54 protein-coding genes (2 of these 54 cut by a window edge) are annotated in these 56,527 nt (G+C 61.4%); 31 read left to right on the forward strand and 23 right to left on the reverse strand.

The features are described 5' to 3' along the window. A protein-coding gene (locus tag L1073_RS08835) for a LysR family transcriptional regulator (protein WP_246898538.1) crosses the window boundary here: on the reverse strand, positions 1–633 show its 5' portion. Its footprint begins 276 nt before the window's first position; 633 of the gene's 909 nt are visible here — the first part of the coding sequence; it begins with the start codon at positions 631–633; the stop codon falls past the left edge of the window. A 237-nt stretch (positions 634–870) separates the two neighbouring features. On the opposite strand from L1073_RS08835, the gene salA reads away from it, so the two are divergent. Continuing rightward, entirely contained in the window at positions 871–2,181 is a 1,311-nt protein-coding gene (gene salA / locus L1073_RS08840) for a salicylate 1-monooxygenase (RefSeq protein ID WP_246898540.1), read from the forward strand. A 38-nt stretch (positions 2,182–2,219) separates the two neighbouring features. Here salA and L1073_RS08845 read toward each other — a convergent pair whose 3' ends face one another. The 8 genes from L1073_RS08845 to L1073_RS08880 form a co-directional block, all read right to left on the reverse strand. Continuing rightward, positions 2,220–2,690, reverse strand: a complete 471-nt coding sequence (locus tag L1073_RS08845) for a MarR family winged helix-turn-helix transcriptional regulator (RefSeq protein WP_246898542.1) — start codon at positions 2,688–2,690, stop codon at positions 2,220–2,222. Positions 2,691–2,776: 86 nt separating this feature from the next. Further along, entirely contained in the window at positions 2,777–3,424 is a 648-nt protein-coding gene (maiA, locus tag L1073_RS08850; RefSeq protein ID WP_246898544.1) for a maleylacetoacetate isomerase, read from the reverse strand. Continuing rightward, entirely contained in the window at positions 3,421–4,128 is a 708-nt protein-coding gene (locus L1073_RS08855; protein ID WP_246898546.1) for a fumarylacetoacetate hydrolase family protein, read from the reverse strand. Before L1073_RS08855 ends, maiA begins: the two co-directional genes overlap by 4 nt. A 47-nt stretch (positions 4,129–4,175) precedes the next feature. Further along, on the reverse strand, positions 4,176–5,225 hold the full coding sequence (gtdA, locus tag L1073_RS08860) for a gentisate 1,2-dioxygenase (RefSeq protein WP_246898548.1): 1,050 nt from the start codon (positions 5,223–5,225) through the stop codon (positions 4,176–4,178). 79 nt (positions 5,226–5,304) lie between these two features. Further along, positions 5,305–6,564: a TRAP transporter large permease gene (locus L1073_RS08865; RefSeq protein ID WP_246898550.1), complete on the reverse strand. Its 1,260-nt coding sequence runs from the start codon at positions 6,562–6,564 to the stop codon at positions 5,305–5,307. Positions 6,565–6,567: 3 nt separating this feature from the next. Continuing rightward, the gene (locus L1073_RS08870) at positions 6,568–7,086 is read right to left on the reverse strand and encodes a TRAP transporter small permease (protein WP_246898552.1); all 519 of its coding nucleotides are present in this window, start codon (positions 7,084–7,086) and stop codon (positions 6,568–6,570) included. 47 nt (positions 7,087–7,133) lie between these two features. Then, complete coding sequence (locus L1073_RS08875; protein ID WP_246898554.1) at positions 7,134–8,141, reverse strand: TRAP transporter substrate-binding protein; 1,008 nt, start codon at positions 8,139–8,141, stop codon at positions 7,134–7,136. Between the two features lie 107 nt (positions 8,142–8,248). Further along, complete coding sequence (locus L1073_RS08880) at positions 8,249–10,189, reverse strand: FAD-binding monooxygenase (RefSeq protein WP_246898556.1); 1,941 nt, start codon at positions 10,187–10,189, stop codon at positions 8,249–8,251. 302 nt (positions 10,190–10,491) lie between these two features. Between L1073_RS08880 and L1073_RS08885 the strand changes: the two genes are divergently transcribed. After that, on the forward strand, positions 10,492–11,262 hold the full coding sequence (locus tag L1073_RS08885; RefSeq protein WP_246898558.1) for a MipA/OmpV family protein: 771 nt from the start codon (positions 10,492–10,494) through the stop codon (positions 11,260–11,262). A gap of 86 nt (positions 11,263–11,348) precedes the next feature. Here the strand turns inward: L1073_RS08885 and L1073_RS08890 are convergent, their stop codons facing one another. The 5 genes from L1073_RS08890 to L1073_RS08910 all read right to left on the reverse strand — a co-directional run bounded on the left by L1073_RS08890 (position 11,349) and on the right by L1073_RS08910 (position 17,618). Further along, positions 11,349–12,728, reverse strand: coding sequence for an NAD-dependent succinate-semialdehyde dehydrogenase (locus L1073_RS08890; protein WP_246898559.1), 1,380 nt, complete (start codon positions 12,726–12,728; stop codon positions 11,349–11,351). A 143-nt stretch (positions 12,729–12,871) separates the two neighbouring features. Beyond that, a complete protein-coding gene (gene tkt / locus L1073_RS08895) occupies positions 12,872–14,863 on the reverse strand; it encodes a transketolase (protein ID WP_246898561.1) in 1,992 nt (663 codons plus the stop codon). A gap of 25 nt (positions 14,864–14,888) precedes the next feature. Further along, positions 14,889–15,845 (reverse strand): transaldolase, encoded by a 957-nt coding sequence (tal, locus tag L1073_RS08900; RefSeq protein ID WP_246898564.1) that lies wholly within the window; start codon positions 15,843–15,845, stop codon positions 14,889–14,891. 98 nt (positions 15,846–15,943) lie between these two features. Beyond that, complete coding sequence (dhaL, locus tag L1073_RS08905; protein ID WP_246898566.1) at positions 15,944–16,597, reverse strand: dihydroxyacetone kinase subunit DhaL; 654 nt, start codon at positions 16,595–16,597, stop codon at positions 15,944–15,946. A 28-nt stretch (positions 16,598–16,625) separates the two neighbouring features. Next, positions 16,626–17,618, reverse strand: coding sequence for a dihydroxyacetone kinase subunit DhaK (locus L1073_RS08910; RefSeq protein WP_246898568.1), 993 nt, complete (start codon positions 17,616–17,618; stop codon positions 16,626–16,628). Positions 17,619–17,994: 376 nt separating this feature from the next. On the opposite strand from L1073_RS08910, the gene L1073_RS08915 reads away from it, so the two are divergent. The 7 genes from L1073_RS08915 (at position 17,995) to L1073_RS08945 (ending at position 25,398) form a co-directional block, all read left to right on the forward strand. Continuing rightward, complete coding sequence (locus L1073_RS08915) at positions 17,995–18,489, forward strand: RpiB/LacA/LacB family sugar-phosphate isomerase (RefSeq protein WP_246898569.1); 495 nt, start codon at positions 17,995–17,997, stop codon at positions 18,487–18,489. Between the two features lie 83 nt (positions 18,490–18,572). Next, a complete protein-coding gene (locus L1073_RS08920; protein ID WP_246898571.1) occupies positions 18,573–19,553 on the forward strand; it encodes a sugar-binding transcriptional regulator in 981 nt (326 codons plus the stop codon). A 286-nt stretch (positions 19,554–19,839) separates the two neighbouring features. Continuing rightward, entirely contained in the window at positions 19,840–20,940 is a 1,101-nt protein-coding gene (locus tag L1073_RS08925; RefSeq protein WP_246898572.1) for an MDR/zinc-dependent alcohol dehydrogenase-like family protein, read from the forward strand. Between the two features lie 151 nt (positions 20,941–21,091). After that, positions 21,092–21,679, forward strand: a complete 588-nt coding sequence (locus L1073_RS08930; protein ID WP_246898574.1) for a DUF2291 family protein — start codon at positions 21,092–21,094, stop codon at positions 21,677–21,679. Between the two features lie 17 nt (positions 21,680–21,696). After that, a complete protein-coding gene (locus L1073_RS08935; RefSeq protein WP_246898575.1) occupies positions 21,697–23,244 on the forward strand; it encodes a sugar ABC transporter ATP-binding protein in 1,548 nt (515 codons plus the stop codon). A gap of 27 nt (positions 23,245–23,271) precedes the next feature. After that, positions 23,272–24,423, forward strand: coding sequence for an ABC transporter permease (locus L1073_RS08940; RefSeq protein ID WP_246898577.1), 1,152 nt, complete (start codon positions 23,272–23,274; stop codon positions 24,421–24,423). 24 nt (positions 24,424–24,447) lie between these two features. Next, a complete protein-coding gene (locus tag L1073_RS08945; protein WP_246898580.1) occupies positions 24,448–25,398 on the forward strand; it encodes a D-ribose ABC transporter substrate-binding protein in 951 nt (316 codons plus the stop codon). A gap of 65 nt (positions 25,399–25,463) precedes the next feature. Here L1073_RS08945 and fba read toward each other — a convergent pair whose 3' ends face one another. From fba to L1073_RS08970, 5 genes are all read right to left on the reverse strand, one after another. After that, on the reverse strand, positions 25,464–26,528 hold the full coding sequence (gene fba, locus L1073_RS08950; protein WP_246898582.1) for a class II fructose-bisphosphate aldolase: 1,065 nt from the start codon (positions 26,526–26,528) through the stop codon (positions 25,464–25,466). Between the two features lie 97 nt (positions 26,529–26,625). Continuing rightward, entirely contained in the window at positions 26,626–27,789 is a 1,164-nt protein-coding gene (locus L1073_RS08955) for a phosphoglycerate kinase (RefSeq protein WP_246898583.1), read from the reverse strand. A gap of 11 nt (positions 27,790–27,800) precedes the next feature. Beyond that, positions 27,801–28,892: a type I glyceraldehyde-3-phosphate dehydrogenase gene (locus L1073_RS08960; RefSeq protein ID WP_246898585.1), complete on the reverse strand. Its 1,092-nt coding sequence runs from the start codon at positions 28,890–28,892 to the stop codon at positions 27,801–27,803. A gap of 138 nt (positions 28,893–29,030) precedes the next feature. Continuing rightward, positions 29,031–29,759: an LrgB family protein gene (locus L1073_RS08965; RefSeq protein ID WP_246898587.1), complete on the reverse strand. Its 729-nt coding sequence runs from the start codon at positions 29,757–29,759 to the stop codon at positions 29,031–29,033. Then, positions 29,752–30,117 (reverse strand): CidA/LrgA family protein, encoded by a 366-nt coding sequence (locus tag L1073_RS08970; RefSeq protein WP_246898589.1) that lies wholly within the window; start codon positions 30,115–30,117, stop codon positions 29,752–29,754. Before L1073_RS08970 ends, L1073_RS08965 begins: the two co-directional genes overlap by 8 nt. 202 nt (positions 30,118–30,319) lie before the next feature. Between L1073_RS08970 and L1073_RS08975 the strand changes: the two genes are divergently transcribed. From L1073_RS08975 to L1073_RS09005, 7 genes are all read left to right on the forward strand, one after another. Then, positions 30,320–31,372: a class I fructose-bisphosphate aldolase gene (locus L1073_RS08975; protein ID WP_246898591.1), complete on the forward strand. Its 1,053-nt coding sequence runs from the start codon at positions 30,320–30,322 to the stop codon at positions 31,370–31,372. Between the two features lie 187 nt (positions 31,373–31,559). After that, positions 31,560–32,735: a 5-demethoxyubiquinol-8 5-hydroxylase UbiM gene (gene ubiM / locus L1073_RS08980; protein ID WP_246898593.1), complete on the forward strand. Its 1,176-nt coding sequence runs from the start codon at positions 31,560–31,562 to the stop codon at positions 32,733–32,735. A 210-nt stretch (positions 32,736–32,945) separates the two neighbouring features. After that, entirely contained in the window at positions 32,946–33,170 is a 225-nt protein-coding gene (gene nrdH / locus L1073_RS08985; RefSeq protein WP_246898595.1) for a glutaredoxin-like protein NrdH, read from the forward strand. A 15-nt stretch (positions 33,171–33,185) separates the two neighbouring features. Continuing rightward, positions 33,186–33,590 carry a class Ib ribonucleoside-diphosphate reductase assembly flavoprotein NrdI gene (nrdI, locus tag L1073_RS08990; protein ID WP_246898597.1) on the forward strand — a complete coding sequence of 135 codons (405 nt, stop codon included), beginning with the start codon at positions 33,186–33,188 and terminating at the stop codon, positions 33,588–33,590. Further along, positions 33,580–35,754, forward strand: a complete 2,175-nt coding sequence (nrdE, locus tag L1073_RS08995) for a class 1b ribonucleoside-diphosphate reductase subunit alpha (RefSeq protein WP_246898599.1) — start codon at positions 33,580–33,582, stop codon at positions 35,752–35,754. Before nrdI ends, nrdE begins: the two co-directional genes overlap by 11 nt. Positions 35,755–35,850: 96 nt before the next feature. Further along, a complete protein-coding gene (gene nrdF / locus L1073_RS09000; RefSeq protein ID WP_246898601.1) occupies positions 35,851–36,831 on the forward strand; it encodes a class 1b ribonucleoside-diphosphate reductase subunit beta in 981 nt (326 codons plus the stop codon). A 212-nt stretch (positions 36,832–37,043) separates the two neighbouring features. Continuing rightward, positions 37,044–37,499 (forward strand): aldo/keto reductase, encoded by a 456-nt coding sequence (locus tag L1073_RS09005; RefSeq protein ID WP_246898602.1) that lies wholly within the window; start codon positions 37,044–37,046, stop codon positions 37,497–37,499. Positions 37,500–37,597: 98 nt separating this feature from the next. On the opposite strand, the gene tkt (L1073_RS09010) is transcribed toward L1073_RS09005, so the two are convergent. Beyond that, positions 37,598–39,589: a transketolase gene (gene tkt, locus L1073_RS09010; protein WP_246898604.1), complete on the reverse strand. Its 1,992-nt coding sequence runs from the start codon at positions 39,587–39,589 to the stop codon at positions 37,598–37,600. Between the two features lie 270 nt (positions 39,590–39,859). Here tkt (L1073_RS09010) and metK point away from each other — a divergent pair, with 270 nt between their 5' ends. The 9 genes from metK to L1073_RS09055 all read left to right on the forward strand — a co-directional run bounded on the left by metK (position 39,860) and on the right by L1073_RS09055 (position 47,613). Next, positions 39,860–41,080 (forward strand): methionine adenosyltransferase, encoded by a 1,221-nt coding sequence (gene metK / locus L1073_RS09015; RefSeq protein WP_246898606.1) that lies wholly within the window; start codon positions 39,860–39,862, stop codon positions 41,078–41,080. Between the two features lie 216 nt (positions 41,081–41,296). Continuing rightward, positions 41,297–41,485: a DUF3180 domain-containing protein gene (locus tag L1073_RS09020; protein WP_246898607.1), complete on the forward strand. Its 189-nt coding sequence runs from the start codon at positions 41,297–41,299 to the stop codon at positions 41,483–41,485. Positions 41,486–41,509: 24 nt separating this feature from the next. Next, a complete protein-coding gene (locus tag L1073_RS09025) occupies positions 41,510–42,439 on the forward strand; it encodes a TAXI family TRAP transporter solute-binding subunit (protein WP_246898609.1) in 930 nt (309 codons plus the stop codon). 26 nt (positions 42,440–42,465) lie between these two features. After that, on the forward strand, positions 42,466–42,963 hold the full coding sequence (locus L1073_RS09030; RefSeq protein ID WP_246898611.1) for a DUF1850 domain-containing protein: 498 nt from the start codon (positions 42,466–42,468) through the stop codon (positions 42,961–42,963). Positions 42,964–42,992: 29 nt separating this feature from the next. Beyond that, positions 42,993–45,167 carry a TRAP transporter permease gene (locus L1073_RS09035; RefSeq protein ID WP_246898613.1) on the forward strand — a complete coding sequence of 725 codons (2,175 nt, stop codon included), beginning with the start codon at positions 42,993–42,995 and terminating at the stop codon, positions 45,165–45,167. A 124-nt stretch (positions 45,168–45,291) separates the two neighbouring features. Continuing rightward, positions 45,292–45,828 (forward strand): helix-turn-helix domain-containing protein, encoded by a 537-nt coding sequence (locus L1073_RS09040; RefSeq protein ID WP_246898614.1) that lies wholly within the window; start codon positions 45,292–45,294, stop codon positions 45,826–45,828. After that, positions 45,825–46,553: an AzlC family ABC transporter permease gene (locus tag L1073_RS09045; RefSeq protein ID WP_246898616.1), complete on the forward strand. Its 729-nt coding sequence runs from the start codon at positions 45,825–45,827 to the stop codon at positions 46,551–46,553. The genes L1073_RS09040 and L1073_RS09045 overlap by 4 nt, the downstream gene beginning before the upstream one ends. After that, positions 46,550–46,876 carry an AzlD domain-containing protein gene (locus tag L1073_RS09050; protein WP_246898618.1) on the forward strand — a complete coding sequence of 109 codons (327 nt, stop codon included), beginning with the start codon at positions 46,550–46,552 and terminating at the stop codon, positions 46,874–46,876. Before L1073_RS09045 ends, L1073_RS09050 begins: the two co-directional genes overlap by 4 nt. Positions 46,877–46,890: 14 nt before the next feature. Then, a complete protein-coding gene (locus L1073_RS09055; protein ID WP_246898620.1) occupies positions 46,891–47,613 on the forward strand; it encodes a helix-turn-helix transcriptional regulator in 723 nt (240 codons plus the stop codon). A gap of 14 nt (positions 47,614–47,627) precedes the next feature. Here the strand turns inward: L1073_RS09055 and L1073_RS09060 are convergent, their stop codons facing one another. After that, complete coding sequence (locus L1073_RS09060; protein ID WP_246898621.1) at positions 47,628–48,557, reverse strand: AEC family transporter; 930 nt, start codon at positions 48,555–48,557, stop codon at positions 47,628–47,630. 136 nt (positions 48,558–48,693) lie between these two features. Between L1073_RS09060 and yddG the strand changes: the two genes are divergently transcribed. The 4 genes from yddG (at position 48,694) to sodC (ending at position 52,231) form a co-directional block, all read left to right on the forward strand. Continuing rightward, positions 48,694–49,590 (forward strand): aromatic amino acid exporter YddG, encoded by an 897-nt coding sequence (gene yddG / locus L1073_RS09065; protein WP_246898623.1) that lies wholly within the window; start codon positions 48,694–48,696, stop codon positions 49,588–49,590. 57 nt (positions 49,591–49,647) lie between these two features. After that, positions 49,648–50,622, forward strand: a complete 975-nt coding sequence (locus tag L1073_RS09070) for a cation diffusion facilitator family transporter (RefSeq protein WP_246898625.1) — start codon at positions 49,648–49,650, stop codon at positions 50,620–50,622. Between the two features lie 157 nt (positions 50,623–50,779). Beyond that, a complete protein-coding gene (metF, locus tag L1073_RS09075; RefSeq protein WP_246898627.1) occupies positions 50,780–51,628 on the forward strand; it encodes a methylenetetrahydrofolate reductase [NAD(P)H] in 849 nt (282 codons plus the stop codon). Positions 51,629–51,700: 72 nt separating this feature from the next. Continuing rightward, positions 51,701–52,231, forward strand: coding sequence for a superoxide dismutase [Cu-Zn] SodC (gene sodC, locus L1073_RS09080; RefSeq protein WP_246898628.1), 531 nt, complete (start codon positions 51,701–51,703; stop codon positions 52,229–52,231). 97 nt (positions 52,232–52,328) lie between these two features. Here the strand turns inward: sodC and L1073_RS09085 are convergent, their stop codons facing one another. Together L1073_RS09085 and prlC are read right to left on the reverse strand one after the other, a co-directional pair. Further along, positions 52,329–52,589 carry a YheV family putative zinc ribbon protein gene (locus L1073_RS09085; protein WP_246898630.1) on the reverse strand — a complete coding sequence of 87 codons (261 nt, stop codon included), beginning with the start codon at positions 52,587–52,589 and terminating at the stop codon, positions 52,329–52,331. 80 nt (positions 52,590–52,669) lie between these two features. Continuing rightward, positions 52,670–54,721, reverse strand: a complete 2,052-nt coding sequence (prlC, locus tag L1073_RS09090; protein ID WP_246898631.1) for an oligopeptidase A — start codon at positions 54,719–54,721, stop codon at positions 52,670–52,672. A gap of 154 nt (positions 54,722–54,875) precedes the next feature. Between prlC and L1073_RS09095 the strand changes: the two genes are divergently transcribed. Both L1073_RS09095 and L1073_RS09100 read left to right on the forward strand, forming a co-directional pair. Continuing rightward, positions 54,876–56,216, forward strand: a complete 1,341-nt coding sequence (locus L1073_RS09095) for a sodium-dependent transporter (protein WP_246898632.1) — start codon at positions 54,876–54,878, stop codon at positions 56,214–56,216. A 55-nt stretch (positions 56,217–56,271) separates the two neighbouring features. Continuing rightward, a protein-coding gene (locus L1073_RS09100; protein WP_246898634.1) for a gamma carbonic anhydrase family protein crosses the window boundary here: on the forward strand, positions 56,272–56,527 show its start. The gene runs 284 nt beyond the window's last position; the window shows 256 of its 540 coding nt (coding positions 1–256); its start codon is at positions 56,272–56,274; its stop codon lies beyond the right edge, outside the window.

Consider the following 56,527-nt stretch of genomic DNA (forward strand, 5'->3'; position numbering starts at 1 on the left):
CTCGATTTTTCCATGCCCGGTGCCCTGCGCCTCGACCACGATATGCCGTGCTTTGGCAAAGTCTTCCTGGGAAAGCGGGCCGCGCGCGAGGGGATGATTTTCACGCATTAGGCAAACATAATTTTGCACGAATAATCGCTGTTGGTAGAAACCAGCGCCTAGTTGTGGAATTAGCCCCACCGCGAGGTCGATATGCCCTCCCTCCATATCATGCTTAATATCATGAAGATCACTGCGTGTGGTTCTCAGTGAGACGTTTGGCGCCACTTCAGCCAGCCGTGACATCAAACGGGGTAGGAAATAGATTTCGCCGATATCGCTCATGGTGATTTGGAAGCGGCGCTGGCTTGTCGCCGGATCAAAGTCATGATTTAAGTTGAGTGTCTCTTGGAGACTGGACAGTGCTTTGGAGATCGGTTCGTGGATGCGTGTGGCATAAGGTGTCGGCATCAAGCCTTGCGAGGTGCGCTCAAAAAGTTCATCACCGAGCAGCTTGCGTAGCCGCTTTAGTGCATGGCTGACCGCGGGTTGGGTCTGGCCGAGTTGTTCGGCGACCACCTGAGTATTGCGATGTTGGTAAAGTAGATCGAAGACCACTAGCAGGTTGGTATCGACCTCCGATAATTTACGCATGAAAGGCCTTGTGTGATGATGCCTGGCTGGGAAAAACGACTGTATATGTAATAATATTCGTTATCCATACCGATTAGACAAAGGTCGGAAATGGGGTGGGGTGACGAACACAATATACTGTTATTTATGGATATTAGCGTCGCTTATTTGGAAAATAAAGACTGCTTGGTTGTGGGCTTTGTCGGCGGAAGCCTAGCGTGATGCTACACCATTCGTCTCTTGATAGGAGTAGTGATCATGCAAGCACAGAACACAACACCCTCCCCTCATGGAAAGCGTCTCAATATCGGTATCGTTGGCGGGGGCATCGGAGGTGTGGCCTTGGCCGTAGGTCTCGCTCGCACCCTGGACCTGGAAGTTCACCTCTTTGAGGCCGCCGAACGCTTTTCTGAGATAGGCGCCGGAGTTTCGTTCGGCCCTAACGCCGTACGAGCGATTTCACTACTCGGCTTAGAGAAAGCCTATCGGCGCATTGCCGATGCCTCTCCGGCTCCCTACGAGGACGTCTGGTTCGAGTGGCGGCGCTGGCATGATGAAGTCTACCTGACAGCTTCGCTGGCCCCTGGCTGCGGGCAGTCCTCGGTTCATCGTGCTGATTTTCTTGGGGCCATCGTCTCTCATCTGCCTGAGGGTATCGCTCACTTTGGTAAGCGTTGCCGGGCTGTAGAGCAGGACGCTGAAGGGGTCAGCGTAAGCTTTGAGGATGGCAGTGACTTCCGCTGCGATATCCTAATCGGTTTCGATGGAATCAAGTCGGCAGTGCGTGAGCATGTGCTACCGACTGTTCAATATGGCGCGTTTGATCCTCGTTGGAGCGGCACCCAAGCGTATCGCGGCTTAGTGCCTACCAAGAGACTTCGTCAGGCACTCGGGGAGGCGGGTGTCGATGAGAAGATGGCGACTGTGCCGCAGATGTATTTGGGGCCTGATCGTCACATCCTGACCTTCCCGGTGAAGCAGGCGACGCTGGTTAACGTGGTCGCCTTCGTCACTGATCGTTCTACGCCCAACCCGCAATTACCGGAAGACGCTCCTTGGGTCGAGGAGGTGAGCAAGGAGGAGATGCTCGATGACTTTCCTGGTTGGGGAGCTGCTTCCCGAGCAATTCTCGGTTGCATCGACCGACCAACACGTTGGGCGCTGCATGAGTTACCTGAGCTCCCTCGTTATGTGCGTGACCGCGTATTGATCACTGGTGACGCTGCCCATGCCATGTTGCCCCATCAAGGCGCAGGGGCGGGTCAGGCGTTGGAGGACGCCTATGTGCTGACCGAGCTATTGAGCGATCCGGCCTGTGATCGCGGCAATGCTGCTGAGGTGTTAGCGGCTTTCGAGGGAGTTCGGCATGCGCGAACCTGTCGCGCGCAAGCCACTTCTCATGAGGCTGGAAACGTCTATGAGTACTGCGGTACCGGAATCGGCACCGATGAAGCTCACATCGCCGCTGATCTCAAGCAACGTTTCGACTGGTTGTGGAACCACGACCCTCGAGACGATGTTGCGGCGGCACGCCAGCGGTTGGGTGGGGAAATGTCTGTCGAATCATGAAATGGATTGGGAGGTATGAGGCATTAGCATCCAGCCGGTTATTCGGCAGTTCGGATCGGCACCCGGCTGCGTTCGTTATTGGCGTCGGCCATGCGTTGCAGTAAATGGCATAGAGTTTCACGTTCTTCCGTGGATAAAGGAGCCAAGATCTCCTCTTGGGCGTCGCGGACCGAGGCTTCGGCCTGTTGACGAAGTTCACGCCCCGCTTCGGTCAAGGTAACGAACATAGAACGGCGATCCTGAGGGTTGCGTTGACGCGTGACGAGGCCACGTTCCTCGAGCTTCTTGACCACGACCGCAATGGTATTACGGTCGAGCGCCGTATAGCCGCCGAGTGTGATCTGGTCCAGTGAGCCTTGTTCTTCGAGAGCCGAAAGGGCGACATATTGTAGCTGTGTAAGATGGTAGGCCTCGCACTGTCGCAGGAAGATGGCCACGCTGCTTTGATGGCAACGCCTGAGCAGGTTGCCAGGCAGGGTGTTGGCGTCGGCGAGGGGCGAGTCGGTCATGGTGTCGAGGGCGTCCGGTGAAGGTCGGTGGAAGGCCGCAGCATCGCGAGCCACAGCCTGAATGCTATGGGGATCGTCGCTTGACCTCAACCTACATGTGGATGGCTCTCGGGTAGAGCGTCGACGAACGCCGGTAGCGCAAGGCAGTTGGTGTTGATGGTTGCAAGCGTCGGATAGGGTGTCATATCGACCCTGAAGCGTCGGTTGTTGGCCATCTGAGCGAACAAGCAGATATCGGCTAGGCCGGGCGAGTCACCGTAGCAGAACTGGCCACGGCGCGGATCGTCGGCCAGTTGGCGCTCGAGCGAGGCGAAACTTTCGGCGACCCAATGGCGGAACCACGTGGTGACGCCTGCCTCGCTTACGTCCAATTCCTGCCCCAGATATTGCAGCACTCGTAGATTGTTGAGTGGGTGGATATCGCTGGCGATGGAATGTGCCAGTCCACGCACCCAGGCACGATCTAACGGATCGCTGGGTAGCAGCAACGGTTTAGGATGCACCTCGTCAAGATATTCGATGATCGCCAGCGACTGTGCCACCACCGTGCCGTCGTCGAGCTGCAGTGCTGGAACTAGGCCCTGCGGATTGAGCGAGAGGTAGGCAGGGGAGCGGTGCTCCCCTTGGCGTAAGGTGTAGGAGACATGCGTATACGTCAGCCCCTTGAGGTGAAGGGCGGCGCGTACACGCACTGACGCCGAGCTACGGAAAAAATTGTGCAGGACGAGACTCATAGTCCCTCCCGTGGTGTGACGATGGTGATCGAGTGATCGCCGATGCCGTCAATGCCACCGGTCACTTTGTCGCCGACCTGGAGCGGGCCGACGCCGGCGGGAGTGCCGGTATAAATCAGATCGCCAGGGCGGATGCGCATAGTGTGGGAGAGAATCGAAACGATTTCCTGCACGTCCCATATCAGGTCGGCAATATCTTGGTCCTGCTTGATCTCATCATTGACGGCGAGCCAGATACGGCCCTCGGTGGGATGACCGATATCACCGGCCTTGCGCAAAGGGGAAATCACTGCGGACTCATCGAAGGCCTTGCCCCAATCCCAGGGCCGGCCCTTTTCGCGTGCTTCGAGCTGCAGGTCGCGGCGGGTCAAATCATTACCGGCAGCGTAACCGTAGATGTAATCGTTGGCCTCCTCGACCGGGACCTGGAAGCCGGCCTTGCCGATAGCTATTACCAGCTCCATTTCGTAATGGAAATTTTGGGTCTCCGGTGGGTAGGGGACGTCGCTGCCGTCAGGCACGATAGCGTCGGCGGGCTTGGTGAAGAAGAAGGGAAATTCGCGATTCGGATCGCGCCCCATCTCCCGGGCATGCGCCTCGTAGTTACGGCCGACGCAGAAAATGCGGCGTACTGGGAAACGCTGGTTGTCACCTTCAATGGCGATACTGCTGACGGGCTGCGGATCGAAGACGTAATCGGTCATGGAATAGCGCTCTTGGTATTGAGTGAAAAAGGTTGAGTGACAAAGAGTCAGGCGGCACTGCGCTGTTCGCGCCATATGCCCAGCTTTTGCTGAGTCACCCGGTCGGAGAAACTGAATAAGACAGCATCTTCGTGGGCCTGGTGGACTACTGGGTACCAACTGGGTATCACGACAATGTCCTTGGGTTTCCAGTGGTAAGTAGTGTCGCCGATGGTGGTCGTTCCACTACCTTCAACGACGGTGAATACCGTGGCATCGGTTGCACGATAGCTAGCGGTCTTGAAACCTTTGGGCAGCAGTTGAACGAAGGGGGAGATGGTGGGCATCGCTGAGCCACCGTCGAGTGGGTTGATGTAGCGCATCTTGAGACCGTGACATGGGTCCCACTCATCATGACGTCGCATGACCTCGAGAGCTTCGCGGGTTCGCGTATAGGGATAGTTGAAAAGAGGGGAGCTTAGCCCCGTGCGCTCGAAGTCGACGGGTAGCAAGTTGGCACCATAGCGGGCCTGTGAATCGCCGTTGGGCTTGGTGAGCGCCTGCGTATCCTCGCCTAGCCCTTCGGCAAAAGACGCATCGAAGAACGACAGCATCGGAATGTCGAGGCCATCCATCCAAATCATCGGGTCGTTCGACTCATTACCATGATCATGCCAAGCATTAGGCGGCGTGATCACGAAGTCACCCACTTCCATATGCGTTCGCTCGCCGTCGACGGCGGTGCAGGCCCCGCTACCCTCCATCACGAAGCGCAACGCTGATTGGCTGTGACGATGGGCGGGCGCCACTTCGCCGGGCAGGACCAACTGCAGCCCAGCATAGAGCGACGTAGTGATGCGGCTTTGGCCGCGCATTCCGGGGTTTTCAAGGATAAGGACCCGGCGCTCGGCCTCCTTGGCAGTGATCAACTTGCCGGCTTCCATCAGCAGGTCACGGGCTGGGGAAAATTCCCAGCGATGCGGTAGGCATTCGCTCTTTGGTACTGGCGTAATGAGGCTGTTAAGCACGTTCCAAAGTGCGCTGAAGTTTTTATCGTTAAGCTTGGTATAAAACGCATCGCGCTCCGGTGATCTTTTCGGGGCTTCGGTGAGTGACATGACACATCTCCTTGCGGATTAGGGTTATCGCACCCGCTCTCGTCTTTTCGAGAGCTTTTTTGCGGTCCAGTCAGTGACGCTATAGAAAGGCTGTGACCAGTGCGGGATAGAAGATCGTCAGCAGAATCACCAAGCTGGCGGCGAGAATGAACGGCAAAATCCAAAACGTGATCCGCGCCAGGCTGACATTGCTTATTGCTGAGGCCATGAACAGGCCGGCACCGACGGGGGGCGTCAGCAGTCCCAAGGTCAGAGTCATGCAGGTCACTACACCGAAGGCGACTGGATCGATGCCATAGCCCTGCTGAGCGACCGGTAGCAGGATCGGCACTAGAATGATCAGCGCGGCGATACCGTCCAGGACCATTCCGACCACGATCAGCAAAGCGAAGACCATGAGCATGAAGAGCAGCGGGCTCTGGGTGGTGGTCTGCATCATCCCCGCGACCTGCTGCGGGATTTGGTTGAATACCAGTACCCAACCAAAAGCCTTGGCCGCAGCAATCAGGAACAGCACGATGGCGGTGTTACGGGCTGTGCGTTGCAGCAGGGCGGGCAGGCTGGCGAGCTTGAGTTCACGAAACACCAAGCCACCGAGAAGCACCGCGAGCAGCGTCGCTACGGCAGCCGACTCGGTGGGGGTGACGATACCGAAAGCGATGCCGCCGACGATCACCAGCGGAATCGACAAGGTCAGTAGCGCGCCGCGTGTGGCCTGCCACTTGTCGATGTGTGTCGGTCTTGGAGCGTTCGCCGATTTGGCGCGGTGGGCAAAGAGTGCGATTAGGCCACTGATGATCACGAACAGCGCTAATCCTGGCAGGATGCCGCCTAGAAACATCGATCCGATGGATACCTGCCCGATTACCCCGTAGATGATGAAGATCATCGATGGTGGAATGATCGGCCCGAGTAGACCGGAACCGGCGGTCAGCGCTGCGGCAAAGCCCTTGTCGTAGCCGTCCTTTTCCAGCTCAGGGGTCATCACGCGACTCATGATCGCAATCTGGGCAGTGGCCGAGCCCATAATCGAGGCGAGCATCAGGTTCGAGGTCAGCGACACATAAGCAATGCTGTGCGGTAACCATGAGAACCAGGCACGCGCCGCGAGGATGATGCGACGGGTGATTCCACCCTCGTTCATAATCTCACCAAGCAGTATGAACAGCGGAATCGCCAGCAGGTCGAAGACCTCCAGCGAGCTAAATAGCACCTGTGGCAATGTCTCCAGAGCGCGGAAGTTACCGTCGAGCAGGATGAACGCCAAAGTGGTTGCCAGCAAAACGAAGGCGATTGGCATCCCCATTAGCATGAGCAGGATGAATATGCCGAGCGTCATGGGTCAGTCCTCCTGCACGCCAAGGGGAAAGGCGTGGCGTGAACGATCGGTGAGACGGGCGGTTATGTGCAGCAAGGACGTAGCCGAGAACAAAGGGATGATTAGATAAAAGACCCATTTGTCCCAACCCAATGTAATTGCCATGTCGAAGGCCACGACCGGTGATGTGACCCAGTCGAGCGAGTACTTGAGCAGCAACGCCAAAATGGCCAGACAGATCAGCTCGCTGACCCAGTAGCAGGCCGCGCGTAGCGGGTCTGGCATCACGCCGGTGAGCATGGTCAGCCGCACATGGCTGTCATGATGGATGCCGATCGAGATGGCCATGAAGGCCATCCAGATCAGGATGTAAACGCCTAACTCCTCGGCGAAGAACAATGGGCTGTTGAAGGCGTAACGAAGGATCACATTGATAATCAGCAGGATGCCGAAAGTGACGATCAGTGCGCTGCAAACCCATTGCTCTACGTGAACGACGGCACGACTGGCACGGGTGAGGAGGGTTCCATAGGAAGTCGTCATGGTGTCACCTGCATCGAGGTAATGTGTAAGCGGCCACCGTGGGTCGTTTATTGCTCGGCATGCTGGTCAGCGACCTGCTGCTGGAATTGGCTGATCAGCGGCAAAACCGAGAATTTGTCATCGAAGGCGGCATTGGCCTTGGCAAACTGTGCCTTGGCGTCGTCGAGGTGACGGACATCGATGTGTTCCTCGAGGTAGGCGAGATTGTCGGCCTCGGCATCGATTTGAGCCTGGTTGGCCCAGTCCAACGCCTCGTGCATGGCTTGGTTCACGACCTTGCGTTCGTTTTCGCTCAGTGTGTCCCAGGTGGTTGTGCTGACCATGGCAATCGCCGGGAAGGCCATGTGGTTGGTCAACGTGAGATGCTGAGCCACTTCATCGAAGCCAGAGCCGACCAAGGCGTCGAGATCAATGCCGACACCGTCAATCATTTTATTCTGCAGGCCTTGGTAGACGTCGGGCAGTTGAATGGGGGTGGGCACCGCATCCGTTGCGCGCCACCAAGTCTGCATGGCAGAGATGGGAATGATGCGGATCTTCTGATGATCGAGGTCGTCGAGTGAGGTGACGGCGTGGTCGCGCATCAGGATGTGGCGCATACCAGCGAAGGTATAGCCAAAGGCGTGAAGGCCCTTATCTTCGAGATTGTCGAGCATCTGCTCAGCGGCGGGGGTGTGCGCGGCTTGGATAGCGTCCTCGACACTATCGAACAGGAATGGCGTGAACCAGCCGTTAACTGAGGGCTCGCGTTGGCTGGTGATTGCGGCGGTCATGATGCCCATGTCCAACAAGCCGGATTGCATCTGTGCAAACATCGCCGGCTCGTCCCCGAGTTGCCCGGCGGGGAATAGAGCCACGCTCAAGTCGCCGTCGCTTTCCGATTCCACTCTCTCGGCGAATTCGTGAGCGGCCTTGGTCCAGACATGCTGGGGCGGCGTTATTAGCCCTAGTTTCAGCTCTTTAGCCTCGCCAGGAACTGAGAAGCTAAGAAGTGCGCTGCCGAGTGCAAGGGCGGCAAAGGGCAGGTGGCGTGCTGTCAGGGAGCAGATTTTCATTGTCTTGATCTCGTTGTTGTTGGGAGCTGAGCTGTGACCCAAGGCGTATTGGGTATTAATCAGTATTATGATTATCAGTATTGTGCTCAATTATACAAAGGTGGCAGTCAGTCGAGCATGAAATTGGCGAAGAAGGCTGAGAGTTCGTCGTGAGCCTCCAGTGGCAGCACCTGGGCGACGTGCTGGTCAGGTCGCACTACCACTAGGCAGCCTTGCTCGCGATCTATGCCTCGCATGTCGAAGATATCCTGGCTGCCCTGGCGATCCGCACAGAACACCTTCTCGTAGTCACGCAAGCCATAGCGCCCTTTTCGTGGCCAGAGCACGCTTGGGAAGTCATCCAAAGAGAGGTCACGGAAGCCCTGCTGGCAGATGGCCCGCAGGTCGAACATCGCATCGATGTCTTCCCCCGCCGGAGTGTAGCGGTGCAGGGGGCTATCCAGGGACTCGGTGAGAAATTGGCAGAGTGTCCGCAGTGCTGATCCTTCGGCGGTGGGGTTGCCGGTCCCGGCGAAGGCGAATAGTCGCCAGCGTCCATCGGCCTCGATCACATGCCCTAGATGCATGGGGTTGGCATCAGAGAGGCGTACCACCGGCGCGGAATGGAAGCGCGTGCCGATTGCAAAGCCTTCGGCCAGTTGCTGGTGGGTCGGTTCGGCGCAGATCAGCGAGGGGTAGTATTGAATCGCCGTGCCCGCAGTGAAGCGGCCCTGCTGAATGAAGTATTGCTGGAACTCCTTAGGGTCCACGCCGTCGCCCTGATCTTTGCAAGAGCCTTTGGGCGGGGCGCTGAACATCTTGGAGAACTTGCGATCGAAGTCGATTAGCTCCTTGGCCACGGTTTGGCGCTCGGCGTTGTAAGTGTGCAGTAGTGCCGGTGTTGCGACTCCTCGTAGCACCGAGGCCAGCTTCCAGCCCAGGTTGAACGTGTCGCGCATCGAAACGTTCATGCCCTGCCCGGCCTTGGGGCTGTGGGTGTGGCAGGCATCGCCGGCGATAAATACATGCGGAAAGCGGTCTTCCATCTCCGACGTGGGCACATCATCGAACTTGTCGCATAGCCGCTGGCCGATCTCGTAGACCGACCACCAGGCGATCTCCTTCACATCCAACGTATAGGGGTGGAGGATGCGCTGGGCAACGGCAACCAGGTGTTCGGCGGTGATGTTGCGGCTCGTGACGCGCTCGTCTTGCTTGAGCTTGTCGAGCTCGATGTAGAGTCGCACCAAATAGCCACCCTCCCGCGGGATGACCAAGATATTGCCCTCGTTGGCGGAGTGGATCGCCGTCTTCATGCGGATATCCGGGAAGTCGGTGACCGCCAGCACGTCCATGACGCCCCAGGCCTGATTGGCGGAGTCGCCTTCCAGGGAGCGGCCCAGCGACTTGCGCACCTGGCTGCGTGCCCCGTCGCAGCCCACCACATAACGGGCGCGCACGGTCTCGATTTCGCCTTGGTGGGCCTCATCGGTGCGCTCGAGGGTCACCGTCACCGGGTGGTCGGCGTCTAGGGTGACCGCATCGGCCTTGGTCGGATCGGTTTGCACATCGACCACGCGGCGCGAGTAGTTAGGCTCCAGGCGAGAGGGGGAGTTGCGCATCACCTCCAGGTAAAAGTCGTGGACCCGTGCCTGGTTGAGCACCGTATGAGGGAACTCGGAGAGGTCGTCCTCGGTGTCTTGCACGCGACCGTGGCGCACGATGTGCTCACGGTTTTCCTCGTCAGGCTTCCAGAACACCGTCTCGTTGATCCAGCAAGCTTCCTTGAGCACTTTCTCGGCGAAGCCGAAGGCATTGAACATTTCCATGGTGCGGCAGGCGATGCCATCGGCCTGGCCGAGTTCCAGCGGCCCCTCCTTCTGCTCGACGATACGAGTCTTGATATCTGGGAAGGTCGAAAGCTGGGCCGCCAGTGTCAGGCCAGCCGGGCCGCAGCCAACGATCAGCACATCGACTTCTTCCGGTAAGGTGTCGGTATTGGCGGGCCCCCCAATAGGAGCGTGCAGAGCCGGGTCGCCGGTGCGGAAGCCATCGCGATGGAATTGCATGGGGTTACCTTTTCAGTGGCGATATTGTCGTCACTATGGTGATTGTCAGTATTGTGAGCAATTCTGCCAAAGTCGTAGCTCGGGCAATAGAGATAAGTCGCGGATAGGATGGCAGCAGCTTGGCACGTGGCCTGGCATTATGTATCCAGTGCCACGGTTATCATCTATCGAGTTGGTCGGTATGGCTGGCATAGCACAGATACCTTCGATATTGTATGTAAAGACTTAGGCGAGTACGCATTCGCAGTGATTCATGCGGCGATACTCGATGGTTAAGCAATGGAATTCAGGGAGTCGGCACTATGCAGGCGAGATATCGATATGCAGCGCTGGCCGTGGGGCTGCCGCTGTTGGCAATGGCGGTGCCCAGTCAGGCACAGGAAAGCGGCTGGCAGGGGAGCTTGGGTGCAGGGGCGATTTACTCCCCCGATTACCTGGGAAGCGACGATTACGAGACCACGGTGTGGCCGTCGGTCGACCTGACCTATGGCGATAGCGTGTATATCAACGCGCGTGATGGTGTGGGGTGGAACGTCATCAACCGGGATGGCTGGAAGGTGTCGCCGTTTCTTGGTTATACCTTCGGGCGCGACGACGAGGACGATCTGCATCGTCTGGACAAGGTCGATGGCGGCGTCACGGCCGGGCTGCGGGCCGAGTATACCGAGGGCCATTGGCTATACAGTGCGGCGGTGGAAGCCCCCGTCAGCGGGGACGTGGACGGCTATCACGCCAAGGCCAAGGCGCATTGGCGCTCGCGCTTGACCCAGCGCCTGTCTGTCTCACTGGGCCCGAGCGTTGCCTACGGGAGCGAGTCCTGGGCCGAGGATATGTTCGGCATCTCCTCGCGGGAAAGCCAACGTTCGGGGCTAGATGCCTATTCGCCGAACGAGGGGTATTTCAAGGTCGGCGCCGATGCCAGTCTGAGCTATTACCTCACGCGAACATGGTCCGTCACGGGATTGGTGGGTGTGTCACGCCTGACCGGCGATGCCAAGGACAGCCCCATCGTCGACGATATCGGTGATGCGACCCAGGCTTATGCAGGCGGTTTCATTAACTACAACTTCTAGTTACGAAACATAACGGTGCTGAACAACGAAGCGCCCCCGCCCAATGATTGGGCGGGGGCGCTTACGTTGGGGCGTTCACGGTTTGCTTACTCGGCGATATAGACCGTGCGCACGTTGAGGAAGGCGCCAAAGCCGTATTCGCTTTGCTCGCGACCGTAGCCGCTTTCCTTGACGCCGCCGAAGGGCAGTTCGGCGAAGGGTGTGGTGGGCCGGTTGACGAAGCTCATGCCGACTTCGAGTCGGCGTGCGACTTGCTCGGCGCGTTTCACGTCCTGGCCGACCACGGTGCCGCCCAGTCCATAGCGGCAGTTGTTGGCCAGCTCGATGGCGTGTTCGGCGTCGTCGGCGACGATGACCGAGGCCACCGGGCCGAACAGTTCCTCGTCGAAGGCCGGGTTGCCGGGCGCCACATTGGTCAGCACGGTCGGGGCGTACCAGGCACCGGGACGGTCGAGGATCTCGCCGCCGGTTTCGAGCTGCGCCCCGCCCTTGATCGCGCGCTGCACCTGATCGTGTATATCGTCACGCAGGTCCTTGCGCGACATGGGGCCGACCTCGGTGTCGCCGTCCATGGGATCGCCGATGCTCATCGTCTGAACACGGTCGATGAGGCGCTCGGTAAAGCGCTCCAGCATCGGGCGTTCGACGATCAAGCGCTTGGACGCGGCGCAGCTTTGCCCGGTATTGTCGAAGCGGCCATTCACGGCCAGTTCCACTGCCTTGTCGACATCGGCGTCGTCGAGGACGATCAGCGGGTCGATGCCGCCAAGTTCGAGCACGCTGGGCTTGATGGCGTCGCCGGCGATCTTGGCCACGGCACGGCCGGCTTCCTCGCTGCCGGTCAGTGTGACGCCGCAGACGAGCGGATCGTGAACGATGCCTTCGACCTTGTCGGAACCGACCGGCAGCCAGGTGAAGGTGCCCTCCTTGAAGCCGGCGTCATGAAACAGCTTGGTGATGTATTTGGCACAGCCCGGCACGTTGGAGGCGTGCTTGAGCAGGCAAACGTTGCCACCCGCCAGGTTGGGCGCGGCGAAACGCACCACCTGATAAAGCGGATAGTTCCACGGCATCACGCCGAGCACGGCGCCCATCGGGTCGTGGACGATCTCGGCCTTCTGCGCGCCTTCTACCTGGCGTGACTGAGGCTCGAGCAGGGATTCCAGGTTGTCGGCGTAGAAGCGCACGATGGCCGAGGAAATCTGCGTCTCGGCAATCCCCTGGTGGAATGGCTTGCCCATTTCATGGGCGATGATCTCAGCCATTTCGCGCTGATGCTGGTCGATCAAGTCGGCCAGTGCGGTGAGCCGTTGGCGACGGTCGGCCAACGGCAGGTGACGGAATTCGGCATAGCCTGCGCGGGCTTGGTCGAGCTTTTCGGCCAACTGGTCATCGTCGAGCATGTCGTGCTCGCCGAGAACTTGATCGTTGGCGGGATTGACGGCGGTGAGAGTCTTGCGGCTCATATCATCCTCCTTAACGGGATCGTCGGTGACGAATCTTCCCGAGGCAGCTTTCCTGCTTGCCTCACTATTCGTTCTGGCGATGCTGGAGGAGAGAATCAAGGGGGGACGGCGACATGACCTTGGTGGCCATGTCGCCAGATGCCTCAGTCGAGCAAGGTGCGGGCCGTGTCGACCACGTTCTCGACGGTGAAGCCGAAGTGGCGGAACAAGTCCTCGGCCTTGCCCGATTCCCCGTAGCCGGTCATGCCGATCACGCTGCCGCGAGGGCCGACGTACTTGCGCCAGTAGTCGGGATGCGAGGCTTCGATGGCGAGGCGGCGTGTCACCGCGGGCGGCAGCACCGTCTCCTGGTAATCGGCGTCTTGGGCATCGAAGGCGCTGGCGCAGGGCATCGAGACGACGCGAACCTGCCGCCCCTGGGCGTTGAGCTGGGTGGCGGCCTCCATGGCCAGGCCCACTTCCGAACCGGTGGCGATGAGAATCAGCTCCGGCGAGGCGTCGCTGTCGTAGAGTACGTAACCGCCGCGTTCGATAGCCGCGAGCTGCGCGACATCGCGTGCTTGTCCGGGTAGCCCTTGGCGGGAGAAGACCAGGGCCGTGGGGCCGTCCTGGCGCTTGAGCGCCGCCAGCCAGGCCACGCTGGTCTCGGTGGCATCGCAGGGGCGCCACGTCGCCAAGTGGGGCGTGATACGCAGCGCATTGAGCTGTTCGATGGGTTGGTGCGTAGGGCCGTCTTCGCCCAGGCCGATGGAGTCGTGGGTGTAGACGAAGATCACCTGGCGCCGGGCGAGGGCGGCCATGCGCACGGCGTTGTGCATGTACTCCATGAAGGTGAGGAATGTCGCCCCGTAGGGAATGAAGCCGCCGTGCATGCTGATGCCGTTCATGATGGCGCCCATGGCGAACTCACGGACACCGTAATGCAGGTAGTTGCCCTCGGGGGACTGCGCGGAGAGTACGCGTGCTCCCTCCCAGAACGTCAGGTTCGACGGCGCGAGATCGGCACTGCCGCCGAGTAGTTCCGGCAGCTTGGGCCCCAGACGATTGAGCACATTCAGCGAGGCTTTGCGCGAGGCGAGCGTGTCGCAGGCTTGCTGGGCCTCTTCGATCAGGGCGCTGCCGCCCAGGTCGCCGGGTAGCTCGCCACGCCAGCGGCGCTCGAGTTCTTCGGCGAGTTCGGGATAGGCCTCGGCGTAGCGCGCGAAGCGCTGACGCCACTCGGCCTCGGCTTGTTGGCCGGCCGTGTCGGCGTTCCACTCCGCGTAGATGTCGGTGGGCACATGAAACGGCGGATGCGGCCAGTCGAGGCGCTGGCGTGCGGCGGCGACTTCGTCCTCGCCCAGGGCAGCGCCATGGCAGGCGCCGGTGCCCTGTTTATTGGGCGCGCCGAAGCCGATGACCGTCTTGCAGATGATCAAGGTCGGGTGCTGAGCGTGTTGCGTGGCAGCGGTGATGGCGTCTTCGATGGCGGCGGGGTCATGGCCGTCGACATCGGCGATGACTTGCCAGCCGTAGGCCTCGAAGCGCTTGGCGGTGTCGTCGGTGAACCATCCTGCGACCTCGCCATCGATGGAGATGCCGTTGTCATCATAGATGACGGTGAGCTTGCCGAGGCCCTGTGTGCCCGCCAGCGAGCAGGCTTCGTGGCTGATGCCTTCCATCAGGCAACCGTCGCCGACGAAGCACCAGGTGCGATGGTCGACGATCTCGTGTCCTGGGCGATTGTATTGCGCGGCCAGGGTGCGTTCGGCCAGCGCCAAGCCCACGGCGTTGGCGAGCCCCTGACCCAGCGGGCCGGTGGTGGTTTCGACCCCGGGCGTATAACCCAGCTCGGGATGCCCGGGCGTGCGCGAATGGAGCTGGCGGAATTGCTTGATGTCGTCGATGGCCAGATCGTAACCGCTGAGATGCAACAGCGAATACAAGAGCATCGAGCCATGCCCGTTGGAGAGCACGAAACGGTCGCGGTCGGGCCAGGTCGGGTTGCCGGGGTTGTGCTTTAGATGGTCGTTCCATAACACTTCGGCGATATCGGCCATGCCCATCGGTGCGCCGGGGTGGCCGGAATTGGCGGACTGTACGGCATCCATCGAAAGGGCGCGAATGGCATTGGCCAGCGTGAAGCGAGAGGGCATGGGGGTCTCCTCCATGAGCGGTGAATCAGTTAGCGAGCCGGTCGGCGATCAAGTCCTCGAGGCAGGCCTGATCGTCGGCGAAGCGCCGGATGCCTTCGGCCAGCTTGTCGATGGCCATGGGATCCTGATTATGCTGCCAGCGGAAGGCGCTTTCCCCGAGGGGCGAGGCAGGCCGTGCCTCGGGATGCGTGAAGCGCACCTGGGGCTCGACATTACCTTCGCGCGCCTCGAGCGTTTCCAGCAATGCAGGGGAGATCGTCAGCCGATGACAGCCGGCGAGAGCGAGGACTTGATCCGGCGTACGGAAGCTGGCTCCCATGACGACGGTGTCGTAGCCGCCCTGGTCGGCACGCTCGCAGACCTGGCGCACGAACCGCACGCCGGGGTCATCGTCGGGCTCGAATGTCTGCTGGGTCTCTTTCTGATACCAGTCGGTGACACGCCCCACGAAGGGTGAGATCAGGAACACCCCCGCATCGAAGCAAGCCTGCGCCTGGGCGTCGCTGAACAAAAGCGTCAGGTTGCACTGGATGCCTTCGCGCTCGAGCACCTCGGCGGCGCGAATGCCCTCCCAGGTCGAGGCGAGCTTGATCAGGATACGCTCGCGGCCGATACCCAGTGCCTCGTAACGCGCCACCAACTCATGGGCCTTGCGGATACTGGCCTGGGTATCGAACGAGAGTTTGGCGGCGACCTCGGTGGAGACGCGTCCCGGAATAAGCTGGGCGACCTCGCTGCCGATGCCGACCGAGAGTCGGTCGACAATACGCGCCAGCCGCTCGGCGTCATGCGTCTTCTCGGCACGCTCCTCAGCCAGGATCCGCTCGATCAGCGGCTGATAGCCGGGTAGCTCGAATGCCTTGAGGATCAAGGAAGGATTGGTGGTGGCATCGACGGGCCGATAACGTTCGATGGCGGCTGGGTCTCCGGTGTCGGCGACCACTTGCGACAGCGCTTTGAGTGAGTCGAGCTGTGAAACCATGGTGTGCTCCGCCGCGATATGCGGGCGTGAAGGCCCACGACGCATCAGGCAGCGTCGGGGCGAGAAAGTGGAAAGACAGGCGAGCGGCCACCCAGCGCTCAGGCGGCGGCTTTTTCCAGGCGGTGTTCGGTGCTGTCGGCCAAGCGGGTCAGCAGCAGGCAGCACGACACCGCGCCGGCATCCAGATGACCGCACGAGCGTTCGCCGAGGCGTGCCGCGCGCCCGATCTTGGCTTCCAGTTCGAACGTCGAATCGCGACCGTATTGGGCGCCATTGCGTAACGCCTGCAGTGCGTGGGGAAAGTCGTCTCCGCCCTCGACGGCGTCGCGGTAACGTTCGATGGCCGGCACCAGGGTATCGAGCAGGCACTTGTCGCCGACCTTGGCATCGCTGATCTGCTCGAGCGCTTCGCGGCCGTCGGCGAGCATGTCGCCGAAATCCTTGGCATCGAGGACGGTCTTGTCCTTGACCGACTTGGCCATGCCCATGAAGAGGCTGCCGTAAAGCGGCCCCATCGAGCCGCCGATCGAGCCCATCAAGGTCGTGGCAAGCGTGCCCAGCGCCTTGGAAAGCGACAGCGATTGGCTGGCGATAGACTCCCCGCAAAGCCGAAAGCCCTTGGCCATGTTGATGCCGTGATCGCCGTCGCCGATCGCGCCATCGACATCACTCAGATATTGGCGGTTGTCGACGATGACCTCGACCAACTCCTCAAGAATGTCCCTGCCGTGAGTCGCATCCAGAACTTGCATGGTGAATCTCCCGTGTTAGCGGTTCCGATCAGCACTGCGTGATGGCCAGCGAGCGTGCCGGGGCGTCCAGCAAAGGTTTGAGTTCGTCGTCGAGCTTCATCAGCGTGAGCGTGGCGCCCATCATCTCCAGCGAGGTGAAGTAATTGCCGATGTCCGTACGGTGCACGCGGATGTTGGCGTCTTCGAGCCGCTCGGCGATGTGTGCGTAGAGGATATTGAGCTCCATCACCGGCGTGGCGCCAAGCCCGGAGATCAACACCGCCACCTCGCTGCCGGCGAAGTCCTGGTCGGCGAGAACAGGGTCGCACATGGCCGTAGCGATGGCCTCGGCACTGGTCAGCGGCGCGACCTCGATCCCCGGTTCGCCGTGGTGGCCGATGCCGAGCTCCATGTGCCCGGGCTCGATCGAAAAGTTGGGTTTGCCGTTGGCGGGGATGGTGCAGCTACTCAGCCCGATGCCGATACTCGAACACGCATCGACGGCCTTCTGCGCCAGTCGAATGACCTCGTCGAGACTGTCGCCTCGGGCCGCCGCCGCGCCGCCGATTTTCCACATCATCACCTCGCCGGCCACGCCGCGCCGCTTGTCGCGCTCCGACGCCGGTGCCGAGGCCACGTCGTCGCGTGCAATCACCGTCTTGACCTCGATGTCTTCCAGCTCGGCCATTTGCTTGGCCATCTTCACGTTCATGTTGTCGCCCGCGTAGTTGCCGTACAGGCAGGCGACGCCCTGCCCATGGGGCGCGGCACGGAAGGCTTCGAGGAATGCATCGGCGGTGGGTGACGAAAATATCTCACCGATGGCCACCGCATCGCACATCCCCGCGCCGATATAGCCCAGGAAGGCGGGTTCGTGGCCGGAACCGCCACCGGTCACGACCCCCACCTTGTCGCTCGGGCTGCTCGGGTACTTGAGGACGCGCGAGTGGTCGGTGGCGGCAAACAAGCTCGGCGAGGCGCGCAAGTAACCTTTGATGGCGTCGTCCACGACGTTGTCGGGGTCATTGATGATGCGTTGCATGGCGTATTCCTCTTGTTCGTTGTGGCCGACGGTGAGGCGTGGCGATCCGCTACCAGGGCGGCGGATTATATAATGATCTTTCGCTGATCAGATGTTTAGGCTTGGGGACCAAGGCTGTCAAGGCGTGGGCGGTGTCGGTGCCTGAGACTTTGGTCGTGAATAAGGGATGTGAAATCGCTATTTAAATTTAAATAATTGAATTAATGGGTTTTTTATTTCTTCATCGGGAAATTGGATAACAGGACGGCGCAAGGTTTGATCTTACTTTTCGTGATCGAGAATTTTACAAATGTTCGGTTAGTGATATTTTGAACATAGCGCGAGCGGTAACAGCATGCCGATCGCAAGGGGGAGGAATCATCACGGGAGACGACACATGTCAGACTCAAGAGGCCGTGCGCCGGAAAAGCGCATTGCAGTGGGCGGCGATGAAGCCGCGTTCGAGCTCAAGGTCTTGCTGATCGAGCACATTCGCGCTCTGGGATATGAGCCTGTCGATTACGGCACCTATAACGCAGAGCCGGTACTGTATCCCGATGTGGCGGTCAAGGTGGCGCGCGCCATCGACTCGGGAGAGGTCGCGCGGGGAGTGCTGGTCTGTGGGACCGGCATCGGCGTGGCGATGTCGGCCAACAAGGTACGTGGTATTCGTGCCGCGCAGGCGCATGACACCTATTCGGCCGCCAAGGCGCGCTCGAGCAACGATGCGCAAATCGTGGCACTCGGCGCCCGTGTGGTCGGTCCGGAGCTGGCCAAGGCTGTGGTGACGACCTTTCTGGAAACCGAGTTCGGCGGTGGCGGCTCGCGCGCCAAGGTCGAGCGCATCCTGGAATATGAAAGAGAGGCTTTTCGCGACCCGCCGAGCGTCTGATCGACGAGAGTGCGCTTGTTCGCTGTGGTATCTTGTGCGCATCGCCCGAAGTGGCCCGTAAGCGGATCGTATGAGGCATTGCCATGAGTGAACGTGTCGAGAGCGCCGAGGTCGCGCTGATGACTGACATCGCCTCTCTGTATTATGTGGAGGGCGAGACCCAGGAAGCGATCGCCAATCGGTTGGGGATCTCCCGGGTCAAGGCGGGGCGGCTTTTAAAACGCGCGCACGCAGAGGGCATCGTCGATGTGCGGGTGCGCCAGCATCCTGCGGTGAGTGCCGAGATCGAACAGGCGCTGATACGCCGCTTCGGTATCAAGCGCGCCTTGATTGCGCTCGACCACACCGATCCTGACGTTCAGCGTTCCGGTGTGGCCAGCCTGGTGGCCGATCATTTGTCGCGCGAATTGCACGATGGCTCGATCGTGGCGGTGGGTATGGGGCGTAACGTAGGCTCGGTGGCCGATAACGTCTTCGAGCAAGGCGAGCGCAAATGCTCGTTCGTGTGTGCCATTGGTGGGTCTTTGCGTGCCGGCGAGTACATGAATCCCGATCATATCTGCCGCCGTCTGGCGATGAAGTATGGTGGCGATAGCGAGACGCTTTATGCGCCGGCGCTGGTGCAGAACCCGGCGCTGCGCGATTCGATGTATGAAAACCCCACCGTACGTCAGACGTTGGACAGGGCGCGACGTGCGGATATCGCGATGATCGGTGTCGGCGATCTCAGCGAGGACAGCAACATGGTACGCATGGGCTGGTTCACGCCCCAGGAGATTGCCGAGGCGCGGCTCTCGGGAACCGTGGGGGACATGATGGGCTATGACTTCATCGACATGCATGGCCGGCCGTCGGAAACGCCCATGCAGGGACGGGTCATCGGCTTGACCATCACCGATCTGGCACGGATTCCCGACGTGGTGGCGATCGCCAGTGAAAACACCAAGGCGGCAGGGATCCTGGGGGCCCTGCGTACAGGTGTCATCGATACCCTGGCCACCAGTGTGACCAACGCGCATACCATCCTGCGTCTGGATGAGGCGACCACCTCGACGGCAAGCTGAGGCAATGTGCCGCTGAGTGCCGTGCAAAGCCGTTCATATGAACACTGAAGTGTCTATGTGAACGGCTTTTTTCTGCGAGTCTTCTTTTCCTTCCTGTGCTTTGCGGACGCTCGTTGCCGTAAAGAGGCTTTAAAAAATCATTTATTACAATGACTTGTAAGGCAATCCTAAAGTATAAGGCGAAAAGGTCGCCGACTTCATTGACCTGGCTATACTGAAAAGCGTTAATTCATTTGAGCAACATAAGATCAAATGATAAATAAGCGCCAGTTCAATGGAGGCCGTCATGAACGATACGCTCACCCATCCCCCCGACATCCCTGACACGATGCGTGCCATCGTTGCCTACGCGCCGGAAGACTATCGACTGGAAAACGTCGCAGTCCCCGATATCGGTGAAAAGGAAATCCTGGTCAAGGTCGAGGCCTGTGGCATCTGTGCCGGTGATCTCAAGGCGTATGAAGGCGCGCCGAGTTTCTGGGGTGACGAGGATCAGCCTGCCTATATCAAAGCGCCAATGATCCCAGGGCACGAGTTCATCGGACATGTCGTCAAGATGGGCCCTGGTGCGACAGGTTTCGAGATCGGCGACCGGGTCATTTCCGAACAGATCGTGCCGTGCTGGGACTGCCGTTTCTGCCATCGCGGCCAGTACTGGATGTGCGAGAAGCACGACGTGTATGGCTTCCAGAATAACGTCAACGGCGGCATGGCCGAGTACATGAAGTTCCCCAAGGAGGCTATCAACCACAAGCTGCCGGACGATGTGCCGGTGGAGAACATCGTGCTGACCGAGCCGTTTTCCTGCTCCATGCACGCGGTGGAACGAGCGCAAATCCAGTTGGGAGACATCGTGGTGCTCTCAGGTGTCGGCACCCTGGGGCTGGGTATGATCGGCCCGGCCAAGAAATCCGGCCCCGCCAAGCTGGTGGTGCTCGATCTGCACGGCGAACGCCTGGAACTGGCCAAGAAGTTCGGTGCTGACATGGTGCTCAACCCGAGCGAGGAAGACGTCGTCCAGATCGTCAAGGATATGACCGACGGCTATGGCTGCGACATCTACATCGAGGCGACCGGTGCGCCCAAGTCGGTGGAGCAGGGGCTGGCGATGTTGCGCAAGCTGGGTCGCTTCGTCGAGTTCAGTGTGTTCAAGGATCCGGTGACGGTCGATTGGAGCATCATCAGTGACCGCAAGGAGCTCGACGTGCTGGGCTCGCACTTGGGGCCCTACTGCTACCCGCACGTGATCGAAGGTATCGAGAATGGCGATTTCCCCACCGAAGGTGTGGTGACCCACAAGCTTCCACTGGCGGATTTCCACAAGGGTATCGAGCTGATGAGACACGACAGCAGCGCACTCAAGATCATCCTCATACCCGGGGCGTGATGTCGCGATGTCCTGCGTGATGACCACAACCGTCATTCGGCGTGGGACGTGATTACCACTCATCAGCGACGCCAGGGGGCGCTTCACCATGACTTCAAATACGGCCGTCATGCCTACGAAACGGTGGCGAAAAAGACGCGGTAGAGCGGTGATGATCGGCGTTGCGGTCGCCCTGCTGGCCGTCATGGCCTGGGATACGACGGTGATGCCGATCGGAGCGGAAGAGGAGCAGGAAGGCGCGAAAATGGCGCGCTTCGCCGAGGAAGAGTTTCCCAAGATTCGCGAGGATATCGACAGCAGAGCCGTCGATATCGACGAGCTGTCCAGTGCGATTGCTGAAGACCAGAGCGCGGCGGGGGAAAAATACGGCGTGTCAGGCGGCGTCGGCCCCATCATGCCCGTCACCTTTACCGGTGTGGTGGGAGAAGGCGCGTCTGGGACGTACGAGGTCAAAGCCGACGGGGCGCCCGATGACCTCGTGGTGCGGGTTCAGACCGGACCGGCCATCAACGGTACTGACCTGCGGGATGCCACGGGGGAGATCGAGTTCGGTCAATTCAAGAATCAGATCGAATACCAGAATGCGGGCGCCGCTCTGAACGATGCCATGAAGGCCCAGGTTCTATCGGATATCGATACACAGGCCCTGGAAGGCAAGACCGTGACGGTGATGGGCGTATTCCAGTTGATCAATCCGAATAACTGGCTCGTGACGCCGGTCGACTTTAGCGTGGAATGAGCCGGAGGCTTGATGCGATGAACGAACATGCAGTCAGTCAAGAAGAGGCGCTGGGCAAGGTGATCCTGTCGGCGCGCAATATCGCCAAGTCATTCGGTAATGTTCATGCCTTGAAGGCCGTCAATTTCGATGTTCATTACGGGCAAGTGACGACGCTTTTCGGCGAGAATGGCGCGGGGAAATCGACACTGATGAAAATTCTCTCGGGTGTCATGCAGCCTTCCTCGGGGGAAATCGTTCTCGAAGGCGAGCCGGTCAGCTTCTCCTCGACCACGGAGGCACAACGCCACGGGATATCGATCATTCACCAGGAGCTTAGCCTCGCACCCAATTTGAGCGTCCGCGATAACGTCTTCATGGGCCGTGAAATCGTCGGCAAGGGCGGCGTCGATTACGCGGAGGAGTCGCACCAGACGCGCCAACTCATGGAAGAGCTGGATGAACCCATCGATCCACTCACGCCTGTGGAAGATCTGCGTCTCGGGCAGCAGCAGATCGTCGAGATCGCCCGTGCGTTATCCGTCAATTCACGCATCTTGATCATGGATGAGCCGACCTCGGCATTGAGCGCTTCGGAAGTCGAGGTGCTGTTTCGCGTGATTCGTGATCTGAAAAGCCGCGGCGTCTCGCTCGTGTATATCTCCCACCATCTCGAGGAAGCCCTGACCATTACCGATCATGCCGTGGTATTGCGTGACGGTCGGATGACGGCCTATGCCGCGCGTGCGGAGATCGATCTCGAATGGATCGTACGCAACATGGTGGGAGAAAACTTCGATCTCGGTTCCCCGCCGGAGGGATACGCGATGGGGGATGCCGTTCTGTCGATCGAGGGTGTCACCGTTCCGGATGCATCGGTTCCCGGGCGGGCTGTGGTCGATGACATGTCGTTGAGCGTGCGTGCCGGCGAGATCGTCTGCATCTACGGGTTGATGGGGGCGGGCCGCACCGAATTGCTCGAAAGCGTGGCGGGTCGTGGCGGCATGGTCGCAGGCCGGGTTCTGCTGCATGGCGAGGACATCTCGCGGCTGAGTATCGCGGAGCGTATCGAAAAAGGCCTGGTGCTGGTGCCGGAAGACCGTCAGCGTGATGGCCTGGTGCCGACGATGTCGGTGGGCGAGAACCTCTCGCTTGCCAGCATCGGTGCCTTTACCAAGGGGCTGCTGACATCGCGTGGGCGTGAACGCCACGTGGTGGGGGACTCGATCAGTAACGTTCACATCAAGACCGATGGCCCTGCCGCCTCCATCGGTTCGTTATCCGGCGGCAATCAGCAGAAGGTCGTGATCGGCAAGATGATGGCGACGCATCCCCGAGTCGTACTGCTCGACGAGCCCAGTCGGGGGATCGATATCGGAGCCAAGGCCGAGGTCTTCAGGCTGCTCAGCGAGGGTGCGGCGCAACAGGGCTTGGCCGTGGTGTTTTCGACGTCGGAAGTCGGCGAATGCCTGAGTATTGCCCACCGTATCGTCGTCATGAGTCGTGGCCGGATTGCGGCCGAATTCGGTGCCGATGCCACCAAAGAAGAGATTATGGCTGCCTCGGGCGAGGCCGTGGTCGCTTGATCCACTTGTACAGCGGAGATAATCACAATGTCTGATGTCAGCCAAGATAACGACAATGAGCGCGGCAAGCTATTCGGTGGCGATTTCGATATAAAGCGTGTGCTTCTGGAAGGGCGTGCGTTCTTCGCCTTGATCGCGATCATCGTCATTTTCTCGATTCTTTCCCCGGTCTATTTCTCGACCAGCAACTTCCTGACCATGTCGTCTCACGTCGCCATCTTCGGCCTGCTCTCGCTGGGAATGTTGCTGGTCATCCTGACGGGCGGCATCGACCTTTCCGTGGGCTCGACGCTTGGCCTCGCGGGCGTCTTCGCGGGCTTTCTGATGCAGGGCGTTTCCTTCGAGATACTGGGTGTCGTGTTCTACCCCCCGGTATGGGTCGTGGTCATCCTGACGTGCGGGTTGGGCGCACTGGTCGGCGCGATCAATGGCGTGCTGATTGCGTATTTCAAGGTGCCCGCCTTCGTGGCGACATTAGGACTCTTGTACGTGGCAAGAGGTGTTGCCCTGCTGATGACCGACGGGTTGACCTTCAACAATCTGGGCGGTAGCCCGGAGCTGGGTAACACCGGCTTCGACTGGTTGGGCTTCAATCGATTGCTCGGGATTCCGGTCGGTGTCTTGATTCTGGCGGCCGTGGCAATTGTCGGCATCCTGCTGCTGGCGCGCACACCGTTTGGGCGTTGGGTGTATTCCACCGGGGGCAACGCCCGTGCCGCAGAGCTTTCCGGGGTGCCGGTCAAGCGAGTGCAGGTGTTGGTATATGTGATCTCGGGTATCTGCGCGGCGATTGCCGGGCTGGTGCTATCATCTCAATTGACCTCGGCAGGGCCGACCGCCGGGACGACCTATGAATTGACCGCGATTGCCGGTGTCGTCATCGGCGGTGCAGCACTCACCGGGGGGCGCGGCAATGTGCGCGGCACGTTGCTGGGGGCCTTCGTGATCGGGTTTCTCTCCGATGGGCTGGTCATCATCGGGGTTTCTTCCTACTGGCAGACCGTGTTCACCGGGGCCGTCATCATTCTTGCGGTCTTGCTCAACAGCATTCAGTACAGCGGTCAGAAGAAGCAGCAAGCCTCTTCCGATGGCAAGACGACTTCGCCGCAACCCGAGGGCGCCACCGAGCGTTCGCCGGCCTCGGGAAGTACTGCCGGTAACGCCGGCACACAATCATAAGAGTAAAGGTGGTCGACTATGTTCATGAAAGGAAAACGCCTGCTGATAGCTGCACTGGCCGTGAGCACGCCGCTCTTCGCGGGTGGGGTCGCGGCCCAGGACGAAGGACGTATCTCCATTATCGTCAACGACACCTCCAACCCCTACTGGTTCACGGAAGGCAAGATCGCCGAGGAAACCGCCGAAGAGCTTGGCTATCGCGCCGAGGTGAGCTCTCACAAGGGGGACACCAACACGGAAAGCAACCAGATCGATACGGCCATCACCAATGGTGTCGAGGCGATCATTCTCGACCCAGCCAATGCTGACGGCTCTATTGGGGCGGTACGCAAGGCCGTCGCAGCGGATATCCCGGTGTTTATCATCAACGCCGAAATCAACGAGCAGGGGCTGGCTCAGGCACAGCTCGTCTCGAACAATGCCCAGGGTGCGGCGCTGGGGGCACAGCAGTGGATCAAGAGCGTCGGCGATTCGGCACGCTACGTGGAGTTGAAGGGCGCGCCTTCGGATAACAACGCCGCCACCCGTTCCAACGGCTACGAAACAGTGCTTAGCCAATATCCCGGCCTTGAGCAGGTTGGCGTTGATGTCGCCAATTGGGATAGAACTGAAGGGTTCAACAAGACACAGAGCATGTTGCAGGCCAACCCCGACATCGATGGCGTGATCAGCGGTAACGATGAGATGGCGCTCGGGGCTATCTCTGCCTTGAAGGAAGCCGGCAAGCTCGATGAGGTGGTCGTGGGAGGCTTCGATGGCTCGCCCGATGCGGTCGAGGCGGTCAAAGCCGGTGAGATGGAATATACCGTGTTGCAGCCGGTGGCCATCTTCTCGGAAACGGCGGTGCGCATGGCGGATAAGTACATCAAGAACGGTGATACCGGCATGGATAGCGAGAAGAGGCTCTTCGACTGCTTCCTCATCACCGCAGACAATGTCGATCAATACACCGACCCGTTCGTACTCGAGCAGTAATTCTTCCCTGAATCGCTTGAGAGCGCCGGTGGCGCTCTCAAGTCTCTCCCGGTCTCGATAGGGCCTTACGAAACCTGCGGCTTCAACTCACCCTGCGCATAACGCTCGAACATGCGTTCGAGGTTGAGCGGGGCGATCTTGCTGGCTTGACCGGCGGTGCCGAAGGCCTCGAAACGCTGGATGCACAGGTCGCGCATGGCGGTGACGCTTGCCTTGAGGAATTTGCGCGGGTCGAACTCGCTGGGATTCTCGGCTAAAAAACGGCGTACCGCGCCGGTGGAGGCCAAGCGCAGGTCGGTGTCGATGTTGACCTTGCGCACGCCGTGCTTGATGCCTTCGACGATTTCTTCGACCGGGACGCCATAGGTCTCGGGAATCTCGCCGCCATGGGCGTTGATGGTCTCCAGCCATTCCTGCGGCACCGAGCTGGAGCCGTGCATCACCAGGTGCGTATCGGGGATGCGCGCGTGAATCTCCTTGATGCGCTGGATGGAGAGAATATCGCCTGTCGGCGGCCGCGTGAACTTGTAGGCGCCGTGGCTGGTGCCGATGGCAATGGCCAGGGCATCGACATGGGTGGCGGCGACGAACTGCGCGGCCTCTTCCGGCTCGGTCAGCAACTGGCTGTGATCCAGCGTGCCTTCGGCGCCAACGCCATCTTCCTCACCGGCCTGGCCGGTTTCCAGCGAGCCCAGGCAGCCCAATTCACCTTCCACCGAGACGCCACAGGCGTGCGCCATTTCCACGGCGCGACGGGTGACATCGACGTTGTAGGCATAGTCGGCGGGGGTCTTGCCGTCTTCCTTGAGCGAGCCGTCCATCATCACCGAGGAGAACCCCAGTTGGATGGAGCGCTGGCAGACATCGGGGCTGGTGCCGTGATCCTGGTGCATGACCACCGGGATATGCGGAAACTCTTCGGTGGCGGCCAGGATCAGGTGGCGCAGGAAGGGCGCGCCGGCATATTTGCGCGCCCCCGCGGAGGCCTGGACGATCACCGGTGAGTCGGTCTTGTCGGCGGCCTCCATGATGGCGCGCATCTGTTCCAGGTTGTTGACGTTGAACGCGGGAACGCCATAGGCGTGTTCGGCGGCGTGGTCGAGCAATTGACGCAGGCTGATCAGAGCCATGGGGAGTGTGATTCCTCTGGAAGTGCAGGGCGGCCCGTGGGCCGCCGATCGTGACGTAGTGACTTGCGTAGTGGTTTAAGCAGTGGCGTGAGCCAGATTACCGGGAGGCGGCTTCGAGCGCCGCCACGGCGGGCAGTTGCTTGCCTTCCACGTATTCGAGGAAGGCGCCGCCGCCGGTGGAAATATAGGAGACGTCATCGGCGACGCCGTACTTGTCGATGGCTGCCAGAGTGTCACCGCCACCGGCGATGGAGAAGGCCGGGCTGGCGGCGATGGCGCGCGCGAGCATTTCCGTTCCCTTGCCGAACTGGTCGATCTCGAACACGCCGACGGGGCCGTTCCATAGGATGGTGCCGGCGTTTTCGAGCAGTGCGGCGAAGCGCTTGGCGGTGTCCGGGCCGATGTCGAGGATCATGTTGTCGTCGGCGATCTGGTCGACCGGTTTCACCGTGGCCTCGGCCTGCTCGGAGAACTCGGTAGCGACCACCACGTCGGATGGCAGCGGAATGTCGACCTTGGCCATCAATGCCTTGGCCTGATCGACCAGGTCCGCTTCATGTAGCGATTTGCCGACGTTGTAGCCCGCCGCGGCAATGAAGGTGTTGGCGATGCCGCCGCCGACGATCAGTTGATCGCACTTCTCGGAGAGCGCGGTGAGCACCTCGAGCTTGGTGGAGACCTTGGAGCCGCCGACGATGGCCAGCATCGGGCGTGCCGGCGTGGCGAGTGCCTTTTCCAAGGCATCGAGCTCGCCGGAAAGCAGTGGTCCGGCGCAGACGGATGGCGCGAAACGCGCCACGCCGTGGGTAGAGGCCTGGGCACGATGCGCGGTACCGAAGGCGTCCATGACGAAGACGTCGCAGAGTGCGGCGTAGGCCTTGGCCAGTGTCTCGTCGTCTTTCTTTTCGCCGGTGTTGTAGCGCACGTTCTCGAGCAGCACGACCTCGCCGTCGGCGATCTGGATGCTGCCATCGAGGTAATCCTGTTCCAGACGTACCTTGCGGTTCAGCAGCTTGCCGAGGTGCGTCGCCACCGGGGCGAGCGAGAATTCATCGGCGGGCTCGCCTTCGGTGGGGCGGCCCAGGTGGCTCATCAGCATTACCCGGGCGCCGGCGTCGAGCGCGGCCTGGATGGTCGGCAGACAGGCGCGCAGGCGCGCATCGCTGGTGACCTGGTCGCCCTTGATGGGCACGTTGAGATCTTCACGAATCAGTACACGTTTTCCGGCGAGATCCAGATCGGTCATCTTGCGCACGTTCATGGGCGTGTTCCTCACTTGGGTGAAGGGATGTCAGACGACAACGATGCTGTCGGGGGCGCGGCGCGTGTCGACGTATCGGGAGCGGTCTGAGCGGCGAGTGCCAGCCAGTGTGTCGCCACGTCGAGCATGCGGTTGGCGAAGCCCCACTCGTTGTCGAACCAGCACAGCATCTTGATCAGATAGCTGCCGGCCACGCGGGTCTGGGTGGCGTCCACGATACCCGAGCGCGGATCGTGGTTGAAGTCGACCGAGGTCACCGGCTCCTGAGTGTAGCCGAGCAAGCCATGGAGCCGCTCGTGGCTGGCGGCCTGCAACAGCGCGTTGACCTGCTCGGCCGTGGTGGCCTCGCGCACCGAGAGCGCCATGTCCATGGCCGAGACGTTGATGGTCGGCACGCGCACATGCAGACACTCGAAGCGCCCGGAGAGATGCGGCATGAGGCGCTCGATACCGCGTGCCAGCCCGGTATCCACGGGGATGATCGAGTGCATGGCCGAGCGCGTCAGGCGCAGATCGGTCTTGTGATAGGCATCGATCACCGGCTGGTCGTTCATCGCCGAATGAATGGTGGTGGTCACGCCATGCTCTAGCCCCAGCGCCTCGTCGAGCACGGTCAACAGCGGGACCAGGCAGTTAGTGGTGCAGGACGCTGCGGAAACGATGCGCATCTCGGGGTGCAGCTCGGTATCGTTGATGCCATGCACGATGGTGGCGTCGACATCGGCCTCGGCGGGCTGCGAGAACAGCAGCCGTTGGGCCCCGGCGGCGATGTGCCGCTCGGCGGTGGCACGGTCCTTGAAGCTGCCCGAGCATTCGAGCACCAGGTCGATGTCAAGCTCCGCCCAGGGCAGGCGTGACGGATCGGGCTCGGAGAGCACGCGGATGGCATGGCCGTTGATGATCAGCGCGCCGTCACGGGTTTCCACCTGGCCGGGAAAGCGCCCATGGGTGGTGTCGTAGCGCGTCAAATAGGCGATGGTATCGAGATCGGAAAGCTCGTTGATGGCTACCACGACCAAGTCAGTGGCATGGCGCTCGGTGAGGGCTCGCAGGACACATTGGCCGATACGACCGTAACCATTGATGGCGATGCGATAGGACATGGACAGACGCTCGGAAGACCCGCTTCGACAGTGAAGCGCCGATGTTAGCGCAGTTACGCCCCGCTTGCCCAAGCCCGCGTGACGTGAGCATGACATGACACGATTCAGCATGTGAAATCATGTCACTGCAGGCGAGATCTAACCCAGGAAATGCCACATCAACGGTAGCCATAGCGCGGTGAAAACACCGGTCAGGCTCATGCCCAGCGAAGCGAAGGCGCCGGCGGTGGGGCCGATGTCGAAAGCGCGCACGGTGCCGATGGCGTGTCCGTTGAGGCCCAACGCGAAGCCGATGACGCGTTGATCGTGGATGTTGCCCCAGCGTGCCAGCAGCGTGATGCTGAGCGTGGCCATTACCCCGGTGATCAGCAAGGCGCCCATCAGCAGCGATACGGAGCCGCCCAGTTCTTGGGTGATGCCCATGGCGATGGGCGCGGTCACCGACTTGGGCGCCAGTGAAGCCAGCACCGTCGGCGGTGCATCCAGCAGCCAGGCGATGCCCACGGCATATCCTGCAGCGAGGATCGCCGCAGGGGGCAGGGTCAGTACGATAGGCTTCCACAGCGTGCGGATATGATGCACCTGCTGGTAGAGCGGCACGCCCAGGGCCACGGTGGCGGGGCCGAGCAGCCAGGTTAGCCAGCCGACGCCATGGCGGTATTCGGTGTAGTCGAGTGGCAACAGCGCCAGCAAGCCGGCCAGCAGGCAGGCGGCGAGCAGAATGGGTGGGCACCAGGCGGGCGAGCGCAGCCAGCCAAAGAGTCGCAGGCCGGCGAAATAGGCTGCCAGGGTGAGCACGATGGCGGTTTCGGGACGTTGCGGGAGTTCGCTCGTCAGTATCTCCAGGCGAAGTAAAAGCTCACTCATGCGGTCGTTCCCGGGGTGTGGAAACCAGATGCTGCATCAACCACAGCGTGGTCAACGAACTGAGCAGCGTACCCAGGATCAGGGCGATGAAGATAGCCAGCCATTGGCCGCTGAATTCGTCGGCCTGGAAGAAGATACCCACGACACCCGGCATGATGAGCAGCGCCAGCATGCCGATCAGCGGTTGGCTGGCGGCGGTCAGGTCGTGGCTCAAGCGGCGGCGCAGCAGCAGCCAGAAGGTGAGCAACAACATACCGGCCACGCCGCTGGAGAGCGGAAGTGCGAACAGCTCGACGGTGATGTCGCCGAGCATCAAAAACGCCGTGAGGATCAGAAAACCGCGTAGGATGGACAGCATGCGGAGGATCCTTGCATGAATGTGCCGGAGATTGACGCGCATCATACCAGAGCGCGCGGCGGATGCCTGACGTGACATTGACGCTTACGCGGCGAGCGTGAATTGCTATGCTCCACACGCATGTGCCAGCCTGATGAGCGTGTCGGCTGCCACGTCGTGACGCATAGCCAGGCTTGGATGAAGATGACAGGGAGGGGATTACATGACCGATATCGCGAGGCTCCTGGGGGCTGAGGCGGAAACACTGCTGGAGCACCAATGCCAGACGTTTCGCCAGGAAGATTTATACCTGCCGGGGCCGGATTTCATCGATCGGGTGATGTCGGAAAACGACCGCAGCCCGCACGTGCTGCGCAACATGCAGGCGCTTTTCAATCATGGTCGCCTGGCGGGGACCGGCTACCTGAGTTTTCTGCCGGTCGATCAGGGGATCGAACACTCCGCCGGGGCGTCGTTCGCGCCCAATCCCCAGTACTTCGATCCCAAGAACATCGTCGAGTTGGCCATTGAAGGTGGCTGCAACGGCGTCGCCTCGACGCTGGGCGTGCTGTCCTCGGTGGCGCGCCGTTATGCGCACAAGATTCCCTTCATGCTCAAGCTCAACCACAACGAGGCGCTGACCTATCCGGCGATGTTTGATCAGACGCTGTTCGCGCAGGTCGAGCAGGCGCACGACATGGGCTGCGTGGCGGTGGGAGCGACCATTTACTTCGGTTCGCCCGAGAGCCGTCGCCAAATTCAGGAAATCAGCGAGGCTTTCGAGCGTGCGCATGAATTGGGCATGGTCACGGTGCTGTGGTCCTACTTGCGTAACCCGGCGTTCAAGCACGAAGGCACGGATTATCATGTCGCCTCGGACCTGACCGGCCAGGCGATCCACATGGCGGCGACACTGAAGGCGGACATCGTCAAACAGAAGCTGCCGGAGAACAACGGCGGCTATCGCGCCATCGGCTTCGGGCACACTCATGACAAGGTCTACGACGAGCTGACCAGCGACAACCCCGTGGATCTGGCCCGCTATCAGGTGGCGAACTGCTTCATGGGGCGCGCCGGGCTGATCAATTCCGGCGGCGGCTCCAAAGGCCATTCCGATCTCGGCGAGGCGGTGCGCACGGCGGTGATCAACAAGCGTGCCGGCGGCATGGGGCTGATTTCCGGGCGCAAGGCGTTCCAGAAGCCCATGAACGAAGGCGTCGAACTGCTCAACGCCATTCAGGATGTCTACCTGTCCTCTGAAGTCACTATCGCCTGATCCAAGACGCTCGCCTGACCCAAGACGCCCCAGTGACAGTGAATGACGACTCGGCCTTGCCGGGTCGTCTTGCCGACTTGTCGTACATAGCCTAAGGTCGCGACCCATTGTCACGCTTATGACGCGTGAGCGTTACGCCGTTTATGATGTTTTCCCATTGGGGATGTCCATTCGGCGTGGAGGGCGCATGTCACAACCTATCAAAGATGTCGCGATCGTCGGCGCGGGGCCGGTTGGCATGAGCCTGGCGATGGAGCTGGCGGCGCTGGATGTGTCGGTGACGTTGATCGATGCCGCGCCCTGCACGGCGTTGGCCTCGCCCGACGATGATGGGCGTGAGATTGCCCTGACGCATGCCTCGCGCAAGCAGTTGACGGCGGTGGGCATCGACATCCCCGCCGGTCAGATGGCGCCGATTCGCGAGGCGCGTCTCTACAACGGAGCCAGTTCGCGAGGCATGACCCTGGCCAGTGCGCGAGGTGAGGGCGAGGACAGCATCGGTCAGCTCGTCGCCAATCATGTCATCAGGCGCGCCGCATTCGAAGCGGTGCAGGGTAGCGGGCGTATCGAGCTCGTCACCGGGCGTCGGGTGAGCGCATTGGGCACCTGTTCTGGCGGGCGTAGTGTACTGCTCGACGACCAGTCGCAGATCACCGCGCGTCTGGTGGTGGCCGCCGATGGCCGTTTATCGGCGACACGGCGCCTGGCGGGGCTCTCCGCGCAGGTTCACGATACCGGCCAGCGTCTGCTGGTGCGCCGCATGGCGCATACGCGACCACATCGGGAAGTGACCTGGTCATGGTTCAACGGTGAGCGTGGTTTGGCCTTGCTGCCGTTGGCGGGGGATACCGCGTCGTTGGTGATGACGCTGCCGCCGCATCAGGCCGAGCGACTCAAGGCGCTGTCGGCGGAAGCATTCGCGACGGAGGCGACGCGGCTCTACCGGAACAGCGTGGGTGAGATGCGCTGCTCTGGCGCATTGCACGATTACCCACTCGTGGTCAGCCGGGCCGACCACCTGGTCGCTGATCGCGTGGCGCTGGTGGGCGATGCGGCGGTGGGCTTGCACCCGGTCACGGCGCATGGCTTCAACGTCGGTCTGGCCAGTGTGCGTCGGCTGGTCGAGGCGCTGACGCATCACGACCAGGCGGTGAGGGATGTCGGGGCACCGGCGCAACTGGCGATTTATGCGCGCCACCATCAGCGTGCGATCCTGCCGCTGTGGCATGCCTCGCGAGCCCTGGTGACGCTGTACGGCGATACGCGGCCACCGGCACGTCTGGTGCGCCACTTGGCACTGGGCGCGGCACGCCGCGCTGCGCCGCTGCAATGGCTGATGGAAAGCTATCTGGCGCGCCACTGAGACGTTCTCGCCACGCTGCACATGGGCGTTGCCAACGCAAGATCGCTCTAGCGAATTTGTCGTCCATCGTCAATATCTATGCGGGCCTTCCAGTTTGTACTACCATATATGGTGTATTGAGACGCGGTGCCTGAGAGGGCGGCGCGTCATTCCCGAACGATATTTGTACCTTCTATTTCTTCTTTGCGAAAACAAAGGCTTATCATTCTCATGAGCATCAAGATTTACAGCAAGCCGGATTGCATGCAGTGCCACGCCACCTATCGTGCCCTCGACAAGCAGGGGCTCGACTACACGGTGGTGGATGTCAGCGTGGACCCCGAAGCGGTACGGACCGTCGAGTCGCTGGGCTATCGCCAGTTGCCGGTAGTCGTGGCGGCGGAGTCGCATCATTGGTCAGGTTTTCGTCCCGAGCTGATTCGCCAACTCGCGTGAGAGGAAGGGGGCAGCATGCGCGATGTAGTGTACTTTTCCACGCAATCGGGCAATACGCGGCGCTTCGTCGAAAAGCTCGACGTGCCGGCGCAAGCCATCCCGCGTAGCCGCAACGATGCCCCGCTGCGCGTGGAACGCCCCTATATCCTGATCTTGCCGACATACGGCGATGGCGATCCACGCACGGCAGTACCGGGACCGGTGATCCGGTTCTTGAACGACCCCCACAACCGGGCCCTGATCGAAGGTGTGGTGGCCGGCGGTAATACCAACTTCGGTGCCGCCTTCGGCCTGGCCGGTCGCGTGGTCGCGCATAAGTGCCAGGTGCCGTTGCTGCACCGCTTCGAATTGATGGGAATGCCCGAGGATGTCGCCAAGGTGAACAGTTGCCTGGCGGCGGAGATGACAGATGCTGGATGACACTGTGGAAACTACCGAGAACACGTCCTCCGTCGAGCTTAGCCGCGCGACGCAGACGCTGGACTATCATGCCCTCAACGCGATGCTCAACCTCTACGACAATGAGGGGCGCCTGCAACTGCAGGCAGACCGCGAGGCGTCGCGTCAGTACTTCCTGCAGCACGTCAATCAGAATACGGTTTTCTTCCATTCGCTGGCGGAAAAGCTCGAGTATCTGGTGGCGGAGGACTATTACGAGAAAGAGGTGCTCGACCAGTACGACTTCGCCTTCATCAAGTCGCTGTTCGAGCGCGCCTATGCCGTGAAGTTCCGCTTCCAGAGCTTCCTCGGCGCATTCAAGTACTACACCAGTTATACGCTCAAGACCTTCGACGGGCGCCGTTACCTCGAGCGTTTCGAGGACCGGGTGTGCATGGTGGCGCTGACCTTGGCGCAGGGTGACGAGACGGTGGCGCGGCAGTTGATGGATGAAATCATCCACGGACGCTTCCAGCCGGCCACGCCGACGTTTCTCAATTGCGGCAAGAAGCAGCGCGGCGAGCTGGTCTCGTGCTTCCTATTGCGCATCGAGGACAACATGGAGTCCATCGGGCGCTCCATCAATTCGGCGCTGCAGCTTTCCAAGCGTGGCGGCGGTGTCGCGTTTCTGCTCAGTAACATCCGCGAGGCCGGGGCGCCGATCAAGCATATCGAGAATCAGTCCTCGGGCATCATCCCGATCATGAAGATGCTCGAAGACGCTTTTTCCTACGCCAACCAGTTGGGCGCGCGCCAGGGCGCCGGCGCGGTGTATCTCAACGCGCACCACCCGGATATCCTGCGTTTTCTCGACACCAAGCGCGAGAACGCCGACGAGAAGATTCGCATCAAGACGCTGTCGCTGGGTGTGGTGATTCCCGACATCACCTTCGAGCTGGCCAGGCGTAACGAGCCGATGTACTTGTTCTCGCCCTATGACGTGGAGAAGGTCTACGGCAAGCCGTTCGGCGACATCAGCGTCACCGAGAAGTACGCCGAGATGGTCGACGACGCGCGTATTCGCAAGACCAAGATCAACGCGCGGGAGCTGTTCCAGACGCTGGCGGAGGTCCAGTTCGAGTCGGGCTATCCGTATGTGATGTTCGAGGACACGGTGAATCGCGCCAACCCGATCGCCGGCCGCATCAACATGAGCAATCTGTGCTCGGAGATCCTGCAGGTCAACACGCCGTCCGATTACGATGCGGATCTGGGCTATGAGCGTATCGGCGAGGACATCTCCTGCAATCTTGGCTCGTTGAACATCGCCAGGACCATGGATTCCTCGGATTTCGGGGCCACGGTCGAGACCGCGATTCGCGGGCTGACGGCGGTCTCCGAGATGAGCGATATCCGCTCGGTGCCGTCGATTGCCGAGGCCAACAAGCATTCGCATGCCATCGGCCTGGGGCAGATGAACCTGCATGGTTACCTGGCGCGTGAGCATATTTATTACGGCAGCGAAGAAGGCCTGGATTTCACCAATCTGTACTTCTACACTGTGACCTATCATGCGCTGCGGGCTTCCAACCAGTTGGCGATCGAACGGGGCGTGGCCTTCGCCGGCTTCGCGGACTCGGACTACGCTAGCGGCGTGTATTTCGACAAGTACACCGAGCAGGCGTGGGGCCCGCGTACCGCGCGTGTCCGCGAGCTTTTCGACAAGGCCGGGATTCATATTCCGAGTCAGAACGACTGGCGCGAGCTCAAGGCTTCAGTCATGGCGCACGGGCTTTTCAACCGCAATCTTCAGGCGGTGCCGCCGACCGGTTCGATTTCCTATATCAACCATTCGACGTCGAGCATTCACCCGGTAGTGTCGAAGATCGAGATTCGCAAGGAAGGCAAGCTGGGACGCGTCTATTACCCGGCGCCGTATCTCAACGACGACAACCAGGAATACTACCAGGACGCCTACGAGATCGGCCCCGAGAAGATCATCGATACCTATGCCGAGGCCACCCGTCACGTCGATCAGGGCCTGTCGCTGACGCTGTTCTTCCGCGATACCGCGACCACGCGCGACATCAACCGGGCGCAGATCTACGCCTGGCGTCAGGGTATCAAGACGCTTTATTACGTGCGTCTGCGTCAGGCTGCGCTGGAAGGGACCGAGGTTGAAGGCTGCGTGTCCTGCACCTTGTAAGGTCAGGATGACGCACCCGCACGATCGATATCCCCATCGAGATTATCGGTGCGTTGGTGCCAGCGCCAGCGCACCGCCGGAATTGAGAGAATCGTCATGACTGCTACCGCCACACCGCGTCATCTGACGCGCGTCGATGCCATCAACTGGAACCGCCTGCAGGACGAGAAGGACCTGGAGGTCTGGAACCGGCTGACCGCCAACTTCTGGCTGCCCGAGAAGGTGCCGTTGTCCAACGACGTGAGCGCGTGGAACACACTGACCGAGCAGGAACAGACGCTGACCATTCGCGTCTTCACCGGGCTTACGTTGCTCGACACCATTCAGGGCACCATCGGCGCGCCGGTGCTGATCGAGGATGCTGTGACGCCCCACGAAGAAGCGGTGTTCACCAACATAAGCTTCATGGAGTCGGTGCACGCGCGCTCCTACAGCTCGATCTTCTCGACGCTGTGTGCGACGCGCGATGTCGACGACGCCTACCGCTGGAGCGAGGAAAATACGCACCTGCAGCACAAGGCCGAGCTGATACTCAATCGCTATCGCATGGATGACCCGCTGATGCGCAAGGTCGCCAGCGTCTTCCTCGAGTCGTTCTTGTTCTACTCCGGTTTCTATCTGCCGATGTACTGGGCCAGTCGCGGCAAGTTGACCAATACCGCCGATCTGATTCGTCTGATCATTCGCGACGAAGCGGTCCACGGCTACTACATCGGCTACAAGTTCCAGCAGGCGCTGGCCAAGGAGAGCGCCGAGCGCCAGCAACAGATCAAGGACGCCACCTTCGATTTGCTGCTCGAGCTCTACGACAACGAGGTGCAGTACACGGAATCGCTCTACGACGACGTGGGGCTCACCGAAGAGGTCAAGGCGTTCTTGCACTACAACGCCAACAAGGCGTTGATGAATCTGGGCTATGAGTCGCTGTTCCCCGGGGCGGCCGAGTCGGTCAATCCGGCGATCCTGGCGGCGCTCTCACCCGGGGCCGAGGAAAACCACGACTTCTTCTCAGGCTCCGGCTCCTCCTACGTCATCGGACGTTCTGAACGCACCGAGGACGAAGACTGGGCGTTCTGAAGCAGCGTCAGTATCGTGTGGTCAACGTCTGCCGTGGCACTGATCGATCAGTAACTCCCGGGTACCCGACATCGGTTCGTGTCGCGGTATCCGGGGATGCATACGTCCTCGCCTTCCCCTCCCGTAAATCTTGTCAAAGTCGCTCCCGGCGACCACGCTGGATAGCGTTCCGGAATGCGGCACGCTGCCGCTGACAGGCAAAGGAGAGCGACATGGAAAACGTCACGATACCGGGTACCGAGCTTGCGCCGTCACGTGTGGGGCTTGGCACCTGGGCGATCGGCGGTTGGAAATGGGGTGGCACCGACGATGCCAATGCCATTCGGACCATTCACGCGGCGTTGGATCGCGGCATCACCTTGATCGACACCGCGCCGGCCTATGGCTTCGGGCAGTACCTTGCGGCGGTCGAGGCGTTGGCACAACTCGCCCGCGAGCGTCACGACAAGCCGGTATTGGCCCTGGCGGTGCGCTGGGTGCTCGATTCTCATCCCAACGCCATCGCCCTGTGGGGCGCACGGCGGCCGGATCAGGTGACGCCGCTGGATGCGCTTGCCGACTGGTCGCTGACCGCCAGTGACCTGCGCGACATCAACGCCATCATTGAAGCGCACGTCACCGACCCCGTCGGCCCCGAGTTCATGGCGCCTCCCGCACGGGAGGCGTGAGCCATGGCATGCAAAACGCCCGGCAAGCGTGGCTTGTCGGGCGTTGACGTTATGCGACGAGCATTAAAGGCCTGGCGAATGGCGCCAGGCCGGGCGCGTCATGCCAGCAGCGCCTTGGCCTGGTCGACGACGTTGTCGACGGTGAAGCCGAAGTGCTTGAACAGATCGCCGGCGGGGGCGGATTCGCCGAAGGTGCTCATGCCGACGACAGCGCCGTCGAGGCCCACGTACTTGAACCAGAAGTCGCGGTGGCCGGCCTCGATGGCCAGGCGTGCGGTGACGCCACGCGGCAGGACCGATTCGCGGTAGTCGGCGTCCTGGGCGTCGAAGGTGTCGGTGGAGGGCATGGACACCACGCGCACGCGTTTGCCTGCGTTTGTCAGCTCATTGGCGGCGTCCACCGCCAGGCCGACCTCTGAGCCGGTAGCGATAAGGATCAAATCCGGCGTACCTTCGCAATCCTTGAGGACGTAGCCACCACGCTCGATATTGGCCAGTTGTTGCTTGTCGCGGGCCTGATGAGGCAAGCCTTGGCGCGAGAAAATCAGCGCGGTGGGGCCCGACTGACGCTTGAGCGCCGCATCCCAGGAGACGGCGGTTTCCACGGCGTCGCAGGGGCGCCAGGTGGAGAGGTTGGGCGTCGAACGCAGCGTGGTGAGCTGCTCGATGGGCTGGTGGGTGGGGCCGTCTTCGCCCAGACCGATGGAGTCGTGGGTGAAGACGTGGATGACCTGCTGTCCCATCAGCGCTGCCATGCGTACGGCGTTGCGCATGTATTCCATGAAGATCAGGAAGGTAGCGCCGTAAGTCACGAAGCCGCCGTGCAGGGCGATACCGTTCATGATTGCGGCCATGCCGAACTCACGAACCCCGTAGTGCAGGTAGTTGCCGCTGGCCTCGGACTGCGTGATGGCCTTGGCACCTTTCCAGAAGGTCAGGTTGGACGGTGCCAGATCGGCGCTGCCGCCCAGCAATTCGGGCAGTTGCGGACCGAGCTCGTTGAGGCACGCCAGCGATGCCTTGCGCGAGGCGAGGCTTTCGCCTTTTTCCTGAGCGTCTTCGATGAGCTTTTCGCTGGTCAGCGTCGCCGGCAATTCACCCTTGAGGCGGCGCTCGAGCTCGCGGGCTTCCTCGGGATAGGCCGCCTGATAGCGCGCGAAACGTTCGTTCCAGTTGGCTTCGGCCTCGGCGCCGCGCTGGGTGGCATCCCAGGCTTGATAGATGTCTTCCGGTACGTGGAACGGCGGATGCGACCAGCCGAGCTGTTCGCGGGCGGCGGCGACTTCGTCTTCGCCGAGTGCTGCGCCGTGGGCTTCTTCCTTGCCCTGCTTGTTGGGCGCACCGAAGCCGATGATCGTCTTGCAGATGATCATGCTGGGCTTGTCGTCGTTGGTGCGGGCCAGCTCGATGGCGGCCTTGACCGCCTCGGGGTCGTGGCCGTCGACGTTGGGCACCACGTGCCAGCCGTAGGCCTCGAAACGCTTGGCGGTGTCGTCGGTGAACCAGCCTTCGACTTCACCGTCGATGGAGATGCCGTTGGCATCGTAGAAGGCGATCAACTTGCCCAATCCCTGAGTGCCCGCCAGCGAGGAGACTTCGTGCGAGATGCCTTCCATCAGGCAACCATCGCCGACGAAGACGTAGGTGTAGTGATCGACGATCGCATGGCCGGGGCGATTGAATTGCGCGGCAAGGGTGCGCTCGGCGAGGGCCATGCCCACGGCGTTGGCCAGACCCTGACCCAGTGGCCCGGTGGTGGTCTCGACGCCCGGGGCGTAGCCGAGTTCGGGATGCCCGGCAGTTGTGGAGTGCAACTGGCGGAAGTTCTGCAGGTCTTCCAGCGAGATGCCGTGGCCGGTCAGGTGCAAGAGTGAGTAGAGCAGCATCGAGCCGTGACCGTTGGAGAGCACGAAACGGTCGCGGTTGGCCCAGTGGGGATTGGCCGGGTTGTGCGCAAGATAGTCATTCCATAGTACCTGCGCGATGTCGGCCATGCCCATGGGAGCGCCAGGGTGGCCGGATTTGGCTTTCTGGACGGCATCCATGGACAGGGCACGAATGGCATTGGCCATTTCGAAACGGGATGGCATTGGCTAGCTCCTCGCCTTGCGGGCATCGGGTAAAGCGGTGCGTTATTGTCGCCGAGAAGTCACGTGGCATCAAATGCCACCGATGGCCAATCGCTAGGCAGTTAGTCGTCCAGCGTGTAAACTTTGCACCCCCGAGCCGGCCTCGTCTCGCGCCGGACCTGTCATGCGTCGTGCCGACATCGCCATTGGCTGACGACGTGATTTCATCTCCTTAACGATGGCGGTCGTGTTCCGGCTCGCCAGCATGTAATAGAGAGAGTCGAGGACGCCATGAGCGAATACTCCCTGTTTACTTCCGAGTCTGTCTCCGAGGGGCACCCGGACAAGATCGCCGATCAGATTTCCGATGCGGTGCTGGATGCCATCATCGCCCGCGACAAGCAGGCACGCGTAGCCTGTGAAACCATGGTCAAGACCGGTGTCGCCATCGTCGCCGGTGAGATCACTACGGCCGCCTGGGTCGATCTGGAAGACTTGGTACGTAACGTCATCAACGATATCGGTTACACCTCTTCGGATGTGGGCTTCGACGGCAACACCTGTGGTGTACTCAATCTGATCGGCAAGCAGAGCGTGGATATCGCCCAGGGCGTCGATCGCTCCAAGCCCGAAGATCAGGGTGCGGGCGATCAGGGGCTGATGTTCGGCTACGCCACCGACGAGACCGATTCCTACATGCCGGCGCCGATTCACTATTCCCACCGTCTGGTGGAGCGCCAGGCCGAGCTGCGCAAGCATGGCTTGCTGCCGTGGTTGCGTCCGGATGCCAAGAGCCAGTTGACATTCCGCTACGATGCACAGGGCAAGCCGTGCAGCGTCGATGCCATCGTGCTGTCCACGCAGCACGATCCTGACATCGATCAGGATGAACTGCGTGACATGGTCAAGCGCGAGATCATTGAGCAAGTGATTCCCGCTGAATGGTTGACCGAGAACACCAAGTACCACATCAATCCGACCGGCAACTTCGTCATCGGTGGTCCGGTGGGTGACTGCGGTCTGACAGGGCGCAAGATCATCGTCGATACCTACGGCGGTATGGCGCGTCATGGTGGCGGGGCATTCTCGGGCAAGGACCCCTCGAAGGTCGACCGTAGCGCTGCCTATGCCGGACGTTACGTCGCCAAGAACATCGTCGCCGCCGGTCTCGCCGAGCGCTGCGAGATTCAGATCTCCTACGCCATCGGTGTGGCCGAGCCGACTTCCGTCTCGGTGGATACCTTCGGCACTGGCAAGATCAGCGATGCCAAGATCGTCGAACTGATTCGCGAGCACTTCGACCTGCGTCCGAACGCGATTACCAGCATGCTTAACCTGCTACATCCCATGTATCAGCTAACGGCGGCTTACGGTCACTTCGGTCGCGAACCGTTCGAGCACAGCTACACCTGGACCGATGCCAACGGCGAGAAGAAGACCGAGACCTTCACGGCGTTCCCCTGGGAAAAGACCGACCGTGCCGAAGCGCTACGTCAAGCGGCTGGCCTTTGATAATTCTGTAAGCGATTGCAGGATACGAAACCCCCGGCCTTCCGGGGGTTTTGTGTTGGAGCCCGTTCAGCCGACGCAGTGTGGCTATGGACGCAGATTGCTACTTTAGTCGTAAGATGGGGTGTCGCCATGGTATCCCCTCGCTGCGGCTCGTAAGCTAGGGGGCCGACAATTCAATAACCACGGGATCGTGGATAATCAAGGGGTGGATGCGCTATGGCGACTCGTACTTTGATGCTGGCGGCTGCGTTGGGCCTTTCCGGTGCCCTGCTGGCTGGTTGCGGTGACGACGGAAGTGACTCCGATACCGAGGAAGCGACGCAAAACGGCGAGACGAGCTCGCAGGCCTCCGAAGAGCAGGCATCGGACAATGCCAGTGACACCAATGGCGAAGGTGACAAGTAGACCGCGAGTGTCGAGCCGGTCAACTTGATCTTCGGCACCGGGGGCACGGGCGGTACCTACTATCCCATCGGCGGAGCCCTGAAGGGCGTCTTCGAGGCCAGCGATCTCGTCGATGGCGTTCAGGTCGTTTCCACCGGCGCGTCCGTGCAGAACATCAACAACATCACCGATGGTCTCAATCAGATCGCCATCGTGATGAGCGATGTCGCCTATGATGCCGTCAACGGCGAAAACCAGTTCGATGGTGATCCCGCCGACATTCAGGCGCTCGCCGGGCTTTATCCCAACGTGGTGCAGGTCGTGGCCACCGAAGATAGTGGCATCGAGAGCATTGCCGATCTCGAAGGCAAGCGTGTCGGCGTGGGTAAGGTCGGTTCCGGCGTCGAGCAGAGTGCCGCCAAGGTGATCGAGTCCGCCGGCTTGAGCTATGACGACCTGGCACAGGTCAGCCATACCGGATATGCCGATAGCGTGACCGGCATGAGCAACGGCAACATTGATGCCGCTTTCTTTACCTCCGGGGTACCCAACTCGAGCATCACTGGGTTGATGCAAAGCACCGACATCACCTTCGTACCGGTGAGCGGTGACGTGGCGGACAAGCTGCTGGAAGCCTATCCGTATTACGAGACGTATACACTGCCGGCGGGCGCGCCCGAGCGTTATGATCTCGGCGAAGAAGTCGACACCGTGGCGATTCGCAACATGCTGATCGTTAGCGGCGATATGCGCGATGATGTCGCCGAAGAGCTGACTCGGCGCTTCTATGATTATCTCAACTCCGAGAACGTCTCGGTCGGCGCTCTCAAGCAGTTCGACCCTGACAGCATGAACCAGAACCTGGTGGCGCCGGTGCATCCGGGGGCTCAGGAATTCTACGACTCGTTGTCCTCAGAGAACGGTGATGCCGACAACGCCTCGAGCGAGGATAGCGCCGACGACGCGCAATCCTGATGCCAGGCCTGGCGGTGTGATGCACTATGCCGCGTAAGCGTTGGTGGATCGTCAGCACGGTGGCGATCATGGCGATCGCCACCGTATTGTATCCATGGCCTTGGTTGGCGGTCCGTGAAGGATCGCAATGGCGCTATGCCTTCCCAGGCTGGGAGGGGACATCGTTCACCTTGCGCTGGACGCACTCTGTCGAGAAGGAAGATTGGGAGGAGTGGTTCGAGGTGACCGCTGGTGGCGCGATCGAGATCACTGGCACCCGTTTCAAGACCTTTGGGGCCGGCGTCCCGGCATCGGCAGGCAAGGAAACACACCTCGAGGATGGTTGGGTGGTGATGACGGGCATCGACCGCGTCGTCGACCCTCTCGCCGTCCAGGCAGCCGCCGCCGAGCATTATCGCATGCGCTATGCCGGGCACATGTTCGCGTTATCGCATGCCTCTCCGCCGCCGATTTACACGTTTAGCGTCCGCAGGGCCCCACTCTGGCGAGTATTGCCGGCATTGGTGAGGCCCTGGTTGTCGTAATGACTCGCCTTGCGAGGATGAAAATCCCTATGTCTCAAGATAAAAGTGCATCAGCCGCCGATGGTAATGACAAGGCGGTCCAGGAAGCACTGGAAAAGTTCGATCGTGAAAGTCTGGTGCGCGATGCCTTGCCGGGACTGGTGCTCAAGTTCGTCACCGTCCTGGCGGTATTGCTGGCACTATTTCACCTGTATACCTCGTTCGCGGGGCCGCTGGTCGATGTGGCGCAGCGGAGTATCCACTTGTATACACTGCTGGGCCTGACGTTCATTCTCTACCCGTTGACCCGCAAGGGTGCGCGTGACCGGGTGCCGTGGGGAGATGTCATCCTCGCGGTGCTGGCGTTTGGCGTCGGCGTTTACATGCTGATGGTGTCCGATCGCGTCATTGCCTCGGCGGGACGCATCAACGATATCGACATGCTGGTGGGCTTTGTGGCCATCCTGCTGGTACTCGATGCCACCAGGCGCGCGACGGGGTGGGGGTTGACGCTACTGGCGACGATTTTCCTGGCCTACGGCTTCTACGCCAAGTTGTCGTTCTACCCGCAGTTGAACGAGTCGGTCATTCTGGCGACCTGCCGGCAGATCATGTCGCACCTGGTGTTTATCACCGAGGGTCTGCTGGGTACCGCCATCGGCGTCTCGGCCAGCTACATCATCCTGTTCATTTTGTTCGGCGCCTTCCTGGGCAAGTCGGGACTGGGCCAGTTGTTCAACGACTTGGCACTCGCCGTGGCGGGACACACACGCGGCGGACCGGCCAAGGTCGCGGTCATCGCCAGCGGCTTTCTGGGCTCGATCAATGGGTCGGCGATCGCCAATGTGGTGACCACGGGGGCCTTCACCATCCCGTTGATGAAGCGCACCGGTTACAAGCCGAATTTCGCGGGGGCCGTCGAGGCCTCGGCGAGTGTCGGCGGACAGATCCTGCCGCCGATCATGGGCGCGGCCGCCTTTATCATGGCGGAAGTCCTGTCGGTGCCTTACACCCAGGTGGTACTGGCCGGGATCATCCCGGCGTTGCTGTTTTACCTGGGCGTGTTGTTCCAGGTGCACCTGCGTGCTCTGCGCAATGGCCTCGAGGGGATCCCGCGCTCCGAGCTGACGCCGCTCAAGGCCGTGATGCTCAAGCGCGGTCATCTGCTGGTGCCGATGGTGGTGCTGCTGTGGCTGCTGTTCGATGGTCGGGCACCGTTCTTTGCGGCTTTCTGGTCGGTTGCCGCCACTGTGCTGATCTGCGGCACGCGTCGGGTCACCGTGGGTGTCAGCGCGATTCTGGCGCTGTTGATCTTCGAGCCGCAATTGCGGGCATTGTTTGCCGGTTATGCGCAGCCCAGCATGCCGGTGAGTCGCTGGTCACTGTTCCTGATCATTGCGGTGCCGGTGGCGCTCAACGCCGTGCGTGCCAAGCTCGGTCTGGTGGCGGAGAAAATGGATATCGCCGAGTGTCGCGATGCCATGCACGACGGGGTGCGCAACGCCATTCCCGTGGCGGTCGCCTGTGGCGCGGTGGGTATCATCGTGGGGATCGCCACGCTCACCGGCATCGCCCTGGACGCTGCCGATGCTGTGGTCACCCTGGGGCAGCAGATTCCGATCCCCATGATTCAGCTACTGGTCACGCTATTTCTGACCATGCTCGCGTCCATCGTGCTGGGCATGGGGCTGCCGAGCATTCCCACCTACATCATTACCAGTACCATGGCGGCGCCGATCCTGCTTAACCTGCCGCTGTTCCGTGAGCTGGCGGGCAGCAACGAGACAGCGATCTTCGTGGCGCACATGTTCGTGTTCTACTTCGGGTTGTTCGCCAACCTGACGCCGCCGGTGGCCCTGGCGGCCTATGCTGGCGCCGGCATCAGCGGTGGCTCGCCCAATGCCACGGGATTCCAGGCCATGAAACTGGCCGTTGCCGGTTTCGTGGTGCCCTACATGTTCGTGTTCGCGCACAGCATGCTGATGATCGACGCCACGCTGGGTAATATCCTGTGGGTGGTCGTCACCGGCGTGGTCGGCGTCTTGTTGCTGGCCGTGGCGGTGGAAGGCTATCTGCGCCGGCCGCTCAATCCGTTCTGGCGTCTGCTGGCAGCGGTGGGGGCGCTGACATTGATCTATCCTGGCTTGCTCAGCGATGTTGTCGGTGCGGCCATCACGGCCGTCTTGTTCCTGCTGGCCAAGCAGACGCAACCCGCGACGGCGTGACGAGTGGGTTATAGCGCATGACGATAATGTGTGTTGAGAATCAGGGGCGCCAACGTGGCGCCCTTGTTTTTTGATGTCTTGTTCGTTAAAAAGAACGAAAGCGTTCTTTTTGGTAAACAAAACCATGCCGTCACCGAGTCCTGTCATCGTCGCTAACGTGCGCCGCCTTCGCGAGGCGCGGGGATATTCATTGAGCGCGCTGGCCGAGCGTGCCGCGATCAGCAAGTCGACGCTCTCGCAGCTCGAGGCCGGCAAGGGGAATCCCACCATCGAAACGCTATGGACACTCGCCAATACGCTGGGCGTGGCTTTCAGCGAGCTGCTCGCCGAGAGCGAAGAGGGTATGACCGTCAGCGAACCCGGTGGAGGCGGTGTACAACTGATGGTGCGCGGGCAACAGTCGCCTCGGGTAGAGGTCTATCTCATGCACCTGGCACCGGGGGAGATAAAAACCTCGCGGGCGCATCCGCGAGGCGTGCGGGAGCATGTCATGGTGGTCGAGGGCACGTTGCGGGTGGGAGCGCTCCATGCGCTGGCCGTTTGTCGGCCGGGCGAAGAGCACGTGTTCGCGGCGGATGTCGAGCACCGCTATGAAGCGCTGCTGGACACTACGCGACTCGTGGTCAGCATCGTGTATCCGCATGACGAGATGGCTCAATGAGTCTTGAACGGGCAATTTTGTCGCCCTGGCGTGCGGCCGGCCGGGGCCTGCACGAGAGCCTATCGCTGGTCGTCGGCTATGCGCCGATCGCGTTCTCGTTTGGGGTCATCGCCGTGCAGTCCGGGCTGACACCCTGGCAGGCCGTAGGTATTTCGTTGCTGGTCTTCGCCGGCGCCAGCCAGTTCGTGATGGTGGCGATGATGGCGGCGGGCAGTGGCGGGCTCACAGTGTTATCAGCGGTGTTGATGATGAATCTACGCCATTTGTTCTACGGGCCGGCCTTGGCGACACGTCTCGTGGCATTGCCGCGTCGCCTGGCGCCCTGGCTGGCGTTCGGGCTGACCGATGAAGTCTTCGCCACGGCGATGGCCAAAGGAGCGTCGCGGCCCCTCGAGCCAGCGTGGTGCCTGGGCCTGGCATCGGGCGCCTATCTGGCCTGGGTCGGCGGTACGGCGCTGGGCGCCAGCGTGGGGGCGGGTTGGGCAAGCGATGGCGGCTACGTGGCACAGGCACTCGACTTCGTGCTGCCCGCGCTGTTTCTGGCCTTGCTGGCGCAGGCGTGGCGTCGCGCACGATGGCCGGTGGTGGCGGTCGCGGCTGGTGCCACGCTATTGGCAATGGTGTGGTGGCCGGGGCATGTGGCCATGCTGGTCGGCATGCTGGCGGGCGCCCTGGTGGGTAGTCGTCGACTCCGGGCCGAATGCTCTCAGGAGGCGACGACATGACATGGTGGGGCATCGTGATCGCGGCCGGGGCGGGCACGTTTTTGATACGTTACCTGCCGCTGCTTTCCGGGACGCGCCTGGCGCGTGGTGAAGGCAGGCTGAATCGCTTTCTCGGGGCGTTGGGGCTTGCCGCCATTGCGGCGTTGATCGTTCTCTCGGTGAGCGATCTATGGTGGCAGGCACCACACTGGCGCGGCGGGGTACGCTTGGCGCTGGGCGCGGCGGCGGTGTTGCTGGTGCAGCGTTTGACGCCTAACGTGGGGCTGGCCACGTTGGTCGGTGCCGGTGTCTATGGCGCGGCCGGCTGGGTCCTGGCCGATTGAGATGAGCCGCTGCCATGTCGAATGAATGCTTGTTGCCCACCGCCGAGACGCGCTGCTACCCGGACCGGGTGCTGACCGATCGCCATGGTTTCCACCAATGGCTGATCGGGCTCGAAGGCGTTGTCGAACTGGAAGCTGGCGGACGTGGCGCGCACGTGGATGCGGGGCGGCTCGTCACTATCGCCAGTGGCAACGAGCACCACTATCTGGCGCCGGGCCACAACCGCACGCTGGTGCTCGATCTACCCGTTGACTGGTGCGAAGCGGCGGGACTTGGCGATGTCACGTCGTGCTGTCTGCCGTCGATGGCGCGTGCGGATATCGCTGCGCTCGTCGACGCACGTCCCGAAGTGCTGGCGCGGCGACTGCATGTGCTGCTCGAGCAGGGACGCGCGATGCATACCCAGCCGCGTCTGCGCTTGCTGCATTTGTTGCCGGTGATCGAGGCGGATCTGGCGGCGCCCTGGCGTGTGCGTGACTGGGCGGCGCGCTGCCACATGACGGAGGCGGCGTTCGCACGGCGTTTTCGCGCCCTCACCGGTATCTCGCCACATGCCTGGTTGATCGAGCGCCGCCTGCAGCGCGCCTGTGCACTGATGCAGGATCCCCATCGTCCTCTCACCGAGATCGCCCAGGCATGCGGCTTTCACGACAGCGCGCATTTTTCGCGCGCCTTCCGCGCTCGTCATGCGTTGTCACCCCGCGAGTGGCGGCAACGTCGCCAGTCGGCAGATTAACGGTAGCCGGCTCGTTAACCGAGTCCGGCGATCCGCCAGAGAATACCGAGATAAGGCGGAATGATCAGCGGCGCCGCCACGGTCGTCAGCAGCACGGCGATGGCGCCCTTGGCGGGACGGATGTTCAGTTCCATGGCGATGACCACGACATTGGCCGCCATGGGCACCACACCGAGCAATAGCAGTGCACCGGCCAGCGTCGACGAGATGCCTATTGTCGTTTGCAGGGCGAGCACGAGGCCCAGCATCACCAAGGGCCACATCACGTAGCGCGCGGCGATGCTGGCACCCAGAAAGCGGACATCGAACGCGCGCATCGAGACGCCGCCTAGCGTCATGCCGATGATCATCATGCCAAGCACGGTATAGCTGGCGCGGAAGTAGTCGAGTCCTTCGATCACGGCACCGGGCACCGACCAGGGCAGACGCGAGGCGACCAGCGCTGCCAGAAAGGCGTAGAGCAACGGCAGGCGGACGATTTTGCCGAGGCTCTCGCGGACCGAGAATTGCCCACGGGCGCTGATGTAAAACCCCACGCTGAATTCGAACAGCGTGATGCCCAGCAAACAGAACAGGTAAGCGGCGACGCCCTCCGGCGGGAGCAGCGCCATGGCCAGGGGGAGCCCGAAGTAGCCGGTGTTGCCGGTGCCGGCGGAAAACGCCAGCAGCGCGGCTTCCTGTGGGGCGAAGTAACGCCGCACGATGGCGTGAGTCGCCAGACACAGAACGCTGGCTAGTGCGAACATGCCCGCCGTCAGACCCAGCAAGGCGGGAGAGGGCTCGCCCAGATAGAGCCCGCGAAAGAACGTCAGCGGTGCGATGAGATAGATCAACAGCGTGGCGATGGGGCGTGGGTCGACGGCGAGACGCCGCGCGCAGAGCCAGCCCAGTGCCACGAAGATCAGCAGCATCCATAGCGGTTGAGAAAGATCGACTTGGGACATGCACACTTCCTGATGATGAGCCTACATGATGCCCGTTATGCGACTTGTTGGGCAGCCCTGGGTCAGGATTCTACAAGTTTGTGTGCCGCACGCGTGGCAACCTGGACGGACGTTCGCATCTGCAAAGGGAGTCATCATGTCGATCGAGGATTCCGCGTCTCGTCGGGCCACGCTGATCGGCGCCACCACTGTGCTCAACTGGGCCTTGTTGGCGGCGTTGACGCAATTGGCAGGCCCCGTGCCGCCGTTTCTGCTCACTGCGCTGGCGTTCGGCCTGGCCTTCGTGTGCTTCATGGTCTGGCTGCGTGTGCGTGGCGAGTCGCTGCGCGCACCGCTGCGTCAGCCGCCGCGGGTCTGGGCGCTGGGTGTCGGCGGGCTTTTCGGCTATCACGCCCTGTATTTCGTCGCCCAGCAGAATGCGCCCCCCGCCAACGCCGGGTTGATCAGCTATCTGTGGCCCCTGTTGATCGTGCTGTTCGTGGCGCTGTTGCCCGGCGAGCGACTGCGCGTGCGCCACGTCGTGGGGGCGTTGCTGGGCTTCGTGGGCGCCGCCTTGCTGGTGGGCGGCGATGTCAGCGCCTCGGGCAGTGCCTTGGGGTATGTCGCGGCGTTCGCCTGTGCCTTCCTGTGGAGCGGGTATTCGGTGCTCTCGCGGGCCAACCGCGCGGTGCCCACGGCGGCCGTGGGGGGCTTTTGCCTGGCGACGGCGATACTGGCGGCGTTATGTCACTGGTTGTTCGAGCCCTCGCGCTGGCCGCAGGGCATCGGTTGGCTGGGCGTGATTGGCCTGGGGCTCGGTCCGGTGGGTAGTGCCTTCTTTACCTGGGACGTGGGTGTGAAACATGGCGACTTGCGCTTGCTGGGATTGCTGGCCTATTTCACGCCGCTGTTGTCCACCTTGGTGCTGATCGCCACCGGCTATGCCTCGGCGACGGCTTGGCTGGTATTGGCGGCGGCCCTGATCACGCTGGGCATGCTCATCGGCAGTGGCTGGTTACGTGTGCCGCGACGCGGCAACGGATCGACGGATTGACCCTGAAGTCCACTCCAGGCATTACACTGGAGAAAAGCCATCCAGAGGCACGACGGCATGGGACATTTGTCTTCCGGTCACGATCATGCGGTGCATGATCATCACGACCACGACCACGACCACGACCACGACCACGCACCCACGGTTACCGCCGATAGCGCCAGGCGCGTCAAGCTGGCCATGTACCTGACCGCCGGCTTCATGCTGGCGGAGGCGATCGGCGGTTGGGTGTCGGGATCATTGGCGCTGCTGGCCGACGCTGGACACATGTTCAGCGACAGCTTTTCACTAGGGCTGGCGTTGTTTGCCTTCTACATGGGCGACAAGGCGCCGGATAAGCGGCGTACGTTCGGCTATCAACGCTTCCAGGTGTTGGCGGCTTTCATCAATGGACTGACGCTGTTGGGCATTGCGGTATGGATATTTATCGCTGCCATCGAGCGTTTCACCCAGCCGGTGGACGTGCTGGCCGGGCCGATGATGGTCATCGCGGTTCTTGGCTTGCTGGTGAATCTCGTGGTGTTCAAGATCCTGCACGGCGGCGATCAGGAGAACCTCAACCTGCGTGGGGCGCTGTTGCATGTGATGGGCGACCTGTTGGGGTCGGTGGCCGCGATTGCAGCCTCGCTGGTGATCATGCTGACCGGGTGGACGCCCATCGACCCATTGCTCTCCGTGCTGGCCGCGGCCTTGATCCTGCGCGCAGCGTGGAAAATTCTGCGTCGCTCGGCCCATACCCTGCTCGAAGGCACCCCGGAAGGCGTCGACATCGACAAGATTCGCACGGCATTGGAAGATATCGAGGGGGTGGTGAGTGTGCATGATCTGCATGTCTGGGGACTCACGCCACAGGATCCGTTGCTGAGTCTGCATCTGGTGGTACGCGATGACATGTCGCACCAGGCGATGCTCCAGGCCGCCTATGCGCGCTTGCAGGAACGCTTCGGGATCAGCCATGCCACGATGCAAGTCGAAGGTGAGGCGTGTCTGACGGGCGGCGATTGCCAGGTGACATCCTCGACGCATCCCTGAGACGCCGGCAACGGGGCATCGGACACCATGACCCGGATTAATGCCGAGCCGCGAAACTTTCATTGGTCAGCGCGGACGGGGATCGGCAGAATGCGCGGCATCGAATACGAACGTGACCCGATGTCGGTCACGCCATGTCATGAAGAGGGTTGCATCGATGAGTACTCGCGAACATCCGCTGGGGATCAGCTTCGAATTCTTTCCGCCCAACACCGAGGCGGGGCGGGAAAAGCTGAAAGGCGTGCGTGACACGCTTGCCGAGCGGCGTCCGCGTTTCTTCTCGGTGACCTACGGCGCCGGAGGCTCGACCCAGGCGCGAACCTTCGAGACCGTCAAGACGGTACGCCAGTGCGGCATCGATACCGCGCCGCACCTGTCCTGCATCGGTAGCGACAAGGGTGAGTTGCGTGAGCGCCTGGCGAGTTTCCGTGAGGCGGGCATCACCAACCTGGTCGCGCTGCGTGGCGACCTGCCTTCGGGTATGGGAGGGATGGGCGAGCTGCGTTACGCCAACGAGCTGGTCGAGTTCATTCGCGAGGAAACCGGCGATCATTTCCAGATCGCCGTGGCGGCGTACCCCGAGGTGCATCCCCAGGCGCCCAGTTACGAGCACGATCTGCAAAATTTCGTGCGCAAGATGCAAGCCGGTGCCGATCTCGCCATCACGCAGTACTTCTTCAGCGCCGACGCCTACTTCCATTTCCTCGAGCGGGCCCGCGCGCTGGGGGTCGAGGCGCCGATCGTGCCGGGCATCATGCCGATCAGCAATTACACCAAGCTGGCGCGGTTCTCGGACGCCTGCGGGGCGGACATCCCGCGCTGGATCCGCAAGCAGCTCGAGGCCTACGGCGACGATAGCGAAAGCATCCAGGCCTTCGGCGAGGAGGTGGTATCGAATCTTTGTCAGCGCCTGCTCGATGGCGGGGCGCCGGGGCTGCACTTCTATACGCTCAACCAGGCGACGCCGGCGCTGCGAGTGCTCGATAACCTACGCTGCGAGAGCTGATGCATGGCGTTTGGCGCGCTCTTCATCTAGCCTGGGAAGAGTAGACGTCTCACCCATGGATAGGAGAAAGGCATGCTACGTACCCCTCGTATTGCGCTCGGTATCGGCAGTGCCCTGTTGATGCTGGGAAGTGCCCAGGCAGCGGAACATGATATCGAGATGCATCAGGTCAATGCCCAGGGCACTGGCGACAGCGTGGGCAGCGTGACCCTCGAGGACACCGATCACGGCCTGCTGCTGACACCGGATCTTTCGGGCCTTGAACCAGGTATGCACGGTTTTCACGTGCACATGAACCCGAGTTGCCAGCCGTCGGAGCAAGACGGTGAGACGGTGCCGGGCGGTGCCGCCGGCGGTCACTACGATCCCGAAGACACGGGCACGCACCAAGGGCCCTATACGGACGGACATCTCGGCGATTTGCCGGTGTTGATGGTCGATAAGGACGGTAACGCCATGACGCCGGTGTTGGCACCGCGTCTTGAAGCCTCCGACTTGGACGGCCGCGCGGTGATGATTCATGCCGGTGGCGACAATTATTCCGACGAGCCCAAGCTGGGCGGCGGCGGCAAGCGCGTCGCGTGCGGCACCTTGTCCGATTGATCGCCCTTTAGGCGGTGGCAGATAACGAAAAGGCTCCCCAGCGGGAGCCTTTTTCATGCGTCTTGCTTTATACCGTGGCGGTACGGCGGATCCGCGGTCAGTGTGTTTTGCCGTCACTCGGATCGATCAGGCGCACGGTCTGGATGTCGTCGGCCGTGTCGTCCTCGCGTGGCTGGTTGACGCGTGTGGCGATGTCTTCGGCGAAGCCATTCTCATCGATGGCCAGTTGCTCCAGGTAATCGCAGGACACGCATTCGCGATAGCGGATGCCGTTCTGCTCCCAGGCACGGATGCGATCCATGGCCGCGCAGCGCGGGCAGATGGCGCCGGCGATGAAACGCTTGGGGGTGGCCGTCATCTTGGAGTCCTCTCACGATGGCAACCGGGCACGTGGCCCGGTTGGAAAGAATTGCAAAAGCGGAATTGCAAAAGACGGTATCAGGCCGCGTCGGCATTCTCGATGCCGGAGTGGCGAAGCAGCGCTTCGATGCTGGGCGCGCGGCCGCGAAAGGCGCTGAACAGCGCGGCGGCGTCGCGCGAACCACCGCGCTCGAGAATTTCCTGGCGGAAACGCTTGCCCGTCGCGGCATCGAAGATGCCGGCGTCTTCGAAGGCGCTATAGGCATCCGCCGAGAGCACCTCCGCCCACTTGTAGCTGTAATAGCCCGCCGCGTAGCCGCCGGCGAAGATGTGCCCGAAGCCGTTCTGGAAACGGTTGAAATCGACACGTGGCGTGACGGTGGTCTTGTCGCGCACGTCGTCGAGCAGGGACTGGATCTGGCCGGCGTCGGGTGCTTTGAGTTCATGGTGCAGGCGGAAGTCGAACAGTGACAACTCGAGTTGGCGCGTCATGCCCATGGCCGACTGGAAGTTGCGCGCGGCTTGCAACTTGTCGAGCAGGGCGTCGGGCAGTTTCTCGCCGGTATCGACATGCGCGGCGATCATGTCCAGCCCCTCGCGCTCCCAGCAGAAGTTCTCCATGAACTGGCTGGGGAGCTCGACCGCGTCCCAGGCGACGCCGTTGATGCCGGAGACATCGGCGACGGTCTGGCGTGTCAGCATGTGATGCAGGCCGTGGCCGAACTCGTGGAACAGCGTCAGCACTTCGTCATGGGTGAGTAGCGCCGGCTTGCCGCCCACGGGACGCGTGAAGTTGCAGGTCAGGTAGGCGACCGGCAATTGCAGGCTGCCGTCCTCGCGGGTGCGGCGCACGCGGCACTCGTCCATCCAGGCCCCGCCACGCTTGCCCTCGCGGGCGTACAGATCGAGATAGAAGCCGGCGATCGGTGTGTCGCCGTCGAGAATCTCGAAATAGCGTACGTCGGCGTGATAGCGCGGCACGTCGTCGCGCTCGGCGAAGCGGATGCCGTAGAGCGTGCCGGTCACCTGGAAAAGCCCCTCGATGACCTTGGGGGCCGGGAAATAGGGGCGTAGCTGTTCTTGCGAGATGGCGTAGCGCGCTTCGCGGAGCTTCTCGCTGGCGTAGCCGACATCCCAGGGCGCGAGCGACTCGAGCCCCAGCGATTCGCGGGCGAAGGCTTCGAGTTCGTTGAATTCGCGCTGGGCCTGGGGGTGCGCGCGTTCGGCCAGATCGTCGAGGAAGCCTAGCACTTGCTCGGGCGAGTCGGCCATCTTGGTGGCCAGTGAATAATCGGCATAGGTGGCAAACCCGAGCAGTTCGGCTAGCTCGCGGCGCAACCGTAAGCTTTCCTCGATGATCGGCGCGTTGTCGAAGCGACCGGCATCCGGGCCCTTGTCCGAGGCTCGGGTCACGAAGGCGGTATAGACTTCCTCGCGTAGCGCACGGTCGTCGGCGAAGGAAAGCACCGGGTAGAAGCTCGGGAAATCGAGCGTGATGCGATACCCCTCGACGTCCTTGGCCTCGGCGTTGGCCTTGAGTGTGGCCAGTGCGCTTGCCGGCAGGCCGGCCAGGCGCGAGTCGTCGGGTAGGTCCTTGTGCCATGCCTGGGTGGCGTCGAGCACATGGTTGGAGAAGGTGTTGGCCAGTTCCGACAAGCGTGCCTGAATCTCGCCGTAGCGGTGCTTCTTGTCCTCGGCTAGATCGACACCGGCGAGGCGGAAATCACGCAGGGTATTGTCGATGGAGCGTTGCTGACCTTCCTCAAGACGGGCGTACTCGTCGCTTTCCTTGAGGCGCGTGAAGGCGTCGAAGAGGCCTTGATGCTGGCCCAGCCAAGTACTGTAGTCGGAAAGCATGGCGAGACACGCTTGATAGGCGTCGCGCAGCGCGTCGTTGTTCATGGTGGAATTGAGGTGCGACACCGGCGACCAGGCCTGCGAGAGGCGGTCGTTGAGGGCCTCGAGCGGCGCTGCGAGGTTGTCCCAACTGACTTGCGTCTGGTTGGCGAGGGCCTCGATGTCACGGCGATTCTCCGCCAGAAGCTGCTCGATAGCCGGCACCACATGCTCGGGCTGGATGTCATCGAACGGCGGTAGGGCATGCGATTCGAGCAAGGGGTTGCGTGACATGGGCACCTCAATATGAACGTGTGGATGAAGCATAAATGGGGGTGGGCCCGGCTGCTTTCAATGTCGGAGCAATTGGCCGCCAACCGCGCGCCTGCTAGGCTTGGCGCTTGTGGCGCCGTGTGGGGCGCCAGATCATAATCAAGGGTACAACGCCATGAGTGAAACGCTGGAACGCTGGGGGTCGCGACGTGCTTTCATTCTCGCGGTGACCGGGGCGGCTGTGGGCCTGGGCAATATCTGGCGCTTTCCCTACATGACGGGCGAAAACGGCGGGGCGGCATTCCTGTTGCTGTATGTGGTGTTCGTGCTGGTCCTGGGACTGCCGATCATGATCGCCGAGATCCTCGTGGGGCGTGCCGGACGACGCGGGCCGATACATGCCCTGGCGCATCTGGCGCGCCAGGCGGGAGTGTCGCCGCATTGGCGTTGGCTGGGGCTGTTCGGCGCGGTGACGGTGTTCTTCATTCTATCGTTCTATTCGGTGGTCTCGGGATGGTCGATCGAGTATCTGATCGAGTCGGTCAACGGCAACTTCAGCGGCCGCACGCCGGATGAGATCGGCGCCAGTTTCGATGCTTTCCTCGCCGATCCGCTGCGCATGACGTTCAACCATACGTTGTTCATATTGCTGACCATTTCGGTAGTAGCGGCGGGTATTTCCGGCGGTTTGGAGCGACTCAACAACCTGCTGATGCCGCTACTCTACATCTTGCTGGTGGTGCTGGTCGGTTACGCCGTGACCACCGACGGTTTCGGCACCGCGATGGCGTGGCTGTTCACGCCCGATCTCGAGGCAATCACCTTGAGCGTGGTACTCAATGCCATGGGCCACGCCTTCTTTACCCTGGCGGTAGGCGCCTGCGCGCTGATGGCCTATGGGGCCTATATGCCCGATCACCAAAGCTTGCCGCGTGCCGTGGCGGCGGTGGCGGTGCTGGATGTCGCCGTGGCGTTGCTCGCGGGCATCGCGATTTTCTCGGTGGTGTTCTCGCAGGGCATGGATCCTGCCGAAGGGCCGGGATTGATGTTCGTGACCTTGCCCATCGCCTTCGCTGATCTGCCGGGCGGGCCGTTGTGGTTGGGTGTTTTCTTCCTGTTGCTGCTGCTGGCGACATGGACCTCGTCGATCAACCTGGCCGAGCCGTTGGTGGCGATCCTCACCGATGCAGGCCTCAAACGCGGCAAGGCGGCGGCGTTGATCGGCTCCTTGGTGTGGTTGGTCGGCTTGCTGTCAGTGTTCTCATTCTCGAGTCTGTCGGAGGTGACATGGCTGGCGGGCATGAATTTCTTCGAACTAGTGACGACCGTGCCACTGGAGTTCTTTCTGCCCATCGGCGGGTTGTTGATCGCTATCTTCGCTGCCTGGGTCATGCCGGCGAGCACGGCCATGCGGGCGCTGGATGCAGGGCCTGGCGGGTTTCGGCTGTGGCGTGGGTTGGTGCGTTACGTGTCGATCCCTTTGGTCGTCATCGTGCTGTTGTCGGCGCTATGGTGATGCCCGCCGATCGTGAGTTGTTTGGCCACCACGCATTGAATAAAGGAGAGAGTGGATGACACTACGGACGTTCAAAGGAACGACGCCGCGTCTGGGGGCGCGGGTCTATATCGACCCCATGTGTGTCGTGCTGGGCGATGTCACTTTGGGTGATGACTGCTCGGTATGGCCGATGACCGTGATTCGTGGCGATATGCATCGTATCCGTATCGGCGCGCGGTGCAGCATTCAGGATGGCAGCGTGTTGCATATTACCCATGCCAGCGATTACAACCCCGAGGGCTATCCGTTGACGCTCGGCGACGATGTGA

Origin of the sequence: Chromohalobacter nigrandesensis (genome assembly GCF_023061285.1) — a bacterium.
Lineage (GTDB): Bacteria > Pseudomonadota > Gammaproteobacteria > Pseudomonadales > Halomonadaceae > Chromohalobacter > Chromohalobacter nigrandesensis.

Excerpts from the sequence above, each read along its gene's own strand:
- sodC (WP_246898628.1), top strand. The coding sequence starts at position 51,701 with ATGCTACGTACCCCTCGTATTGCGCTCGGTATCGGCAGTGCCCTGTTG.
- nrdI (WP_246898597.1), top strand. The coding sequence starts at position 33,186 with ATGCGCGATGTAGTGTACTTTTCCACGCAATCGGGCAATACGCGGCGC.
- L1073_RS09045 (WP_246898616.1), top strand. The coding sequence starts at position 45,825 with ATGAGTCTTGAACGGGCAATTTTGTCGCCCTGGCGTGCGGCCGGCCGG.
- L1073_RS08875 (WP_246898554.1), bottom strand. The coding sequence starts at position 8,141 with ATGAAAATCTGCTCCCTGACAGCACGCCACCTGCCCTTTGCCGCCCTT.
- L1073_RS09095 (WP_246898632.1), top strand. The coding sequence starts at position 54,876 with ATGAGTGAAACGCTGGAACGCTGGGGGTCGCGACGTGCTTTCATTCTC.
- maiA (WP_246898544.1), bottom strand. The coding sequence starts at position 3,424 with ATGAGTCTCGTCCTGCACAATTTTTTCCGTAGCTCGGCGTCAGTGCGT.
- L1073_RS08855 (WP_246898546.1), bottom strand. The coding sequence starts at position 4,128 with ATGACCGATTACGTCTTCGATCCGCAGCCCGTCAGCAGTATCGCCATT.
- L1073_RS08880 (WP_246898556.1), bottom strand. The coding sequence starts at position 10,189 with ATGCAATTCCATCGCGATGGCTTCCGCACCGGCGACCCGGCTCTGCAC.
- gtdA (WP_246898548.1), bottom strand. The coding sequence starts at position 5,225 with ATGTCACTCACCGAAGCCCCGAAAAGATCACCGGAGCGCGATGCGTTT.
- tkt (WP_246898561.1), bottom strand. The coding sequence starts at position 14,863 with ATGCCCTCTCGCTTCACGCTGGCCAATGCCATTCGCGCCCTTTCGATG.
- L1073_RS09035 (WP_246898613.1), top strand. The coding sequence starts at position 42,993 with ATGTCTCAAGATAAAAGTGCATCAGCCGCCGATGGTAATGACAAGGCG.
- nrdF (WP_246898601.1), top strand. The coding sequence starts at position 35,851 with ATGACTGCTACCGCCACACCGCGTCATCTGACGCGCGTCGATGCCATC.
- L1073_RS08970 (WP_246898589.1), bottom strand. The coding sequence starts at position 30,117 with ATGCTGTCCATCCTACGCGGTTTTCTGATCCTCACGGCGTTTTTGATG.
- fba (WP_246898582.1), bottom strand. The coding sequence starts at position 26,528 with ATGGCTCTGATCAGCCTGCGTCAATTGCTCGACCACGCCGCCGAACAC.
- L1073_RS09070 (WP_246898625.1), top strand. The coding sequence starts at position 49,648 with ATGGGACATTTGTCTTCCGGTCACGATCATGCGGTGCATGATCATCAC.
- L1073_RS08920 (WP_246898571.1), top strand. The coding sequence starts at position 18,573 with ATGAGTGAACGTGTCGAGAGCGCCGAGGTCGCGCTGATGACTGACATC.
- L1073_RS08915 (WP_246898569.1), top strand. The coding sequence starts at position 17,995 with ATGTCAGACTCAAGAGGCCGTGCGCCGGAAAAGCGCATTGCAGTGGGC.
- L1073_RS08925 (WP_246898572.1), top strand. The coding sequence starts at position 19,840 with ATGAACGATACGCTCACCCATCCCCCCGACATCCCTGACACGATGCGT.
- yddG (WP_246898623.1), top strand. The coding sequence starts at position 48,694 with ATGTCGATCGAGGATTCCGCGTCTCGTCGGGCCACGCTGATCGGCGCC.
- L1073_RS09060 (WP_246898621.1), bottom strand. The coding sequence starts at position 48,557 with ATGTCCCAAGTCGATCTTTCTCAACCGCTATGGATGCTGCTGATCTTC.
- L1073_RS09085 (WP_246898630.1), bottom strand. The coding sequence starts at position 52,589 with ATGACGGCCACCCCCAAGCGTTTCATCGCCGGCGCCATCTGCCCGCGC.
- metK (WP_246898606.1), top strand. The coding sequence starts at position 39,860 with ATGAGCGAATACTCCCTGTTTACTTCCGAGTCTGTCTCCGAGGGGCAC.
- tal (WP_246898564.1), bottom strand. The coding sequence starts at position 15,845 with ATGGTTTCACAGCTCGACTCACTCAAAGCGCTGTCGCAAGTGGTCGCC.
- L1073_RS09005 (WP_246898602.1), top strand. The coding sequence starts at position 37,044 with ATGGAAAACGTCACGATACCGGGTACCGAGCTTGCGCCGTCACGTGTG.
- L1073_RS08865 (WP_246898550.1), bottom strand. The coding sequence starts at position 6,564 with ATGACGCTCGGCATATTCATCCTGCTCATGCTAATGGGGATGCCAATC.
- L1073_RS08965 (WP_246898587.1), bottom strand. The coding sequence starts at position 29,759 with ATGAGTGAGCTTTTACTTCGCCTGGAGATACTGACGAGCGAACTCCCG.
- L1073_RS09055 (WP_246898620.1), top strand. The coding sequence starts at position 46,891 with ATGTCGAATGAATGCTTGTTGCCCACCGCCGAGACGCGCTGCTACCCG.
- prlC (WP_246898631.1), bottom strand. The coding sequence starts at position 54,721 with ATGTCACGCAACCCCTTGCTCGAATCGCATGCCCTACCGCCGTTCGAT.
- L1073_RS08885 (WP_246898558.1), top strand. The coding sequence starts at position 10,492 with ATGCAGGCGAGATATCGATATGCAGCGCTGGCCGTGGGGCTGCCGCTG.
- dhaL (WP_246898566.1), bottom strand. The coding sequence starts at position 16,597 with ATGCAAGTTCTGGATGCGACTCACGGCAGGGACATTCTTGAGGAGTTG.
- ubiM (WP_246898593.1), top strand. The coding sequence starts at position 31,560 with ATGTCACAACCTATCAAAGATGTCGCGATCGTCGGCGCGGGGCCGGTT.
- L1073_RS08890 (WP_246898559.1), bottom strand. The coding sequence starts at position 12,728 with ATGAGCCGCAAGACTCTCACCGCCGTCAATCCCGCCAACGATCAAGTT.
- salA (WP_246898540.1), top strand. The coding sequence starts at position 871 with ATGCAAGCACAGAACACAACACCCTCCCCTCATGGAAAGCGTCTCAAT.
- L1073_RS09040 (WP_246898614.1), top strand. The coding sequence starts at position 45,292 with ATGCCGTCACCGAGTCCTGTCATCGTCGCTAACGTGCGCCGCCTTCGC.
- L1073_RS09020 (WP_246898607.1), top strand. The coding sequence starts at position 41,297 with ATGGCGACTCGTACTTTGATGCTGGCGGCTGCGTTGGGCCTTTCCGGT.
- L1073_RS08870 (WP_246898552.1), bottom strand. The coding sequence starts at position 7,086 with ATGACGACTTCCTATGGAACCCTCCTCACCCGTGCCAGTCGTGCCGTC.
- L1073_RS08935 (WP_246898575.1), top strand. The coding sequence starts at position 21,697 with ATGAACGAACATGCAGTCAGTCAAGAAGAGGCGCTGGGCAAGGTGATC.
- L1073_RS08975 (WP_246898591.1), top strand. The coding sequence starts at position 30,320 with ATGACCGATATCGCGAGGCTCCTGGGGGCTGAGGCGGAAACACTGCTG.
- L1073_RS08945 (WP_246898580.1), top strand. The coding sequence starts at position 24,448 with ATGAAAGGAAAACGCCTGCTGATAGCTGCACTGGCCGTGAGCACGCCG.
- nrdE (WP_246898599.1), top strand. The coding sequence starts at position 33,580 with ATGCTGGATGACACTGTGGAAACTACCGAGAACACGTCCTCCGTCGAG.
- tkt (WP_246898604.1), bottom strand. The coding sequence starts at position 39,589 with ATGCCATCCCGTTTCGAAATGGCCAATGCCATTCGTGCCCTGTCCATG.
- L1073_RS09050 (WP_246898618.1), top strand. The coding sequence starts at position 46,550 with ATGACATGGTGGGGCATCGTGATCGCGGCCGGGGCGGGCACGTTTTTG.
- L1073_RS08910 (WP_246898568.1), bottom strand. The coding sequence starts at position 17,618 with ATGCAACGCATCATCAATGACCCCGACAACGTCGTGGACGACGCCATC.
- L1073_RS08960 (WP_246898585.1), bottom strand. The coding sequence starts at position 28,892 with ATGTCCTATCGCATCGCCATCAATGGTTACGGTCGTATCGGCCAATGT.
- L1073_RS08930 (WP_246898574.1), top strand. The coding sequence starts at position 21,092 with ATGATCGGCGTTGCGGTCGCCCTGCTGGCCGTCATGGCCTGGGATACG.
- L1073_RS09030 (WP_246898611.1), top strand. The coding sequence starts at position 42,466 with ATGCCGCGTAAGCGTTGGTGGATCGTCAGCACGGTGGCGATCATGGCG.
- nrdH (WP_246898595.1), top strand. The coding sequence starts at position 32,946 with ATGAGCATCAAGATTTACAGCAAGCCGGATTGCATGCAGTGCCACGCC.
- L1073_RS08940 (WP_246898577.1), top strand. The coding sequence starts at position 23,272 with ATGTCTGATGTCAGCCAAGATAACGACAATGAGCGCGGCAAGCTATTC.
- L1073_RS08955 (WP_246898583.1), bottom strand. The coding sequence starts at position 27,789 with ATGAACGTGCGCAAGATGACCGATCTGGATCTCGCCGGAAAACGTGTA.
- metF (WP_246898627.1), top strand. The coding sequence starts at position 50,780 with ATGAGTACTCGCGAACATCCGCTGGGGATCAGCTTCGAATTCTTTCCG.
- L1073_RS08845 (WP_246898542.1), bottom strand. The coding sequence starts at position 2,690 with ATGACCGACTCGCCCCTCGCCGACGCCAACACCCTGCCTGGCAACCTG.